The organism is Pseudoalteromonas sp. 2CM32C, assembly GCF_023161925.1.
Lineage (GTDB): Bacteria > Pseudomonadota > Gammaproteobacteria > Enterobacterales > Alteromonadaceae > Pseudoalteromonas > Pseudoalteromonas marina.
In genome coordinates this window covers 57,672-115,342 of the sequence record NZ_JALNTI010000004.1, presented here as the reverse complement: position 1 = coordinate 115,342, position 57,671 = coordinate 57,672, and the positions used below count along the sequence as shown (strand labels likewise).

At 39.5% G+C, this 57,671-nt stretch carries 45 protein-coding genes (1 of these 45 only partly in view); 22 read left to right on the top strand and 23 right to left on the bottom strand.

Going from position 1 to position 57,671, the window contains the following annotated elements:
• A protein-coding gene (gene dcd / locus MTF67_RS09820; RefSeq protein ID WP_006792188.1) for a dCTP deaminase crosses the window boundary here: on the top strand, positions 1 to 184 show its end. It extends 404 nt beyond the left edge of the window; only the last 184 of its 588 coding nucleotides appear in the window; its start codon lies off the left edge, out of view; the stop codon is at positions 182 to 184.
• Here the strand turns inward: dcd and MTF67_RS09815 are convergent.
• Positions 181 to 972: a CLCA_X family protein gene (locus MTF67_RS09815; RefSeq protein ID WP_248519413.1), complete on the bottom strand. Its 792-nt coding sequence runs from the start codon at positions 970 to 972 to the stop codon at positions 181 to 183. The two genes, dcd and MTF67_RS09815, sit on opposite strands and share 4 nt — an antisense overlap.
• Before the next feature lie 20 nt (positions 973 to 992).
• Positions 993 to 1,586: a tRNA-uridine aminocarboxypropyltransferase gene (locus MTF67_RS09810; protein ID WP_039036853.1), complete on the bottom strand. Its 594-nt coding sequence runs from the start codon at positions 1,584 to 1,586 to the stop codon at positions 993 to 995.
• Between the two features lie 135 nt (positions 1,587 to 1,721).
• On the opposite strand from MTF67_RS09810, the gene MTF67_RS09805 reads away from it, so the two are divergent.
• Together MTF67_RS09805 and MTF67_RS09800 are read left to right on the top strand one after the other, a co-directional pair.
• Complete coding sequence (locus MTF67_RS09805) at positions 1,722 to 2,066, top strand: Hpt domain-containing protein (RefSeq protein ID WP_248519412.1); 345 nt, start codon at positions 1,722 to 1,724, stop codon at positions 2,064 to 2,066.
• Between the two features lie 163 nt (positions 2,067 to 2,229).
• Positions 2,230 to 3,447 (top strand): pyridoxal phosphate-dependent aminotransferase, encoded by a 1,218-nt coding sequence (locus MTF67_RS09800; protein WP_010557496.1) that lies wholly within the window; start codon positions 2,230 to 2,232, stop codon positions 3,445 to 3,447.
• A gap of 54 nt (positions 3,448 to 3,501) precedes the next feature.
• Here MTF67_RS09800 and MTF67_RS09795 read toward each other — a convergent pair whose 3' ends face one another.
• Genes MTF67_RS09795 through MTF67_RS09780 form a run of 4 tightly spaced genes read right to left on the bottom strand, consistent with a single transcriptional unit; the run spans position 3,502 to position 6,411 of the window.
• On the bottom strand, positions 3,502 to 3,969 hold the full coding sequence (locus MTF67_RS09795) for a glycine zipper 2TM domain-containing protein (RefSeq protein ID WP_006792183.1): 468 nt from the start codon (positions 3,967 to 3,969) through the stop codon (positions 3,502 to 3,504).
• A gap of 17 nt (positions 3,970 to 3,986) precedes the next feature.
• A complete protein-coding gene (lpoB, locus tag MTF67_RS09790; RefSeq protein WP_008131492.1) occupies positions 3,987 to 4,601 on the bottom strand; it encodes a penicillin-binding protein activator LpoB in 615 nt (204 codons plus the stop codon).
• A gap of 11 nt (positions 4,602 to 4,612) precedes the next feature.
• Positions 4,613 to 5,038 carry a YcfL family protein gene (locus MTF67_RS09785; protein ID WP_010557494.1) on the bottom strand — a complete coding sequence of 142 codons (426 nt, stop codon included), beginning with the start codon at positions 5,036 to 5,038 and terminating at the stop codon, positions 4,613 to 4,615.
• Between the two features lie 8 nt (positions 5,039 to 5,046).
• Positions 5,047 to 6,411 carry an adenine DNA methylase gene (locus MTF67_RS09780; RefSeq protein ID WP_248519411.1) on the bottom strand — a complete coding sequence of 455 codons (1,365 nt, stop codon included), beginning with the start codon at positions 6,409 to 6,411 and terminating at the stop codon, positions 5,047 to 5,049.
• 307 nt (positions 6,412 to 6,718) lie between these two features.
• Here MTF67_RS09780 and MTF67_RS09775 point away from each other — a divergent pair, with 307 nt between their 5' ends.
• Positions 6,719 to 7,588, top strand: coding sequence for a DMT family transporter (locus MTF67_RS09775; protein WP_248519410.1), 870 nt, complete (start codon positions 6,719 to 6,721; stop codon positions 7,586 to 7,588).
• An 8-nt stretch (positions 7,589 to 7,596) separates the two neighbouring features.
• Here the strand turns inward: MTF67_RS09775 and MTF67_RS09770 are convergent, their stop codons facing one another.
• From MTF67_RS09770 to MTF67_RS09740, 7 genes are all read right to left on the bottom strand, one after another.
• Complete coding sequence (locus MTF67_RS09770; protein ID WP_248519409.1) at positions 7,597 to 8,283, bottom strand: M15 family metallopeptidase; 687 nt, start codon at positions 8,281 to 8,283, stop codon at positions 7,597 to 7,599.
• Positions 8,283 to 9,413: a succinyl-diaminopimelate desuccinylase gene (gene dapE, locus MTF67_RS09765; protein WP_033025722.1), complete on the bottom strand. Its 1,131-nt coding sequence runs from the start codon at positions 9,411 to 9,413 to the stop codon at positions 8,283 to 8,285. The genes MTF67_RS09770 and dapE overlap by 1 nt, the downstream gene beginning before the upstream one ends.
• The gene (locus MTF67_RS09760; protein WP_058428993.1) at positions 9,410 to 9,754 is read right to left on the bottom strand and encodes an ArsC family reductase; all 345 of its coding nucleotides are present in this window, start codon (positions 9,752 to 9,754) and stop codon (positions 9,410 to 9,412) included. The genes dapE and MTF67_RS09760 overlap by 4 nt, the downstream gene beginning before the upstream one ends.
• A 3-nt stretch (positions 9,755 to 9,757) precedes the next feature.
• Positions 9,758 to 10,255: a PTS glucose transporter subunit IIA gene (locus MTF67_RS09755; RefSeq protein WP_248519408.1), complete on the bottom strand. Its 498-nt coding sequence runs from the start codon at positions 10,253 to 10,255 to the stop codon at positions 9,758 to 9,760.
• A gap of 3 nt (positions 10,256 to 10,258) precedes the next feature.
• Positions 10,259 to 10,645, bottom strand: a complete 387-nt coding sequence (locus tag MTF67_RS09750; protein ID WP_248519407.1) for an ACT domain-containing protein — start codon at positions 10,643 to 10,645, stop codon at positions 10,259 to 10,261.
• A gap of 221 nt (positions 10,646 to 10,866) precedes the next feature.
• Positions 10,867 to 13,020, bottom strand: a complete 2,154-nt coding sequence (gene pta / locus MTF67_RS09745) for a phosphate acetyltransferase (RefSeq protein ID WP_006792172.1) — start codon at positions 13,018 to 13,020, stop codon at positions 10,867 to 10,869.
• Between the two features lies 1 nt (position 13,021).
• Positions 13,022 to 14,236 (bottom strand): acetate kinase, encoded by a 1,215-nt coding sequence (locus MTF67_RS09740; protein ID WP_248519406.1) that lies wholly within the window; start codon positions 14,234 to 14,236, stop codon positions 13,022 to 13,024.
• 282 nt (positions 14,237 to 14,518) lie between these two features.
• Here MTF67_RS09740 and yfbV point away from each other — a divergent pair, with 282 nt between their 5' ends.
• Positions 14,519 to 14,965 (top strand): terminus macrodomain insulation protein YfbV, encoded by a 447-nt coding sequence (yfbV, locus tag MTF67_RS09735; protein ID WP_248519524.1) that lies wholly within the window; start codon positions 14,519 to 14,521, stop codon positions 14,963 to 14,965.
• Positions 14,966 to 14,981: 16 nt separating this feature from the next.
• On the opposite strand, the gene rlmA is transcribed toward yfbV, so the two are convergent.
• Genes rlmA through xthA form a run of 3 tightly spaced genes read right to left on the bottom strand, consistent with a single transcriptional unit; the run spans position 14,982 to position 17,235 of the window.
• Positions 14,982 to 15,779 carry a 23S rRNA (guanine(745)-N(1))-methyltransferase gene (gene rlmA, locus MTF67_RS09730; protein ID WP_248519405.1) on the bottom strand — a complete coding sequence of 266 codons (798 nt, stop codon included), beginning with the start codon at positions 15,777 to 15,779 and terminating at the stop codon, positions 14,982 to 14,984.
• The gene (locus MTF67_RS09725; RefSeq protein WP_248519404.1) at positions 15,776 to 16,423 is read right to left on the bottom strand and encodes an energy-coupling factor ABC transporter permease; all 648 of its coding nucleotides are present in this window, start codon (positions 16,421 to 16,423) and stop codon (positions 15,776 to 15,778) included. The genes rlmA and MTF67_RS09725 overlap by 4 nt, the downstream gene beginning before the upstream one ends.
• Positions 16,424 to 16,428: 5 nt before the next feature.
• Positions 16,429 to 17,235 carry an exodeoxyribonuclease III gene (gene xthA, locus MTF67_RS09720; protein WP_039036864.1) on the bottom strand — a complete coding sequence of 269 codons (807 nt, stop codon included), beginning with the start codon at positions 17,233 to 17,235 and terminating at the stop codon, positions 16,429 to 16,431.
• 240 nt (positions 17,236 to 17,475) lie between these two features.
• Here xthA and MTF67_RS09715 point away from each other — a divergent pair, with 240 nt between their 5' ends.
• The 4 genes from MTF67_RS09715 to rluB all read left to right on the top strand — a co-directional run bounded on the left by MTF67_RS09715 (position 17,476) and on the right by rluB (position 20,252).
• The gene (locus tag MTF67_RS09715) at positions 17,476 to 17,907 is read left to right on the top strand and encodes a hypothetical protein (protein ID WP_008131524.1); all 432 of its coding nucleotides are present in this window, start codon (positions 17,476 to 17,478) and stop codon (positions 17,905 to 17,907) included.
• 218 nt (positions 17,908 to 18,125) lie between these two features.
• The gene (locus tag MTF67_RS09710) at positions 18,126 to 18,647 is read left to right on the top strand and encodes a calcium-binding protein (RefSeq protein WP_039036865.1); all 522 of its coding nucleotides are present in this window, start codon (positions 18,126 to 18,128) and stop codon (positions 18,645 to 18,647) included.
• A 148-nt stretch (positions 18,648 to 18,795) separates the two neighbouring features.
• The gene (scpB, locus tag MTF67_RS09705) at positions 18,796 to 19,386 is read left to right on the top strand and encodes an SMC-Scp complex subunit ScpB (protein WP_248519403.1); all 591 of its coding nucleotides are present in this window, start codon (positions 18,796 to 18,798) and stop codon (positions 19,384 to 19,386) included.
• Entirely contained in the window at positions 19,383 to 20,252 is an 870-nt protein-coding gene (gene rluB / locus MTF67_RS09700; RefSeq protein ID WP_248519402.1) for a 23S rRNA pseudouridine(2605) synthase RluB, read from the top strand. The genes scpB and rluB overlap by 4 nt, the downstream gene beginning before the upstream one ends.
• A 72-nt stretch (positions 20,253 to 20,324) precedes the next feature.
• Here rluB and MTF67_RS09695 read toward each other — a convergent pair whose 3' ends face one another.
• On the bottom strand, positions 20,325 to 21,071 hold the full coding sequence (locus MTF67_RS09695) for a YciK family oxidoreductase (RefSeq protein WP_248519401.1): 747 nt from the start codon (positions 21,069 to 21,071) through the stop codon (positions 20,325 to 20,327).
• Between the two features lie 206 nt (positions 21,072 to 21,277).
• Here MTF67_RS09695 and MTF67_RS09690 point away from each other — a divergent pair, with 206 nt between their 5' ends.
• Positions 21,278 to 23,707: a VolA/Pla-1 family phospholipase gene (locus tag MTF67_RS09690; protein WP_248519400.1), complete on the top strand. Its 2,430-nt coding sequence runs from the start codon at positions 21,278 to 21,280 to the stop codon at positions 23,705 to 23,707.
• A 102-nt stretch (positions 23,708 to 23,809) separates the two neighbouring features.
• Complete coding sequence (gene sohB / locus MTF67_RS09685; RefSeq protein ID WP_058428987.1) at positions 23,810 to 24,826, top strand: protease SohB; 1,017 nt, start codon at positions 23,810 to 23,812, stop codon at positions 24,824 to 24,826.
• Positions 24,827 to 24,903: 77 nt separating this feature from the next.
• On the opposite strand, the gene MTF67_RS09680 is transcribed toward sohB, so the two are convergent.
• Entirely contained in the window at positions 24,904 to 26,235 is a 1,332-nt protein-coding gene (locus MTF67_RS09680) for a dicarboxylate/amino acid:cation symporter (protein ID WP_248519399.1), read from the bottom strand.
• A 191-nt stretch (positions 26,236 to 26,426) separates the two neighbouring features.
• On the opposite strand from MTF67_RS09680, the gene MTF67_RS09675 reads away from it, so the two are divergent.
• Positions 26,427 to 29,777 (top strand): invasin domain 3-containing protein, encoded by a 3,351-nt coding sequence (locus MTF67_RS09675; RefSeq protein ID WP_248519398.1) that lies wholly within the window; start codon positions 26,427 to 26,429, stop codon positions 29,775 to 29,777.
• A 244-nt stretch (positions 29,778 to 30,021) separates the two neighbouring features.
• Complete coding sequence (topA, locus tag MTF67_RS09670; protein ID WP_010557475.1) at positions 30,022 to 32,730, top strand: type I DNA topoisomerase; 2,709 nt, start codon at positions 30,022 to 30,024, stop codon at positions 32,728 to 32,730.
• A gap of 171 nt (positions 32,731 to 32,901) precedes the next feature.
• Here topA and MTF67_RS09665 read toward each other — a convergent pair whose 3' ends face one another.
• Positions 32,902 to 33,144, bottom strand: a complete 243-nt coding sequence (locus MTF67_RS09665) for a hypothetical protein (protein WP_006792156.1) — start codon at positions 33,142 to 33,144, stop codon at positions 32,902 to 32,904.
• A 228-nt stretch (positions 33,145 to 33,372) separates the two neighbouring features.
• Between MTF67_RS09665 and MTF67_RS09660 the strand changes: the two genes are divergently transcribed.
• Positions 33,373 to 33,927 carry a TIGR00645 family protein gene (locus MTF67_RS09660; RefSeq protein WP_248519397.1) on the top strand — a complete coding sequence of 185 codons (555 nt, stop codon included), beginning with the start codon at positions 33,373 to 33,375 and terminating at the stop codon, positions 33,925 to 33,927.
• Between the two features lie 68 nt (positions 33,928 to 33,995).
• Here the strand turns inward: MTF67_RS09660 and MTF67_RS09655 are convergent, their stop codons facing one another.
• Complete coding sequence (locus MTF67_RS09655) at positions 33,996 to 35,618, bottom strand: alpha-glucosidase family protein (RefSeq protein WP_248519396.1); 1,623 nt, start codon at positions 35,616 to 35,618, stop codon at positions 33,996 to 33,998.
• Positions 35,619 to 36,278: 660 nt separating this feature from the next.
• Here MTF67_RS09655 and MTF67_RS09650 point away from each other — a divergent pair.
• The 6 genes from MTF67_RS09650 to MTF67_RS09625 all read left to right on the top strand — a co-directional run bounded on the left by MTF67_RS09650 (position 36,279) and on the right by MTF67_RS09625 (position 48,394).
• Positions 36,279 to 39,065 carry a TonB-dependent receptor gene (locus MTF67_RS09650; protein ID WP_006792153.1) on the top strand — a complete coding sequence of 929 codons (2,787 nt, stop codon included), beginning with the start codon at positions 36,279 to 36,281 and terminating at the stop codon, positions 39,063 to 39,065.
• A gap of 115 nt (positions 39,066 to 39,180) precedes the next feature.
• On the top strand, positions 39,181 to 40,674 hold the full coding sequence (locus tag MTF67_RS09645) for a tryptophan halogenase family protein (protein ID WP_248519395.1): 1,494 nt from the start codon (positions 39,181 to 39,183) through the stop codon (positions 40,672 to 40,674).
• On the top strand, positions 40,674 to 42,530 hold the full coding sequence (locus tag MTF67_RS09640; RefSeq protein ID WP_248519394.1) for a glycoside hydrolase family 13 protein: 1,857 nt from the start codon (positions 40,674 to 40,676) through the stop codon (positions 42,528 to 42,530). The genes MTF67_RS09645 and MTF67_RS09640 overlap by 1 nt, the downstream gene beginning before the upstream one ends.
• Positions 42,531 to 42,618: 88 nt before the next feature.
• Positions 42,619 to 44,478, top strand: coding sequence for an alpha-amylase family glycosyl hydrolase (locus MTF67_RS09635; protein WP_248519393.1), 1,860 nt, complete (start codon positions 42,619 to 42,621; stop codon positions 44,476 to 44,478).
• Positions 44,471 to 45,970 (top strand): MFS transporter, encoded by a 1,500-nt coding sequence (locus MTF67_RS09630; RefSeq protein WP_248519392.1) that lies wholly within the window; start codon positions 44,471 to 44,473, stop codon positions 45,968 to 45,970. Before MTF67_RS09635 ends, MTF67_RS09630 begins: the two co-directional genes overlap by 8 nt.
• A gap of 9 nt (positions 45,971 to 45,979) precedes the next feature.
• Positions 45,980 to 48,394: a glycoside hydrolase family 15 protein gene (locus tag MTF67_RS09625; RefSeq protein WP_248519391.1), complete on the top strand. Its 2,415-nt coding sequence runs from the start codon at positions 45,980 to 45,982 to the stop codon at positions 48,392 to 48,394.
• A gap of 287 nt (positions 48,395 to 48,681) precedes the next feature.
• Here MTF67_RS09625 and MTF67_RS09620 read toward each other — a convergent pair whose 3' ends face one another.
• The 3 genes from MTF67_RS09620 to MTF67_RS09610 all read right to left on the bottom strand — a co-directional run bounded on the left by MTF67_RS09620 (position 48,682) and on the right by MTF67_RS09610 (position 55,167).
• On the bottom strand, positions 48,682 to 50,589 hold the full coding sequence (locus MTF67_RS09620; protein WP_039036875.1) for a prolyl oligopeptidase family serine peptidase: 1,908 nt from the start codon (positions 50,587 to 50,589) through the stop codon (positions 48,682 to 48,684).
• A 71-nt stretch (positions 50,590 to 50,660) separates the two neighbouring features.
• On the bottom strand, positions 50,661 to 53,849 hold the full coding sequence (locus tag MTF67_RS09615) for a TonB-dependent receptor (protein ID WP_248519390.1): 3,189 nt from the start codon (positions 53,847 to 53,849) through the stop codon (positions 50,661 to 50,663).
• 301 nt (positions 53,850 to 54,150) lie between these two features.
• Positions 54,151 to 55,167, bottom strand: a complete 1,017-nt coding sequence (locus tag MTF67_RS09610) for a LacI family DNA-binding transcriptional regulator (protein WP_010557464.1) — start codon at positions 55,165 to 55,167, stop codon at positions 54,151 to 54,153.
• Positions 55,168 to 55,457: 290 nt separating this feature from the next.
• Between MTF67_RS09610 and glk the strand changes: the two genes are divergently transcribed.
• Both glk and MTF67_RS09600 read left to right on the top strand, forming a co-directional pair.
• The gene (glk, locus tag MTF67_RS09605; protein WP_248519389.1) at positions 55,458 to 56,450 is read left to right on the top strand and encodes a glucokinase; all 993 of its coding nucleotides are present in this window, start codon (positions 55,458 to 55,460) and stop codon (positions 56,448 to 56,450) included.
• A 32-nt stretch (positions 56,451 to 56,482) separates the two neighbouring features.
• Positions 56,483 to 57,499, top strand: coding sequence for a LacI family DNA-binding transcriptional regulator (locus MTF67_RS09600; protein WP_010557463.1), 1,017 nt, complete (start codon positions 56,483 to 56,485; stop codon positions 57,497 to 57,499).
• Positions 57,500 to 57,671: the final 172 nt, after the last annotated feature.

The following is a 57,671-nucleotide window of genomic DNA, read 5'->3' as shown; positions in this document are numbered from 1 at the left end:
TGTATTAGAGTTTTACAACTCAGGAAAATTACCCTTAGCGCTGCGCCCAATGATGAAAATTGGCGCTATGAGTTTCGAAATGCTTTCAGGGCCTTGTGAAAACCCGTATAACATTCGTAAAGATGCTAAATACAAAGACCAGAGTAGCGCAGTTGCAAGTCGCATAAGTGATGAAAACAGCTAAACCTTATCGGGTAAATTATGAAGCGCATAACCCAATAGTTGAAAATAGTGGTTAAGCGCTTTATTTGCCTTGGTGGTATGTTGTGCTGGTGGGTATATTAAATTACTGGATTGCAAACCGTCCACCAAAAAACTGTTTTTTATATTTGGGTGTACATATATACAGGCTTCAAAACAGCGAGCTGCAATTTCTTCAGGCATACTCATATAATTCATATTATGGGCTTGGTCGTGTTTAATACATGCTTGCACAAATTCATTGGCATTTTCGCCACTTGCATCTAAAAATACTTCTTTAAAAAAGCTGTTCAGTGCGTCATTGAGTGGGTGCATTAAATTTGGTGTATTTGAAAGCCAAAGTTTTGAAGCAAATCCATAGCGTGGTTTTACTTTAAATAAATGTTCACTAATGTGGTGGTCGAATGCATGAAACCACTCATGCGCGAGCGCACCACCGCCCGCATTTTTAGCAAGTGCTAATGTTTGACTGCCTGCATTGTAATGCGCTTGCACACCTTTTTGACCACCGTGCCCAAATGCAAAATTTAACTTTCCGCGCAGGCCAATTGCTTTAGGTGGTAGGTGCAGTATTTGCGCCAGGTCGGCCAGCGCATCGTAAATTAAATTAGCGCTAATATAGCGCTCTTCTTTGGTTACCCATTTACCAACGACCATTGATCTGAACCCAAACGTGGTTCTTATATCGCTAAAATCAACTTGGTCATCAAAGCGATAGTCGGGGCCTTGACGAGTAAATCCTCGTTTTAATCTATTTAGGTAATGTCGCATCTGTTTATCAAAAGCTAAATTTAATTTAAGTAACGTGCTTTTACGTGCTCAGGCATATGTTGGGTTTGTTTATTAATTAATTCTTCTAATAAAGTAAACAAAGGCTCTGGGTTTAAATGTTCTATTAAGCTTAAGCTATGAGCAACGGCTTCAAGTGTAGAGAGGCTATCGGCACGGGGTGCTTTACGAATTGTATAACGATTTTTAGGTGGTTTATTAAAACTCACTGTTCTAAATTGATTGAGTGCAGGGGTGAGTTGTAAAATTTTATAGGCTTTTTTCCATGTGCCATCGATCACAATTAAATGAGTGATGTGTTTATGGTTTGTAGAGTTTGGTTCATCTAGGTAGGTGGCATTTTCGTTTGGGTAAAGCAGTACTGTTGATTCTTTTGGCAAACTATTTAACATACTAAAGTCAGCACTGTTTTCACCTTTGATGATTTCGCAATCAGTTAGACTTAAGTTGAGTAATTTAGCCGTGTTTTTTGCTATTTTTTCTTCGCTGGGGTGTTGTAGAATAATAACTTTAACTTTGTTAGTTATTGTTTCAATAGCGCTGCATACACAGGTATTGAGCGCAAAATTACAATGAGTACAAAGAATGCGTGCCATTTTAAAAACTTTCTCTCTATTATTAACTTGTAAATTATACATTTATGAAAGCAATTAAGTTGGTTTTTTTTCATTTATCAATATACAGTAGTTATATCAAATACAATGAACATGGATAGTTGAAGGAATTAAATAATGACAGACATTACCATAGATACATCAGCGTTAGAGAATATGAAATCCTTATTGGGCGAGCAGTTTGCTGATACGCTTGATTTTTGTTGTGCCGAATTTGAACGTCTGGGCTCTGAAGTTATGGCAACCATTGGTAAAGATAAAGAGGCAGCGATTCGTCATTCTCATAGTTTAAAATCAAATGCCGCGCAGTTTGGTGCGTCTAGTTTAGCTGATGTTTCGCGCACCATAGAGTTAAGCTTAGTTGATGATGACTTAGCTAAAGCGATAGATGCTTCTGCCAACTTAATGCCACAGGTAGAAGGCTCTCAAACAAAATTTAAACAATGGTTAGATGCACAATAGTTAACGTGAATTAATTTCAGTTTTAAGCTGTTAAATTTACTGGTGTTATATATTTACTCGGTTAGTCTAGTAGGCAACCGGGTTTTTATTGTTGAGATAAAATAGACCTTAATTATAAAACTCAAATTACAAAGGTCATCAGGTGCCAGCTAGTAGAGGTAAAATGTCAGATATAAAAAAGAGTCATAAATTAGAAGGCGTATGTTATGACATTCGTGGACCTGTTTTAGCTCAAGCTAAAAAAATGGAAGACGATGGTCAAAAAGTCTTAAAATTAAACATCGGTAATCCAGCTGCATTTGGTTTTGATATGCCTGAAGATATGCATCGCGATATTATCCGTAACCTTTATTCTGCCCAAGGTTATTGTGACTCTAAAGGACTTTACTCAGCCAGAGTAGCTGTTTACCAGCATTATCAACAACGTGGGTTAAACAACTTAGACGTTGATAACATTTATATTGGTAATGGGGTAAGTGAACTAATCCAAATGATCACTCAAGCTTTGCTTAACAACGACGATGAAGTGCTTATCCCCGCGCCAGATTATCCGTTGTGGACTGCGTCAGTTAAGTTAGCGGGCGGTAATCCCGTTCATTATTTATGTGATGAAGAGCAAGATTGGTTTCCTGATATAGATGACATAAAAAGTAAAATCACCTCTAAAACCAAAGCCTTGGTGTTAATTAATCCGAACAACCCTACTGGTGCGGTATATAGTGATGACCTGCTTAAGCAATTAATAGATATTGCGCGAGAGCACAAGTTACTGTTGTTAAGCGACGAAATTTACGAAAAGATTTTATACGATGGAGTTAGCCACACTTCAATTGCTTCATTGTGTGATGATGTGCCAATGATTACTTTTAATGGTTTAGCTAAAACTTACCGTGCTGCTGGGCTAAGAATGGGGTGGATGGTTTTAAGTGGTAAAACATCAGCCATGGACGACTTAAGTAAAGGGTTAGATATACTCTCGTCAATGCGTTTATGCGCTAATGTACCTGCCCAATATGCAATTCAGCAGGCATTAGGTGGTGTGCAATCAATTGATAACTTAATTAATCCGGGCGGGCGATTATACGAACAACGTGATATTGCATGGCGCGGTTTAAACGCGATTGAAGGTATTAGCTGTAAAAAGCCAAAAGGCGCTTTATATGCGTTTGCTAAGGTTGATACTGCACACTTTAATGTAAAAGACGATGAGCAAATGATGTTTGATTTGCTCAAGGCCGAAAAAATATTGTTAGTGCATGGGCGTGCGTTTAATTGGCCAGAGCCTGATCACTTTAGGTTAGTGTTTTTACCTAATAAGGATGACTTAACTGACGCCATGCAAAAAATGCAGCGTTTCTTTAAAGATTATCGCCAGTTATAAAACTTTATAAAAAAACGAGCCTGTTGGCTCGTTTTTGTTTTTAAAGGCGTGTTATTAATATGCTTTATCTACTCTTACGGTGTTATCGCCTAAATAAACTAACCTCACATTATCGCCTTTGTGAAATCGCATACCTTGGTCTAGGTCTTGAACTACCATAAATTGGTCGCCATTTTCTACCTGAATTAGTAATTCAACTAACTGAGTTTGTTTGTAATAGCTACCTTGCTGACTATTGTTAGCAACACTACCACCGATAACTGAGCCTAAAATTGTGGCTATAGCACGACCGCTGCCACCACCAAATTGATTACCAATAACACCACCAACAAGTGCGCCACCAAACGTTTTCCAGCCGTTCTTTTTGTCTTGTATTAGTTCTTGCTCGGTGATGTTTCGTACAGATTTAATGTCACCAAACAACACTTTTTGAACTGCTACGGCTTTATTTCGCTCGTATTTAGCAAAAGTGGGTGCACTTAATGTAAGTAAAGCGCACATAATTACAGCAATTGCTTTCATAACTTACTCCTATCGGCTTACCAGCCAAAGGTTGATTTTTCTTTGGTTTTGCGAATTTCAGTTTCGTCCGCCCATTCAATAAGTCCGCTTTTCATATCCATTAAGCGCATTGTGAATTTATAATATACGTCTGATTTATCTGCATTTGTTTTAACAATGCTTGATAAGTTGCCATACAACATGTATTGCGCACCAATTTGTTGTCCAAATGCAACCGCTGTTGCTGGGTTCACTAATGCATCTTCGTTTTGAAAGGTAAGTTGTTCACGTACAGCTTCTACACGTGTCATGTCTACAAAGCGAAACTTACCGCTGCGTAGCATTTGCGTTGAGATAGAATCAGTGATTGATTCGGTATCAATATGCTCACTGGTTTTGTTTTTAATACGTTCCACAAATACAACAGGACGGTTATTTTGAGTCATGGTTCCCACCACTGGCGAGCTTAGTAGTGAGTCGGTCATTTGACTCGCGACTTTTTGTAAATCGGTAGAACCAAAATTTATATCAGTTGTTTCAACTGCTTGAGCGTCACCATAGCTAACTACGGCTTTGTTAGCACAGCCGCTTAAGATCAATGCACTGAGCCCAACCAATGCGTAAGTGGATGCTGTTTTAAATGTCGTGTTCATAATAGTTTCCTTTAATCTTTAAATTCTTGAGATTCAGTTGATACTTTTCTAACTGCTAGTGAAAATGTAACAGCATCAGAGCTAGGCGCTAAACCTGGTAATTGTGTATTAGCAAAACCAAATAAAGTTAATGGCTGCCACGGTGAATGATTTCCTTTAATCAAAAATCCATCTTTATCAAACCATTTAAATTGATACTGTAAATATTGTGACTTTTTATATTGGCTAGATAGGGTAACCACCACATCCGTTAACTGATTTGTTTGACGCGTTTTAACGTCGGTAATGGCGAGTTTTTCACCTAAATCAGGGTTATCCACTCTAAGTTGATCATTAAAATTACCTTTATTTTGTTCAACCGCTATACCTGATGTAACAGGCTGTGTTGCACAAGCACTTAGCAGTAAAACGGCACACATTGGCACTATGTATTTCATGGTGTCTCCTAGAGTTGAACTACATGGTAGTTAAAATAGTTATTAATAGAGGTTAGGTAAATTAAAGTTAACCCTTGCTTACTAACGGTAAAACTAATAGGCGGTTGATTGCCTATATTTAATATATGTTCACCTGCCGTCAGACTTTGGCGCGCTACAGCAATTTGATTTGGTAATGTAAGCCAGCTTCGGGTGTCGGCTTGCTCTGACGCTAAATTATATATATTGGCTAAAATGTTGCCTACATCTCCTGCGCTGCGCGCAAGCTCAGCGCGAACTTTTTCTTTAGTTATGAGCCGTAATACTTGGCGTGTAATTTTGCCCGGTATTTCTTGTTCAAGAGTTTTAGCGGCTAGGGCTTCTAAATAAACTAATGGCGCTAATGCTACTTTTTGTCCAGCAATACTCACATTTTGTATAGCGCTAATGTAAGCACTGTCTTTATATACGGGCATAGCAAGGCTATAAAAACGAACATCACCTCTACTTGTATCAATCGGTAGTCTTAATTTAAATTCAGTTTGTTTGGGCACGAAACCTTGCTCAAGTAATACGATTACCTCACCATGGTTAGGCTTTAAAGTGCTAAGTTCGCCAAAACGTTGTGTGTATTCGTCAAATTCTTGCTGAAACCCTTGTTTTTTAGCTAGGTGAATTACATCTTGCTGTAAATATTTATTATTTGGTTGAATAGCTAACGCTTTTTTGTAGTCTATGTAGGCGTCGTCAAACTGTTTTGCACTTTGGTAAAGCAAAGCCGATAAGTAAAAAGTGTATGCGTTTTGAAAGCCGTTTTTAACATCTCTTGTCACATTATTCATACTTGGATAATGCTGCTGCGCTTCATTTTTTTCTGAATTTATATCTGCTTCATTCTCGCTAAGCGCATCGGCTTGTACTTTATTAGCTCGGCGAATTTCGACCAGTGCGCCTTCAATATCATTTTTATAAACATAGTTAAGTGCTTTATAACTATGAAGCATGCTCATCTCGTAAGCAGGCGGTACATAGGTAATTGCCGAGTCATTCGTAAATAATGCATTACTTTGTTCAAGCCCGGCACTTAGTTGAATCTTTGCAGCTTGGCGTTTCGTTTGCATTTGAGCATATACGTTTTCGAATTTGCTTTGAGCGTTATCAGCTGAATTAGTAAGGTCGTTGATACGCGCTTGCTCAAGTTGATTAAGCAAGTAACTACTGTGTATAGTGCTATTGTCAGCAATTAACGATTTAGCTTGTTGTGGGTTATTATTTTCAATAGCATTTCGCACTGGCGTCATTTGTGTGGCGTAATCGTTAAATAGGTCGTTAAACCCTATAGAGCTACAACCACTTAAAATAAAACAAACGCTTAAAATTATACTTCTGCGCACACAGCACTCCTTTTAATCTACTTAAGCAGGTTAACACACTCACTTTAAACAAGAGTGTGAAACATTGTAAAAAAACGTAGAGCCATATCATCGTTAAGGTAAATATGCATGTTCTATGTGAATAAGGCGTGAATTTAGTAATGTGTGAAATAGACAGCGAAAAGTTAAGGTCTTATTAAGTTGAAAGTTTTTGCACACTTTGCCTTATGCTGTATAAATAACTTACTTTTATAGCAGTTTAAGTTATTTAACTACTCACCCATAAAAAGATTATTTAATAACCAGATTTAGGTTAAAAAGGATTATTTTGAAAGCAGCTATATATACATTTATTGCTTTAATAGCATTTGCCGCCAATTCTTTATTTTGCCGAATGGCATTAGCTGAGAGGTATATAGATCCCTATAACTTTACCACCATTCGCTTATTAAGCGGTGCTGCATGTTTAGGTATTATCATGAGCGTTTATACTTATAATCTAAAACGTAATGGGTCATTTAATGATGCTATTTTAAGTGATACAGGGAGTTGGCGAAGTAGCATTAGTTTACTTGTTTATGCACTTAGTTTTTCGGTGGCCTACGTTGAGTTAGATACCGGAACAGGCGCTTTGATTTTATTTTCAGCCGTGCAACTTACGATGATTGGTTGGGGTATATATAAGAAAGAACAATTAAGCGCCGTGCAGTGGGCTGCTTTTTTGATTGCTGTTACGGGGTTTGCTTATTTGATGCTGCCCTCAGCTGCGGTGCCCTCGCTAATAGGAGCGGGATTGATGGCCATAAGCGGTGTTGCTTGGGGTATTTACAGTATACGTGGCAAAGTATGTGTATCGCCTTTACGAACGACGGGGTTTAATTTTATTAGAAGTTTAGTAGCGCTCCCCATCTTATTACTTGTTAGTATGAGCTACTTTAACGCACTTACCATACAAGGCATTTTACTCGCATGCGCTTCTGGCGCTTTAGCCTCTGGCATTGGCTATAGTATCTGGTATGTTGCAATGCCATTACTTAAAAGCACGCAAGCTGCGGTTGTGCAATTGTGTGTGCCGGTAGTTGCAGCGTTTGCAGGCGTTATTTTTTTACAAGAACAGTTAACAGTTGAATTTGTTATCGCCAGCTCAGTTATTTTAACAGCGGTACTCATATTTATTTTAAATAAAAAGAAGGAGTAGTTCTTCTTTTACGGTGGACTAACGTTGGTCACAAAGCGCTTATAAAGTGAAGGTAAGTGCGCCAATACGGCACTTTTACCAAGTAGTTCACTGTTTTCTATGCATTTTCGTAAAGCACTTTCAGTTAGTTGAATACTTAGCAATTGTGATTGCTTAATGTGGCTAATATGCCAAAGTTCAGGAGCTACTCCGTTTAAATCTTCGCGATAAGGCCGATAAAAACCAAATTTCTCAAGGTGAATACTGAGCCATTCACTCAATGGTGAGAATGGACCGTTTTTCTCATATTCATGAGGAGATAACTGCAGTTGATAATCGTCACTAACACTGGCTTTGTCGTACACATCCAAATCGGTACCAAAATGGTGCCTACTTGCCCCAGGTAAAGCTGAATAACGCATAATTGCAATACACTTATCAATGTCATTTAAGTTCGTTAAATCAACAACCTTTTGTTGTGAATTATAAACAGGCCTTTGTCCTGAAAATTTGTTATTCCAAATGATCGCCTGACGTTCAAAATCTCTAAAGCTTGATGCAATAGTTAAGTCAAACCCAGCTTGTTTAGCTGCATTTTGTAGCGCTATAAAATCAGTAGTGATAGCGCTATGCAAACGATGGCTTTGTATTTTATTTAAATGTGTATCACTTTGCCCTGTGACACACGCTATCGTGGGTACTTGTAAATCAGTCATTAGGTTAATAATTGCTCAAGTATTTGCTCGTAAATGTCGGTGAGTTTAATTAAGTCATCTGTACTTACGCACTCATCCACTTTGTGAATGGTGGCATTACGAGGCCCAAGCTCAATGACTTTAGCACCGGTTTGAGCTATGAAGCGACCATCAGAGGTTCCCCCCGTGGTTTCTAAATTGGTTGCTAATCCTGTCACAGACTCAATAGCATTAACGGTTGCGTCAACAAGTGGGCCATGTTCTGTAATAAATGGGAGACCATTTACAATCCAGTTTAATTCGTAGTTCAAGTTGTGTTTTTGTAAAATGTCGATTACACGCTGTTGCAATTGTTGATGTGTAACTTCGGTGCTAAATCTAAAATTAAATTGCACATCTAGCTCACCAGGGATCACATTACCTGCACCTGTGCCGCCGTTAATATTTGATATTTGAAAGCTGGTTGCCGGAAAAAAATCATTCCCTTTATCCCACTGGGTTTGGCTAAGCTCTGTTAATGCTTCAGTGGCTAAATGAATAGGGTTTTGAGCCAGGTGAGGGTAGGCAACATGTCCTTGAATACCTTTAACTTTTAAGAATCCGGTAAGCGAGCCGCGTCGGCCATTCTTAACTACATCACCTAAGACATCCCGAGATGAAGGTTCGCCAACCAAACACATATCAATTTTTTCACCGCGAGATTCTAGTGTATCAATAACTCGGGTGGTTCCATTTATAAATGGTCCTTCTTCATCAGAAGTGATCAAAAAGGAAATTGATCCTTTGTGGTTCGGGTATTTAGTTACAAAACGCTCAGTAGCTACAATCATGGCAGCAAGCGAGCCTTTCATATCGGCAGCTCCTCGACCATGCAATAAACCATTTTCTACCAGCCCTGAAAATGGTGGGTGCTGCCAGTTTTTTGCGGGCCCCGTAGGCACTACATCTGTGTGTCCTGCGAAACAAAAATGCGGCGACTGGTCGCCTTTACGCGCCCAAGTATTTAATGTATCAGTAAAAAACAGTGACTCTATGTTAAAGCCGATAGCTTCAAGGCGTTCGTTCATCATTTGTTGACAGCCGGCATCTTCTGGGGTGACAGATTCACGCTGTATCAAGGCTTGTGCAAGTGCAATTACTTCATTCATTATTTAAAAATCTCATCGTATTGCGCGACCTTAAAGCCTAAATAAAAGTCAGTACCGTTAACTAATACTGGTCGCTTTATCATAGCGGGCTGCTGAACTAATAATTGAATAGCATTTTGCTTAGTTAAATTTTGTTTTTGCTCGTCACTTAAAGCTCTGTATGTAGTTCCGCGTTTATTGACTAATTGTTCCCAATCTAATTTATCAGCAAATTCAGCGACCATTTGTTCATTAACACCCTCTTTGCGGTAATCGTGAAAGGTAAATTCAATATTATTATCTGTAAGGTACTTTTTAGCTTTTTTAATTGTGTCGCAGTTACTAATTCCGTAAAGAGTGATCATAAGTTACTTCTTTTTAATAATAGTTAATAAGGTGTCTTCAGCTGCTTTTACATGCAGGTGTGAATAATGAAATGTGCCCAGGTTGTGACCATTAAGTAATATTAAACTTCCTAGCATAGGGGAGTCTAATTCTCTTAGGTCAAAATAAGCAAGTCGTTGGCCTTTAAGAACTTGGCTGCCATTTAACTGTGCTATATGGGTATGCGTAATTGCTGCAGAGGCAGGTAAGGTTAAATTAATGAGTATTTTTAACCCATTTTTAGCCTGCAAAATAAATTCAGTTCCTGCGTTTTTAACCTGCAGTAAAACCCCATCAAAGGGGGCTAAAATTTTATGACTGGTTGCTTGCACCATAACACCGGGGCCAAGCGTGCCAAAACTGAACAAAGGCTCTGGGTGATTATTTAATTCTACTACCTTTCCCGTAAAAGGACTGGTGATATTAATAGCATCACGGGGGATTTTATTTTGTGCAATAAGCTGTATTGGTTGTGCTTTCATAAATTAGTTTGTCACCACATTATAGCCATCTTTTTTTAGTACTGTGATTGCCTGGGCCGCTGTTTGTTTTTTTACAAGTATGTAGTCAGTATCGTAAGTTGAAATAGAAAAAATAGATATTTGTGCTTTTGCTAACACGCCAGAAATATTAGCCATAATTCCTGTTAACGAAAACCCTAAAGGGCCAATAACTTCCAATGCTTGCCAATCAGATTCTGTATCCAGGCTGTGTAATTCAAAACTACTGGGGCATACAATTGATAGTTCGTCATGGGTTTTTGAGATAAAAAACAACGGAAGTTTTAACAAAGCAGCAGGGATATCAGCATCAATATCTAAACTATGTATAGATAAAATAGTGCTGTGTAATTGTAATGTTTGTTTTGACATTAAAAACCTGCGGTACAGCAAAGACGATTTATTAATAGTATAGATTATTAAAGATAAATTAAAGCGGTAACTCACCGTAACTAAGCTGCAAAATATGAGCTATATACTTACCCACAATTTCTGTGGATAACTATGGGGGTTGAGAGGTATAAATAGCCTAACTAACTAATTTATAATTAGAAATTAGCTAGGCTATAAAAAGCACATGTTAATTAAAGTCTTTAATTAAGTGCTTCGACTTGCGCTGCTTGAATAGCGGTAAGTGCAATTGTGTATACAATGTCATCAACTAATGCACCACGGCTTAAATCGTTGACTGGTTTACGCATACCTTGAAGCATTGGACCAATACTGATGAGGTCTGCGCTTCTTTGCACGGCTTTATAGGTTGTATTACCGGTATTTAAATCAGGGAAAATAAACACCGTTGCTTTACCCGCTACGGGGCTATTTGGTGCTTTTTTAAGCGCAACGTTTTCCATAATTGCTGCATCGTACTGAAGGGGACCATCAATAATCAAATCGGGACGTTTTTGTTGAGCTATTTTGGTTGCCTCTCGCACTTTTTCAACGTCGGCTCCTGTACCAGATGTACCTGTACTGTAGCTGATCATGGCAACACGCGGCTCTATACCAAAAGCTGCAGCTGAGTCAGCTGACTGAATCGCAATGTCAGCAAGTTGCTCAGCATTTGGATCTGGGTTAATTGCACAGTCTCCGTAAACGAGTACCTGATCAGGCAGCAACATAAAAAATACCGACGATACAAGCGATGAGCCCGGGGCCGTTTTGATGAGCTGTAATGGCGGTCTAATTGTATTAGCGGTTGTGTTAACTGCTCCTGAAACAAGTCCGTCAACTTTGCCTTGTTCAAGCATCATAGTACCCAGTACTACGTTATCAAGTAATTGTTCTTGCGCTACAACAGCAGTGAGACCTTTGCTTTTTCGGATTTCGACCATAGGCTCGACATAATCATTAATGATGCTGCTTGGTTCTACAATGCTTACATTTTCGTTGAGCTCTATACCTTGTTGCTCAGCAATACGCATTATTTCTTCGCGATCACCTAACAAAATGGTTTTTGCTATACCGCGTTGCCCACAGATAGCAGCCGCTTTAATAGTTCTAGGTTCGTTGCCTTCAGGTAAAACAACCGTTTTGCCTGCTTTACGGGCTTTATCTGTAAGTAAGTATCTGAAAGCAGGTGGCGAGAGTTTACGTGTTTTCCCCACATTTTTTGCCAGTGAGTTCAGCCAATCTGAGTCAATATATTCAGCATTGTGGCTTTTCACTTTTTCTATACGTTGGTCATCATCGCTTGGCACTTCCATATTAAAGTTATGAAGTAACAACGATGTTCGCCATGTATCGGCTTCTGTTGCTAAAATTGGGAGGCCAGTTTGCATTGCTTGTTCGCACAGCGCCATAATACGCTGTTCTGGCATAAAACCACCGGTGAGTAATATTGCCCCAATTTTTGTACCATTCATTGCCGATAAACACGCAGCTACTAAAATATCAGAGCGATCGCCAGGAGTAACTAATAATGCACCAGGTGTAAAGTGGTTTAAAATATTAGACACTGTCCGTGCACAAAATGTGATACGACGCAGGCGTCGATGCAGCATGTCACCTTCGTTAATAATTGTGGCTTTTAAATATGCACTTAGGTCTTTCACACGTGGTGCGACCAAATCAAAATCCCATGGTATTGCACCAAGTAACATAAATGGATTTTTTCTAAAAATTGGCAGTGATGCTAAGCGGTTCAGTTCGTTATCTACTTCATCAGGTTTGTAGGAGTCGACTAAATCGGCGCGTGCTCTGCCTTCTTCATCAAGAGGGGCATTTACTTTATTAAAAATACAGCCTAATACACGCGGGTGGTCAATACCACCGTAATTACCAGCAGCAATTTCAAGACGGTCTTCAAGCTGGGTAATATTATCGTTACCAGGCGTTAATACAAATACAATATCGGCACCGAGTGTTTGCGCTATTTCACGGTTAACGCGCCCTGCATAAGGTTGTTTACGAGTCGGAACCATGCCTTCAATAATGGCTACTTCATCGTCGTTAATTTTACTTTCAAAGCGCTCAACAATTTCTTCTAATAAGTCGTCGCCCTTTGCATCACCAATCATTTGCTCTGCGTAATCCAATGCAAACGGTGTTGGTGGGTCAATAGGGGAGCCTTGCTTTATTATTTGTGTCGATTTTTCAGGACCGGTTTCGCCTGAGCGCGGTTGAGCAATAGGTTTAAAGAAATTAACTTTTACCGCCTTTTGTTCAAGCGCACGCACAAGCCCGACGGAAACAGATGTTAAACCAACTCCCGTAGAAATCGGTATCAACATAATACGGTGTGCCATATTATAGCTCCTTAACAATATTTGCAGAGTCGAGGGCGATAACCCATTCTTCATTCGTTGGCATGACGACAGCTTTGATACGAGATTGCTCAGTGCTAATTACACCTTGTTGACCAAAGCGAGCATCTAGGTTTGCTTGCGCGTCACATTCCATACCTAAAAATCCAAGTTGAGTGATCACTTTTTTACGGATGATATCTGAGTTTTCACCAATACCGCCGGTGAAAATAAGCGCATCAAGACGCTGTAAAGGCACCATGTACGATGCAATTTGCTTAGATAAACGATAGCAAAACATATCGAGTGCTAATGTTGCTTGTTGATTTCCCGCTGTAGCAGCTTCTTCAATGGTACGGCAATCGTTAGAAAGTTCACTAATGCCTAACAAACCACTTTTTTGATTGAGTAAGTCATCTATTTGTTGCGCGCTATAATCAAGTTGTGTCGTTAAAAAGTTAAATAAACCTGGATCAATATCGCCACTGCGAGTACCCATTACTAACCCTTCAAGTGGCGTAAGGCCCATACTTGTATCGACACTCTGACCATTTTTAATCGCACATACAGAACAGCCATTCCCCAAATGAGCACTAATAAAATTACTTTTTTCAATAGGTTGGTTAAGTAGTTTTGCTGTTTGCCCGGCAACATAAAAATGGCTCGTACCATGAAAGCCATAACGTCTAACACCAAACTCGGTATATAAATTGTAAGGTAGCGCATAAAGGTATGCGACCTTATCCATAGTTTGGTGAAAAGCCGTATCGAATACGGCAATTTGAGGTAAGCCTTTAAACGAGTCTTGCGCTGAAGATATACCCAGCAAGTTGGCATGACCATGAAGCGGTGCAAGTGTTGCAGCCTGGGTTATGCTTTCAATAACTTGATCATTAATTAATACTGATTTGGTAAAGTGCTCGCCACCGTGAACAACACGATGACCAACAGCAATTAGCTGTTCATCTAGCTTATGATCTTTTATTAACGTTACTAGCGTATTAATAGCCTCAGCGTGAGCTTGCTCTGGTGCTAAATCAATAAGTGTTTTATCACCTTTGTATTTATACTTTACCGACGGAGTTGCTGCACCTAGTCGCTCTGCTAAGCCCGATATAATTTCATGGCCGGTGTTTGCATCAATAATGGCAAACTTTAAACTTGAGCTACCACAGTTTAATACTAAAACATGTTGTGACTTAGGAGCGGGTGTTGGCATAGATATAATTTCCATAAATAAAGTTTAGTAAGTGAACAATAATTATTTACTGTTACACTCAGGTCTTAATTAAAAGGCTAAAGATATTATAAACAAGGTCGTTAGACCCATGAATAAGTTTTATATTTTAAACTATTTGATGTATTTAGTTTAGTATTTTGCACAATTTAACAGCATAATTAAGCACTTTTACTGATTAAGTGAAACCCGCCGTATTTGTGTTACACTTTGTAAAATACGAGCTAATTTATATATTGAATTTAGTAATTGTGAGGAGTCATGATGCAAAAAAGTGTGATGTCACAAGTTCAAATTGGTAGACAGTACGCAAAACAATGGCCAATGCGAAAAGAGTTAGCTCCATTGTTTAGTGAGTTTAGGGTAATTAGAGCAACAGAACTTGCCATTACTGTTATGCCGATTCTTGCTATGTTGACATTATTTTTTCAACTCAACTACCTTGGCCCTGATTTTTTACCACAAGCGATTGCCAGTGCATTGTTTTTCTTATCTTTACCTCTACAAGGTTTATTGTGGTTGGGTAAACGAGCACAAACCCCATTAGACCCAGCCATGCTAAGTTGGTACAAAGAGCTTCATACAAAAATGGTTGCTAATGGTTATCAAGCTAAGTTAAGTGAAAAAAAGCCCCGGTATTTGGAGCTTGCAATTTTACTTAAAGATATGTTTGAAAAAATGGATAAAGCGTTCACTAAAGAACAGTTTTAATAAACGCTTCTACTAATCACGCTTTTTGAAATTGCGTTATATAAAACGACAAGGTGACATGGTGTTCACCTTTCTCTTCTAGTGTTTCCCAGTGCTCAGGTCTAAATTTCCACGCAAACGGTGTCATCATTATCAGGTTTCTAACATCGTTAATACTCAGTTTTACCTGTTGAGTGATCAAATCTTGGTGAGTTTCTGTAAAACCTTCAGGCACATCTACTTTCGTATGCTCGCTTACTGATTGGTAAATATAAGCTTTTAACTCTTTTAAATGCCATGGCCCTGGGCTGGCCACGACAAGCGTAGCATTAGGTTTAGCGAGTCTATCAAGCTCTTTAGTAAATAAAGGTGCAAATACACTTATAAGAATATCAGCAAACCCTTCTTTAAAAGGGGCTTGACTGATTGAGGCAACGCTAAAACTGCAGTTGGGGTAACGTTTAGCGGCGTATTTTATAGCTGACTTTGAAATATCTACACCATAAACTTGCGCCTGAGTATTATTAGCAATAGCGTGGGTGTAAAACCCTTCACCGCACCCTAAATCAATAATATTATTACCTTTTATAGTGCTTATTATATCGCTCAGTGCTTGTTGTAAGAAAGCATAATAACCCTGCTCTAAAAATGTGCGTCTTGCTTGCACCATTTCAAGCGAGTCACCAGGTTGTTTAGAGTTTTTGTTTTGAACAGGCAGTAAGTTAACGTAGCCTTCTTTGGCAAAATCAAAACTGTGGTTGCTTTCACAGCGCAGTGTATTTTGAGTTTTTGTTAGCGATTTGCTACATAAAGGGCATTGATATTCAAGACTCATGAGTCTAGGTAATCCTTGTCGTAAAAAGTTTTAACCCAGTGGGGACGGTATGTAATTAAAATGGTGATGGCCATTCCGTTCAACATGGCTTCTGGAAACCAAATTATAGCACTTAAATAAACGTAATTGTCGGCAAGTTCTTGCCAATTATACTGACCTAAAGAGAAATAAAAGAGGGCACCTAAAGATATCTTTATGCACGCTATAAACCCAGCTGTTATGAAGGCACAAACAAATATATAAACAAAAAAATGTTTTGGTAAATAGTGATAGCACACAACAAAACTTAAATAACTCAATAATATGGGAATAAAAGCGCCAATAAGTATTTGTACAGGTAAAAGGTTAAAACTAACCTGCCCAAATGAAAACAACAAGGCACTTGCCAGTAGGCTACTCAAAATGGCTAGCCGCCAGCCCAATATTAAGGTGGCTGCAGTAATACCAAGTATGTGCATGTCAAGGCCAGTTAAAATACCGGCTTTAATACGCCACAGTAGTGCAAATACAAGCGCACAGGCTAATACACCTGTTTGCCTAGCAGACGTTTTATAAAGCGATTTATAGGTGTTTTTGTCGAAACTAAAAATCGCAATAGCAAGTACAAGGACCCACATCAGCCCTTGTATTTCAGTGTTTAACATTATAGCTACTTGAACGTTGACCAAATTGGCGCATGATCTGATGGTTTATCAATTGCACGCAGCTCATAGTCAATTCCTGAGTCAATACAACGCTCAGCAAGTGATTGAGTTGCAAGTACAACATCAATTCGCAGACCGCGATTATCTAAAAAGCCTTTAGAGCGGTAATCAAACCATGAGTATTGATCGTTAACATCAGGATAGAGTTCTCTGAAGGTATCTTTAAATCCCCAATCTAAAAGTGTTGATAGCCATTGACGTTCCTCTGGTTGGAAAGAGCACTTACCTGTTTTTAGCCAGCGTTTAGCGTTGACCTCACCAATACCTATGTCTAAATCTGTAGGTGATATATTTATGTCGCCCATAACAACTACATCCTGATCGGGAGTGAGGTTTGTATCTAGATGTGTCATCAAATCTTTATAAAATTGACGTTTATAGGGGAATTTAGTTTCGTGATTGATGTTATCGCCTTGCGGGAAATAACCATTCATAACGGTAATGTCGCGACCGTTATCTTGTTCAATAGTGACACTGATCATGCGCTTTTGCGACTCTTCTGTGTCGGTAGCAAACCCTTTTAAGACCGATTTTGGCTCTTTTTTGCATAACATAGCTACGCCGTAATGTGCTTTTTGACCGTGAAAGTAGACGTGGTACCCCATTTTTTGAACATCGTCTAATGGAAACGCTTCATCATGAACTTTAATCTCTTGCAAGCCAATTACGTCTGGTTGATGTTTATCAATAACAGCTTGTAATTGGTGAAGACGAGCACGCAGACCATTGATATTGAAAGAAATCACTTTCATTCGATTTACCTTTAAATTTGTTCTCATTTTGATAGCAAATTGTATCAGTAATTTAGCTTACATAACATGTCTGAAATGACAAAATAGCTGCGCAAATGTTGATCAAATGGTGGTGAAAGTTTAAACATTGTTAATGTTGTATTAATTTATAAAATAAATAAAAAATTCAATTGATCTGCTTAAAATTGGCTATATAATGCGCGCAAATTCATTGGCAAACTCGTTCACATAGGATCTCTCATGAAAGCACAATTATTTTTAGCGGCAACATTATTAGCATCTTCTTCTGTTTCAGCTCAAAGTAACACTTACTTCAGCCAAGACAGCTCAATTGAGTCTAAGCTGTGTGTATTAAGCGCAAACGAAGGTTTTTCTGCGGCACGTAAATTAGCAGCTAAGCACAATGTATACTTATCACGCTTCTCACAAAGCATCATGTGTAACGGCCAAGATATTCGTGATATTGCAAAGAAAGATTCAACAAACAACATAACTGAAAACAAAGTAGAAGTGTTTGCTAAAGACGCTCAACAAGAAACTCAATTATGTATGACTGCATTAAAGCAAGGTTTAGCGCCAGTACGCCAAAAAATAGGTAACTTAAACTCGCTTAAATGTAACGGTCAGAAAGTTACTGACTTTGTTAAGCGTTATCAAAACGCTGCAATTTAATTAGCAAGACAAAATTAATGAGAGCCCAGCTTTTATAGCTGGGCTTTTTTTTGCAAAATTTACAAGGTTGGTTGAAAAGGTTTCAAGGCTAATGTATTGAAAATAGAGTGAAAAATATACGGGTGCATTATAAAGTGTTGAAATTTATATTTATTTTATTTTGGCACCAGACTTGTATTAGTTGTTGTGACATTTATTAATAACGAAGGACACGTCTTATGAAAAAGTTAACATTAGCAACAACTATTCTAGCAACATTAAGTTTAGCAGCCTGCGCATCTAATCAAGGTCTTGATAAAATAGACAGCGACTTTGCAAGCCTAGACAATGACAGTGATGGTTTTATTTCAAAAGTTGAAGCTGACGACGATAATATTTGGGGTCACTTTTCAAATATCGACACCAATATGGATGAAGAAATTAGTCGTAAAGAATTTAATGCTTACATGCAGTTAAACACTGGCAAGGTTGCAACCGATAGTGATGTAAGTGAATCAGCCTTTAAAGCTGAAATTGCAAAATTTGACAAAATTGAAAGTAGTTTTGCCAGTTTAGATAACGATAGTAATGGTTACATATCAGTTGTTGAAGGCAATGACGACGATATTTCAAATCACTTTGGTTATATGGACAAAAACGAAGATAAGCGAATTAGTAAAAATGAGTTTATGGGCTACATAAATAAATATGGTAAATCTGTAGCTGAAGACGAAGCGTTAGAGTCAATTAAACACAGCTAATTAAAATTCAGAACATAAAAATCAAAGCCAGTTATTTTAACTGGCTTTTTTTATGGCTAATTTTAGATAATTGCCAGATATATTTTCCTAGTTAGTGGTTGTTCTGTCATAATAGATGGCTGTGTATTTTTATTTATTAAGAGTGTATATGGCTGGGCGGCGAATTAGTGATGAGCAGTTGGTTGAAATCATTGAGGCTGCGATTTTTGTTGCAGACAAACCCATAAGTAAACGCCATATTAAAGACACTGTTTTAGTGGATATTGCAATTTCTATGTCACGTATAAACGATGCTGTAGAAACGATACAAACACACTTTCAAACCCGTGGTATTCGCCTTGTTGAAGTTGGTAGTGGTTATCGATTTCAGGCGTGTAGTAGTTTGAGCCCTTGGTTGAGTAACCTATGGCAAGAACGAGCTCCTAAATACTCACGTGCTTTATTGGAAACATTATCACTTATTGCTTATCGTCAACCCATTACGCGTGGTGAAATAGAGCAAGTAAGAGGTGTAACAACGGGTTCGAATATAATTAAAACCTTACTCGAAAGAGAGTGGGTGAAAGTGGTAGGGCACAAAGAAGTACCGGGTAAGCCCGCTTTATACGCCACTACTAAACAATTTTTAGATTATTTTTCATTAACGGGTTTAGAAAACTTACCTGCGTTACCTGCGCAACAAGAAAGTAAAATAAATCAGTTATTAAGTGATCCTTCTGTGAGAGAACCATCCGAATGAATGTACAAGGTGAAAAGTTACAAAAAGTCCTAGCCAGAGCTGGTGTAGGCTCGCGTCGTGAAATGGAAAAATACATTGACGCTAACCGTGTTAGTGTTAATGGCAAAGTAGCTAAACTAGGTGACCGCGTTGAAGAAACCGATTTAATTCGTGTTGACGGTCATACCGTAAAAATTGAAGAAAAAGCTGACAGAATTTGCCGTGTAATTATGTACAACAAACCCGAGGGAGAGTTGAGTACACGTAAAGACCCTGAAGGTCGTCGTACTGTATTTGACAGACTTCCTCGTATTGATGGCGATCGTTGGATAGCTGTAGGCCGACTGGATGTGAATACGTCAGGCTTAATGTTGTTTACCAACGATGGTGAATTAGCCAATCGTTTAATGCACCCAAGTTATGAAGTAGAGCGTGAATATTCTTCGCGTGTGTTTGGTGAAGTAACAAACGAAACACTTAAAAACCTGATGCGTGGTGTTGAGCTTGAAGATGGTCCAGCAAAATTCACAAATATAAAACCGCTAGGTGGTGAAGGGATTAACCGCTGGTTTAATGTGACATTAAACGAAGGGCGCAACCGCGAAGTTCGTCGTTTATGGCAATCTCAAGACGTTGAAGTGTCGCGTCTTATCCGTATTCGTTACGGTAAGCTAGAGCTAGATAAGCGTGTGCCACAAGGTGGTTGGGTTGAATACGACTTAGAAACCGTTAACTACTTGCGTAAAACGGTTAAGTTAGGTCGTGAAACGCAAACTAAACTTTCAGTTATGCCTGAAAAACGCAAAGATAAACGCGCTAAAATTAATCAAATTCGTAAAGCGGTTAAAAAGCACAACCAACGTGTTAAGTCGACTAAGCGTAAGTGATATTTTGACGTTTTGTATAAAAGCCGCATTATTTGCGGCTTTTTTATTGAGGTTAATAAAAGTAAACAGCTGTTACTTTTTTATTTGTGCGTCTAATGACTCGCCATTGACTGCAATTGAATCATCACTCATTAAATATAAATAGGTCGGCATAATATTTTCAGGTGTTGCCAACTTATCTCTATCTTCACCAGGGTATGCCGATGCGCGCATAGATGTGCGTGTAGCACCTGGATTAATACAGTTTACGCGAATGTTGGTTTTACCTACTTCACAAGCCCACGTTTGCATCATACCTTCAACTGCAAACTTAGAGATGGCATAGGGTCCCCAAAACTCACGACCTTTACGACCAACACCAGATGAAGTGAAAATAATAGAAGCATTGTCTGATTTACGCATCACGGGGAATAATGCTTTGGTGATCATTGCTTGAGCTGTCACGTTAACTTTCATGATGTTCTCAAACGTAGATGAACAAAAATGTTCTAGTGGCCCTAGAGAGCCTAATATGCCAGCATTATTTAAAAGTCCGTCTAAACGACCAAACTGATTCTCAATAGTTGCAGCAAGATCACGATAATTTTGTTTTGTTGCGCCTTTTAAATCCATTGGCACAATCGCAGGTTTTGGGTAACCTGCATTCACAATTTCATCGTATACGCATTCAAGTTTATTTGTTGTTTTACCTAATAAAATAACAGTCGCACCATGCTTTGCATAAGTAATGGCTGCTACCCGGCCAATACCATCGCCTGCGCCAGTGATTAAAATAACTTTATCGTTTAATGCATTTTCAGCTGCTTGATAAGTGTGCATAAAAGTACCAATTGATAGATTTTTTCTGATTTTAACATAGCAATTCGACAAGTAATCGAATTTATTGAAAAATTAGGTGGCGAAAAAAGAAACTTTACGTTAAGTTTAACTGGTCTAATGTCTCATTAATAATCTGATTACATTGTTTTAACTTGATACACTGATTAAACACACTATAAAAATAAAATATGTTCGGAGTCACCAATATGAAGAAAATGCTACTTTCACTCTCGGTCACTGCTGCTTTAGCAGGTTGTGGCGGCGGAGAAACGTTAGAAGATGTTAAGAATGAAACCGCTACAGTTGTACCTATGGCCACGGTTAGCTTTGACCCGGCTAACGGTGTAATTTCTGTTCCCAATGATTTATTAATGAGTGGTACCCAAGATGGTACTTTAAATATCCCAGGTGAATTAGATGACGACAATGTATCTATCCCGCGTGCTGCATATGCTGATCCTCAGTTAGCATTAGGCGCACTGGACGGCTGGTCGTCTCAAGTTCCTTATAAAGTTGATTTGACATTTCCACCAAATGTTTCACTTGACGAAGCGTCAGCTGGAACACCTGGTAGCGTAAGAATTTTTGAAGTAATAATGGGCGCAAGTCTGACAGATGCAGAATGTTCTGTTGCTCCAGCTGGTGCAGCTTGTAAGCTTGTTGGCGAATTAACATTCGGTGTTGACTTTGTTACTCAAGCTTCAGGAAATGCCGTCGCTATTATTCCTCTTAAGCCTTTTAAAGCAGGTAGTTCGTACATTAATGTATTAACCACAGGCCTTAAAGATTCTATGGGGCGTTCTATTGCGCCGTCATCTACTTATGGCTTAGTTAAGCAAGAAGCGCCATTAATTACTGACTCTCAACTTGCATTACAAGGTGCTGTTAATAGTTACGAGAACGTAGTTGTGAGCTCTGGTGATATTTCAAAGGAAGATATTATTTTTTCTGGCGCGATGACGATTCAGTCAGCGGGTCCAGTACTTGGCACAATTAAAAACTTATTGGCTGCAAGTTTACAAAACGATGCTTTGCCTACACCAGCATTGCAAGTACCTGAACAACCTATGGTCAATGTGCAACAAGTGTTTGCATCTCAGGGTGTAACAGTATCTGCTGCGTTTTCAGGCGTTCAATACCAAAAAGGTAGCATTATGTTACCTATGTATCTTGGTACGCCAACTGGCACAGATATTAGCGATTTAAACGATACATACTGGCAAGGTATGTGTGATAACGCTGTAGCACTTCAAGGTTACAAAGCGGTTGCAGGTGATGCATTCCCAACTGATCCTATTAGTGAAAATGATGGGTTATGTTCAGCGCTTAGTGGTGGACAGTTACGTGACCTAGGTATCGATAGCACACGTCATTTAACAAAATATAACTCAATCCCTAAAGTACAAAGTATGGCTAACGTACCAGTACAGGTGACAAAACCAATTTTACCAATCATTAACGGTGTACGTGCACAGTTACAGTTGCCAGCAATTGAGATGCCTGAAGGCGGTTGGCCTGTTGTTATGATGCAGCACGGTATTACAACTAATAAAGAGAGTATGCTTGCACTAACGGCTCAACTTTCAATTCAAGGTTTTGCAACGGTTGCAATAGACCACCCTCGTCATGGTGAACGTGGTGTTGATGTAGACGGTGACGGCAACGATGACTTTAATGCAACGACCGGTTCAGTACTTAGCTACATGAATTTAAGCTCTTTATTAGTTGCACGTGATAGCTTACGCCAATCAGCAGCTGATTTATTAGGTTTACGTTTAGGCTTAAACTTTTTACAAGATGCAACTATTAACAGCCAAGATGTAACATACATAGGGCATTCATTGGGCTCTATTGTTGCTCCTGCATTTATTGCACAGGCTAATAATCCATTAGCGCCTACTGTTGACCCATTATTTAATGTAAATACAGTGGCTCTGGCAAGTGGCGGCGGTGGTATAGCTAGCTTCTTATTAGAATCAGCAGCATTTGGTCCGTTTATTCAAGGCTCTGTACTTTCTCAAGCTGGTACGACTGAAGCTGATGAATTTAACGCCTTCTTGCAAGGTGATGCTGTTTCTAACTGTGGTGCTGAGTTGCCAGATATGGAAGCATATTTAACGTGTGGTTATAACGAGTATATTACTTCTATAACAACGGCAGGCGAAACAGCTAAGCTTACTAATATCCAAGGCGTGTTTACGCAGTTTGCGTTTGCTTCTCAAACAGCATTAGACAGTGGCGATCCAACTAATTACGCAGCGGCGGTACAAGCGTTAGGTACACCTGTTTATACGAATGTTGTAGTGGGCGACGGCGGTGAAAACAAGCCAGATCAAGTTATTCCACCAATGGCAGCTAACAATCCTATTTCTGGTACAATTCCACTTGCTAACTTTATGGGATTAGAAACGGTAAGTACAACGCAAGCAATGACAGAAGCACCGGCTAGCTACTTAGTTAAATTTTCTAAGGGTCATCATGGTTCTATTTTAACACCTGCTCAAGATGCTGCTCAGTCTTCTACTGTAGAGGGGAGTGCTGCTACAAATGCTGAAATGCAAATGCAAGTTGCTGTTTATTTAGCAACGCGCGGTCGTATGTTATTAGTAACAAACAGTGATGTTGTTACTGATTAAATATACACTCTAAAATATATCTAGTACAAAGCCACTTTAAAGTGGCTTTTTTTTGCTTAAAAGCATGATAAATTAGCGTAAATTTAAAATCGGAGAAACCAGTTGGAATTTTTATACGAGTACGGTTTGTTTTTCGCCAAAACAGTTACCTTTGTTATTGCGATAGGAGTTATTTTAATGATGCTTGTTGGCGCTGCTGTGAAGCCAAAAGCAAAAAAGGGTGAAATACAAATTGATGATGTGTCGGCTCAGTTGAGTGAGCTTAAAGAGGATTTTTTACTAAATACATTAAGTAAAAAAGAACTTAAAGCGCACGATAAAGAGCGAAAAGCGCTCGACAAAAAGTCAGATAAAGAAGGCTCAAAACCTCGCCTTTATGTTGTTGATTTTATTGGCAGCATGGATGCACATGAAGTTGAAAGTTTAAGAGAAGAAATTACGGCAATTATTTCAATTGCAGACCCTAAAAAAGATAAAGTCCTCATTCGCTTAGAAAGTGGTGGTGGGGTAGTCCATGGCTATGGGCTTGCTGCATCGCAATTGCAACGCATTAAATCGGCAGGTATACCACTGAGTGTGTCAATCGATAAGGTAGCAGCGAGTGGTGGTTACATGATGGCTTGTGTAGCTGATGAAATATTGGCAGCGCCTTTCGCAATAGTTGGCTCAATTGGTGTGATAGCACAAATTCCAAATTTTAATAAAATCTTGAAAAAGAATGATGTTGAGTTTGAACAAATTACCGCAGGAGAATTTAAACGAACCTTGACCTTGTTTGGTGAAAACACAGACAAAGCGCGTGAAAAATTTAGAGATGAAATTGAACAAACTCATGATTTATTTAAAACGTTTGTCAGTTCACAGCGCCCAAGTTTAAATATAGACCAAGTTGCAACGGGTGAACATTGGTTTGCAACGCAAGCAATAGAAAAAGGATTAGTTGACGTAATTAAAACAAGCGACGATGCATTACTTGAACAGCAAAGCGAACGTCAAATATACAAAATAAAATACAAAGTAAAAAAAGGACTAAGCGATAAATTTGCGCTTGGATTAAGTAGTGGCGTTAATAAAATAGGCATAAACTTGCTGTCTAAGTTTAAATCACTAAATCCTTAAGTACGGCATAAAGTGTTACGCATAAAAAACCCTGATAACTATCAGGGTTTTTTTATAGCTTTAAAACTATATGGTCATTAGTCAATTGACTTATGGTAATCCTCTAAATCTTTTGCAGCGTTAGGGTCGTTAAATATAGCTTCATCTAACTCACCTTCGCTTTTAGCAACCGCGCAAGTAACCATACAGTCGCCTGTAACATTTACAGCAGTACGAGTCATATCTAATAGTCTGTCTACACCAATAATTATGGCGATTCCTTCTACCGGTAAACCAACTTGGTTAAGCACCATTGCTAGCATAATTAAACCAACGCCTGGTACACCCGCCGTTCCTACAGACGCAAGCGTAGCTGTTAATATTACCATTAAGTAATCCGATACCGTTAAATCAACTGCAAAAACCTGTGCAATAAATACCGTAGCAACACCTTGCATGATTGCAGTGCCGTCCATGTTAATAGTCGCACCGAGCGGAATAGTAAATGATGCGACAGAATTACTAGCACCTAACTTTTTAGTTGCAGTTTCAAGTGTTATTGGCATGGTTGCACTAGAGCTTGATGTACTAAAGGCAAATAAACACGTGTGTTTCATTTTTGCTAAGAAAGTGGCAGGGTTTAAGCCGGTTAAGAGCTTTAATAATAAGGTGTAGTTTACAAAGGCATGAAACAATAGCGCTAATACAACAACACCAAAGTATTTAGCTAAGCTTACAATCAAATTAAGTTCAATCGTAGTAAATAGTTTGGCCATTAAAAAGAACACACCGTAAGGGGCAATGTTCATTAGTAACGTTACTAACTTTAAGATAACGGTGTTTAAATCTTCAAAAACGGCTGCAACACGTTTACCTGCTGAGCCACTTAAAGCCATAGCAATACCAAATAGTAATGCAAATACAATCACTTGTAACATGTTGCCTTTTGCCATTGCTTCAAACGGGTTGGTTGGAAACATATCAATAATAACACGAGCGAGGGTCGGAGCTTCCTTCGCATCGTAACTTGCTTGAGATGGCAAGCCAATGCCTTCACCTGGGTTAAATAATAAGGCAAGTGTCATAGCCACCGTTATAGCGATTGCAGTTGTAACCAAATACAAGCCAATCGATTTTCCACCTAATCGGCCTAATTTTTTAGGGTCACTTAAGCTGCAGGTACCACATACCAAGGACACAAAAACAAGAGGAACAACGAGCATTTTTAGGCTGGCAATAAAAATTTGCCCACCCACATGAAAAATGCCGTCAACAAAAAAGGCTTTAATTGGCAAAGAGAATAATCCAAGAGGGATTAGATAATCGTCTTGACCAGCTAAGATTGCTTGAAATATAAAACCAACTGTAACACCAAGCACCATACCAATCATGATGCGAGTAGTTAAACTTAACGTACCGATTTTTGACATACACCGAATCTACTTTTTATAAATTTGCCATAGACTACCAGTAAGAAATTATTTACTACAGAAAAAATTAGTATTTACACGAAATATTTTTGTACAAAAAAGTAATAAAAAACTGTGATTTTAGACTAAGTTATAGGTTAATATGAGGTAAACAACATATTGTTAATAATAACAACGCTAGGGAGAGGTTCATGCCTTTAATGCGACTACTCGGCATTTTATTGCTCAGTTTATTACTCACAGCCTGTGGTGGCGGTGGATCAATTGAAAAAAGCGGTACAGTTGGTGACTCTGATACGGACACAGATACAACAACTTACACGTTAACGCTACAAGGGTACTCTCAAGCAGACGCAACTAAATCAAATAGCGTGACGAATACTGCGGCATTAGATTTACGTGCAACCCTAAAAGACAATGATGGCGCTGTTGTTGCTGGTAAACGCATTACCTTTACGTTGGCTGACGATATAGGGGTTTTAAACCCTGATTCAGCCCTGACACAAAACGATGGCATAGCAACAATCGAGTTAAGTGCAGGCTCTGAGGCAGGCGCTGGTGAAGTTACTGCCACCTACAATGGCGATGATGAAACGTATACAGCCACGTTTGCATTTCAATCAACAGGTGGCCAAGGTGACGACACGGGTGTGAGTGGCTCAACAACTTTAGAAGTCCAAATTGTTGACCAAAATGGTGATAAATTTAACAGTGCTAACCCTGTAACTGCGGATAACGTTGGTGTTGTTGTTGCTACACTTAAATCAGATGGTGTTGCTGTTGCGGATAAACTCATTTCTTTTAATACCAATTTTACGGGCGTTATAACGCCAGAGCTTGGCACTGCAATTACTGATGACTCAGGTGAAGCTCGCGTCACATTGGGAAGTGGTGTAGCAACGGGGGCTGGCCAAGTTGTAGCAAGTTACGCTCCAGCAAGTGGTACGAGCGTTAGCAACACAGCTGTCTTTTACTCATCCGGTGATGGTGCAGCGCAAGATGAGGCGCAATTTTCGGTATCTATTAAACTACTAACAGGCTGTAACGCTGATTGGGATGATAACCGCAGTAATGTTAAATTAGACCCTTTATCTGCAGCATCTGGTTGTACTGTGACCAACAGTATTTCATCTTCTGAATTGGGTGAGCTATTTGTAGAAGTCACTAATGAACAAAGTGGCGAAGGCAGTAAAAACGCACTCGTAAATATTGAAACTAATTTAGGTACAATTTTACCTTCATCGGGCACTGCTTTAACTGATAACTTTGGTATTGCATTATTGAAGCTGCAACCGGGCAATACTGGTGGCGCAGGAACCGTTACAGCAACGGCTCTCGATGAAAGTGCATCTTTAAACTTTGCAGTGGGTATTGCAAATTTAACGCTTAGCGTTGATAACGGCTTGAACACCAATGATGACGGTAGTGTAATACCACTTAAAGCAGGTGGTAGTACTGTAATTGAAGTAACGCTTACAGACGAAGATGGTAATTTATACTTAACGGCTACTGACGTTGAATTTAGCTCTACCTGTGCGATTGCTGGTGAGTCAGTCATTGATGACAGCGTAAAATCTTCAAATGGTATTGCAACAGCAACTTACAGAGCAACAGGGTGTAACATTGACGATGATGTAACTATCACTGTTGAAACAGGCGGACAAAACTTTACTGAATCAACGGTTATACCCGTGGAAAGTTCTGCAGTACAGTCTATTCAATTTGTGGATGTAAGCGAAACATTTATTGCGCTTCCACCAGGCGAAGGTGGCCTGCCAACTCAATCAATCGTTACTTTTAAACTTTTAGATGCTGACAATATAGCGTCTTCTCAGCAACGAATTGACTTTAAACTAACCGATTCAGTAGGCGCTGCAAATTTAACGCTTACCAGTGGCAATACAGATAACGAAGGTTTGGTACAAACGACAGTAACGTCAGGTATTGTGCCTGGACCTTTAGTTGTGAAAGCGTGTTATGTGTCTAAAGACGATGTTAAAGCACTTCCAGAGGGTGATGATTTAACGTGTTGGGTTGATGACTTCCAATTGTGCCAAACTGATCCTAGCAATGAGATTTGCCCAGAGGGTACATTAAACCTGATACCACTTTCTGAGCAAATTAGTTCTGTTTCTGCTCAGCTTACACTTGCCTCGGGTGTAACTGATCAAAACAGCTTTGATTTAAGCCCAACAACATTTAACACTAACTCGCTTTACTACAACGGTATCATAACCGATTTAACTGTATTTTTTGGTGACCAGTTTAATAATTACAACGGTGACGGTGTTGAAGCCACAGTGCTTTCAGAAGCCGGTGTGGTTGGCTCTTCAAGCAACGAAGAAACATGTAAAACAACCGATGCAACCTGTGTTGTTACATGGCGCTCTCAAGGTGACCGCCCATTTGAAGATTACAAATGGGGCAACAGAATAGGCGATATCGACGGTAATGCGTCTACAACTGAGGGTATCAATCCTAAAACAGGCGAAATTAACTGTGACCCTTACTTTGGCGCAGCTGCACCGTGTATTAATGGTATTACCCGCGCTAAAAATGACGAAAATGGTGTAGTAATGGGCGGGCGCGTAAGTGTGCTTGCAGTTACTAAAGGTCAAGAGAATTTTGTTGATGAGCAATCAACTGATGATATAAAGCGTACGAATGGTTTATTTGATATTGGCGAGTACTACGCTAGCTACGATTTACCTGAAGCCTTTATTGACCACAACGAAAATAACAGCTTTGATAAAGCGGATTGTAGTGATGCACGCGGCGATGATTACGACCCTGTATCAGATGCGTGTTCAGAGTTAAACTCACGTGGTGGTCATAACGAAACGTGGCGTGACTTAGACAACGACGGTATCTACGATGCCGCTGACGGCCTATACAATGGGTTATTATGTAGCGAAGCTGCAAATGCTGCAGGCGAGTGTTCACGTGAGTTGGTTGAGGTTCGTAAAAACATAGAGCTAGTTATGTCAGGCGATGAACCATACGTACGTTTCTCTGTGGTTAAAACGGATGCATTACCAGCACCATTTGAAGTATTTGTTCCTGCGGATTGTTCAAGTTCAGTATCTGGTAACAGAACTTTTGTAGAGTTAGAAGAGTCCGATGTAACTGAGCGTTGTGATGTTGCTGCAATAGACCTTTCTGTCAACAATGTTGAAATCGCTAACCCAGATTTCGATCCTAATGACCCTGACGAAACAGACCCTGAAACACTTACCGTGGACATTGGTTTAACATCAATGGCTGTTCGTATTCACTACACAGATGAATTTGGTAATCCATTACCTGCAAACACGGTAGTGTCTTTAACAACGAGCAATGGCGATCTGTCAATTATTAGTCACAGTGAAACAATACCTAATACCAACACAGATAAACCGATGTACTCGGATGTATTAATTTCACGAGAGACTGATGGTAACGACCAAACAAGTGGGGTTTTAAGTATTACTTTTGAATTTGAAAACCAACTAGGGGCCAGTAAAACGGTCTCGACAGGCATCACAATTTTCGATGATGTTTAAGTTATCGTAAAAAATGCCAACCTTTAGGTTGGCATTTTTCTTTGTGTTCTATATATTCCACAGCAATTATTCTAAAAACACCAGTTTGTCTAAATTAGCAACAAAAATTGTTCGTTTATTCAGTAAATACTGAAAAGTTTGTATTAAAAGCTTGTAACAACTAGTGTTTGTAGATATACCTATAAATATTCGCACCGCTAATGCGGTAAACACATTTTCAATATTTGGTTAGAAATAGGCAACTATGGGCAAATCGCTAGTAATTGTAGAGTCACCTGCTAAGGCTAAAACAATTAATAAATACTTAGGTAATGACTTTATCGTAAAGTCCAGTATTGGACATGTACGAGACTTACCTACCTCAGGTTCGAGCAAAGCAAAAGTGCCGGCAACTAAAACGCCAGCAGAAGTGCGTAAAATGCCACCGGATGAGAAAGCAGCTTATAAACAGCAACGAGATTACACAAACCTGGTTGCACGTATGGGGATTGATCCTGAAAAAGGCTGGCAGCCTCATTACGAAATCCTACCGGGTAAAGAAAAGGTTGTTCAAGAATTACAAAAGCTGGCCGAAAAAGCAGACCAAATATACCTCGCAACGGATTTGGATAGAGAAGGGGAAGCAATTGCTTGGCACCTTCAAGAAATCATTGGTGGTGAACCAGAAAAATACAAACGCGTTGTTTTTAACGAAATTACTAAAAATGCCATTCAGCAAGCGTTTGAAACACCGGGTGAGCTAAATACTGACATGGTATTTGCTCAGCAAACTCGTCGCTTTTTAGACCGTGTTGTGGGCTTTATGGTATCGCCGCTTCTGTGGGCAAAAGTAGCGCGTGGTTTATCTGCAGGGCGAGTACAGTCAGTTGCAGTACGATTACTCGTAGAGCGTGAGCGTGAAATAAAAGCGTTTATTCCAGAAGAGTTCTGGGATATTCATGCAGATGTTAAAAATAGCGAGTCTGACTTACGTTTAGAAGTCACTAAACAAGCAGACAAGCCATTTAAACCTGTAAATGAAGCACAGATCAAAGAGGCGGTAAAAAGCCTTGAGAGTGCAGAATATAAAGTTGTTAATGTTGAAGAAAAACCGAGTAAAAGTCGCCCAAGTGCACCTTTAATCACATCAACAATGCAGCAAGCTGCCAGTACACGTTTAGGTTATGGTGTTAAAAAGACCATGATGCTAGCGCAGCGATTGTACGAAGGTGGTTATATTACTTATATGCGTACTGATTCAACAAACTTATCGAAAGATGCTGTTGAGATGTGTCGTGAATACGTTACAGAGCAGTTTGGCTCAAAATATCTGCCAAAAGAACCAATTAACTACAGCTCTAAAGGTAATGCACAGGAGGCACACGAAGCGATTCGTCCTTCTAGCGTTACTGTACTGTCTGGACACCTTGAAGGTGTAGATGCCGATGCTAAAAAGCTCTACGAATTAATATGGCGTCAATTTGTAGCGTGCCAAATGGTACCTGCAGAGTACGATTTAACAACCTTAACTGTTGCGGCTAACGATTTTCAGCTTAAGGCAAAAGGGCGTGTGCTTCGTTTTGATGGTTGGACCAAAGTGCAACCAGCTGTTCGTAAGAAGAACGAAGAAGATCAATCACTCCCAGCTGTTGCAGTGGGCGAAACACTCACACTTGTTGAACTTGATCCTAAACAGCACTTCACTAAGCCACCAGCGCGTTTTAGTGAGGCAAGTTTAGTAAAAGAGTTAGAAAAACGAGGAATAGGTCGTCCATCTACTTATGCTTCTATCATTTCTACAATTCAAGACCGTGGCTATGTGCGGGTAGAAAACCGTCGTTTCTTTGCTGAAAAAATGGGTGAAATTGTAACCGATCGTCTGGTTGAAAACTTTACCGATTTAATGAACTTTGATTTCACAGCAAAAATGGAAGGCCGTTTAGATGATATAGCAGAAGGTGAGCGTGTATGGACGCAAGTACTTGATAAGTTTTACGCTGATTTTTCAACACAATTAACCATTGCAAAAGACGAACCAGAACAAGGTGGCATGCGTCTTAATGAAATGGTTGAAACTGATATAGAGTGTCCTACCTGTAGCCGTAAAATGGGTATTCGAACTGCTTCAACCGGGGTGTTTTTAGGGTGTACAGGTTATAACTTACCGCCTAAAGAACGTTGTACTACTACTATGAATTTAGTGTCGGGCGATGAAGCGGTTGCCGCTGATGTTGAAGACGAAGAAACAGAAAAATTAATGCAAATGAAGCGCTGTCCCGTTTGTGAAACAGCGATGGATTCGTATTTAATCGATGAGACTCGCAAGTTACATGTATGTGGTAACAACCCTGCGTGTAAAGGGCATATTGTTGAACAAGGCACGTTTAAGATTAAAGGTTATGACGGTCCAATTATTGAGTGTGATAAATGCGGCTCAGACATGGAACTTAAATCTGGACGTTTTGGTAAGTACTTTGGCTGTAATAACGAAGAGTGTAAAAATACACGTAAGTTACTAAAGAATGGTGAAGCCGCTCCGCCTAAAGAAGATCCAGTTCATATTCCTGAATTAGAATGTGAAAAATCAGAAGCCTATTTTGTATTACGAGATGGTGCTGCAGGTATATTTTTAGCTGCAAATACATTCCCTAAATCGCGTGAAACTCGAGCCCCTAAGGTTGAAGAGTTAAAACGATTTAGAGATCGTATATCCCCTAAATTCTACTATTTAGCGGACGCACCAGGTCAAGACCCAGATGGTAATCTTGCTGTTGTGCGCTACAGTCGTAAAAACAAAGCGCAGTATGTTATGACTGAGATAGACGGCAAAGCAACTGGTTGGACTGCTCATTATGAAGCAGGTAAGTGGGTAGAAGAAGCCAAGAAAAAAGCAGCACCTAAAAAGAAAGCTGCTGCTAAAAAAGCCCCTGCTAAAGCAAAACCTAAAGCAAAAGCAAAAAAAGATGAAAAGTAACTAAAGCGCGTTTTTAACACCTTATAGTTACAAAAAACCGGAATGCACAGCATGTGTCTATTCCGGTTTTTTTATGCTTGGTAATTGTGCTCGCAACGGCTTTTTGGCTGTTCAATTAGCTAAGCATAGCTAGCCTTAAAAGCAGGCTTAAAGCATACCTTTGAGTCAGGGTTAGATTTTTACAGAAGTTACTTTTTGATAGCCTTCTGATTCAAGCTCATCATTTACGCAATTTAAAACATACGCGTAAAGGTCTTCATTCATTACATCGTCGTCTTTGGCCCAGTTAACGCACATCTCAGTGTACTCTTTTACCATTTGTGCTGATGCTACTGGTGTGTCGTCTGCTACTGAGTATGTTGCATATACTGCAAATAGTGACGCTGTAAGTGATGCAAGTAATGCTTTTTTCATTCGTTTATTCCTAAAAAATGGTTTTATAGCGGTGATTGTCGCTATTAAACAAACATGTCCAAGCAGAACGCTTCTGTTGGTATGTTGAATTTAATCGAATTTTAAATAAAAGATAACGAAATATATTTATCGTAAAGATAAGTTTATTTATGAGCCGTTTTTTTATAATTATTTGTATAAGCTTAATTAATACGTTAATGTCGCCTTTTTTAATTCATAGAATAATAAATGACACCTAACACTCCCGTTACACCCAAAAAAAACATTCAATCAACCAATAAAATAGAGCATGCATTGGAGTCGTTTATTTTTAAAGGACGTTGGTTGTTAGCGCCTTTTTTTGTTGGCCTTTTGTTTGCAGTTATTTTGTTATTAATAAAGTTTTTTAAACAGCTTTATTTAATGGGGATCGCTACTTTTACCGCATCAAGCCAAGATTTACTAGTAGGCATATTGACGCTGGTTGATACAGCGTTACTTGCAGGCTTATTGTTGATTATTATATTTAGTGGATACGAAAACTTTGTGTCTAAACTAGGTATAGATAATCATGAAGATAAGCCATCTTGGATGGGTAAAGTGGGGTTTTCAGGGCTGAAAATGAAGCTTATCAGCGCAATCGTTGCAATATCGGCTGTAGAACTATTAAAAGTGTTTATAAATTCAGAGGTGCATTCAAACGACGAGCTACTATGGAAAGTAATAATCCACGTTACTTTTGTGATGTCTGGAGTGTTGTTTGCATTTACCGATTACCTCAATAGTAAAACCCATAACCATTAAGTTTACCTACAAAAAAGCCCATGTTATTAGATGGGCTTTTTTTGTAACTAATTAGCGGTTAGTATCAATTAGCACTTTGCGTAATAGCATGCAAACGGCGCTAATAGTAATTCCTCGTTCGTTACATGGCCTTTATGGTGGCTAAGCTCATTAAACTCTGTTAATACTTCAGTTGGCATCGATAGCGATGCTTCAGAACTACTTAAATTAAAAACACACAACATTTTTTCATTTTCGAATGTTCTGTAAAAAGCAAGTACAGGCTCATGTGTGTTAATAAATTCAATATCGCCTTCAAGTAGCACGGTTTTTGTTTTTCGCCACGCCATAAATTCACGATAAGCATTTAAGATAGAATCATGATCATGTGTTTGCTGTTTTACTGATTGCTGTTTATGCTGCTCGTCTACAGGAAGCCATGGCTTAGTGTCACTAAAGCCCGCATGGTGTAAATCGGCATTATCCCATGGCATCGGCGTTCTACAGCCATCACGGCCTTTAAAGTTTGGCCAAAAGGTTATTCCATACGGGTCTTGCAAATCTTCAAAGGCTACGTTGGCTTCCCCTAGGCCTAATTCTTCACCCTGGTACATACATACGCTACCGCGCAAGGATGCGAGTAGGGCGGTGAGCATTTTACATTGCTGTGAATTAACTTCGCCATTTTGACTCCAACGGCTTGCTACACGTTCAACGTCGTGATTGCTAAACGCCCAACAAGGCCAGCCTTCTGTCATTCCTTTTTCAAGGGTTTGCACGGTTGTTCTTATATACTCACTTGAATAATCGTTAGTCAAAAGCTCAAAGCTATAACCCATATGCAGCTTATCACCGCCTTGTGTGTACTCTGCCATAGTGGCTAAAGAGTCCTCTGACGAAATTTCACCCAGTGATACAGTGCCTGGGTATTTATTAAGTAACGCACGAATATCTTGCATAAACTCAATATTTTCAGGTTGGGTATTATTGTAATAGTGGTATTGAAATGCGTAAGGGTTGTCTTCACTGAAACCACGGCCTTGGCGTTTTTCTTTTGGTTTTGCAGGATTATCACGAAGCTGCGCATCATGATAGCAAAAGTTAATGGCATCGAGTCTAAAACCATCAACGCCTTTTTTAAGCCAAAACTCAACGTTATCTAGCACTGCTTTTCTAACATCTGGGTTATGAAAATTTAAATCGGGTTGTTCAGTTAAAAAGTTATGAAGGTAGTATTGCCCTCTGCGTGGTTCCCATTGCCATGCACCGCCGCCAAAAATTGATAACCAGTTATTTGGTGCAGTGCCGTCTTCTTTAGAGTCAGCCCACACATACCAGTCGGCTTTGTCGTTACTTTGATTTTCACGGCTGTCTAAAAACCATTGATGTTGATCTGACGTGTGGCTTAACACCTGGTCGATAATAATTTTAATATCGCGGTCGTGTGCTTGTCCAATAAGCTCGTCGAAGTCGTTTAAATTGCCAAATAAAGGGTCAATATCACGGTAGTCACTAATATCGTAACCAAAATCTTTCATAGGAGATTTAAAAAATGGCGAAATCCAAATAGCATCAACACCTAAGCTCTTAATATAATCAATACGATTAATTATTCCTCTTAAATCACCAATACCGTCGTTGTTGCTATCTTGAAAGCTACGCGGGTAAACTTGATAAATAACCGCACCTTTATACCACTGCTTTTGGGCCATGCTTTTCTCCGTCATTCCAAACAGTTTTTTAAATTCTTATATGTGATTATGGTAAATCACGTTATTTGCAAAAAGCATACGTGAAGGCCGAGATACTGTAAAAAGACTGCATACGTATGCACAAAAATAAGCATGTTTGAGTGACTTCAAAAAGCGTCTATTTAGTTTTAAGGAAGCGTTGCCATTAAATTGAATCTGTTTACCAATTGCATGTAATTAAAAAGTAACACGGCATAGCACCTCGCAAGTGCATATTTTTGCTGGATTGCACTATAATAGTGATTGCATGAAATGGTCTTACCAATTTCACATTGATATTTATTAGTTAAATTTAGCCAATGGTGTATGGATCTAATTTATTTCTTAATAATTACAAGCTGTTAAAGCAGGTTTAAATCATTAGGCTATTTTGCATAATTGTAATATTCGGATAAAATTTGTTGCACCAATTAATATCATTTAAAACAGTGTGTTACTAAGTTTTGTGTGAAGTTTATGTTAATTTATGTTGGTTTTATAAGGCTTGAATACGTATGCATAAACTTGTTAATAAAATAAACCAAGCGTTAATATCCATCCTGACAACAAAATAAGCTCGCCTCGGTTTACTATCACTAAACAATTGAGCGGGTATCACAATATGGGTAACGGGAAAACATCATGTCTATGTTCAAACCAAGTATATTAACTCTGGCGTTAGCTGCTGCTGGCATCACTAGTTTTGCAGCAACTGCAGCGGAAGAAAAACAATTAAAAAATGATGACGTAGAAGTTATCGAAGTTAAAGGTTTTCGTGGCAGTATTGTAGAATCAATCAACACTAAACGTTTTTCACCAGAAGTCGTTGAGTCTATCTCTGCAGAAGATATCGGTAAGTTACCTGATTCGTCGATTGCTGAGTCTATCGCTCGTTTACCTGGCTTAACAGCACAGCGCCTAGACGGTCGTGCAAGCCGAGTGAGTGTTCGTGGCTTTAGCGAAAACGAAAGTGCCACTACATTTAATGGTCGTGAGCAAGTATCAATTGGTGATAACCGTGGCGTTGAGTTCGACCTTTACCCATCTGAAATAATGAGCGGCGTTACCGTTTATAAAACACCAAGTGCGAGTATCGAAGCTGAAGGCATCGCCGGTGTTATCGACATGCAAACCGTTAAACCTTTAAGTAAAGGTGAACGTGTAATCATGTTTAATGGTCAACTTGAGCAAACTGGTTTTGGTAAGCTTAATCCAGACGGTGATGATCAAGGTTACCGCGGTACGGTCTCATACATTGACCAATTTGCAGATGACACCATTGGTGTTGCGTTTGCTCTAAACACAATGAGTTCACCAAATCAAGAAAAGCGTTGGAACTCATGGGGTTACCCAGAGTTTACTACTGAAGATGGTCAATCATATTCTATTTTAGGTGGTGCTAAACCATACGTACGTTCTTCAACGCTTGAGCGTGATTCAGCAATGCTTGTATTAGAAGCTGCACCGACTGATAAATTAAATATGACGTTTGATGCGCTTTATATCGACTTTTCAGATGAACAAATTTTGCGCGGTATCGAAATTCCATTTGCATGGGGTCAAGGTTCAATTAGCTCAGATTCAACAACAGTTGATGCTGAAACTGGATTTATCACAAGCGCTGTGACAGAAGGTCAGCGTGTTGTTGTTCGTAACGATCATCAAGAACGAAAAGCCGAATTAACGCAGTTTGGTTTTAATGCAAAATACGATATTAACGACAGTTGGAGCACAGAGTTTGATATTAGCCGCTCTGAGGTTGAACGTCAGCTATGGAGCATTGAAAGTTATTCAGGGACAGGTCGAGGTGATGCTAATGGTGTTGCTGACAACATTGGTTATATGCTTGATGGTGGTAATACAGGTGCACAATTTTCTCATGAGCTAGATTACAGTGACTATAACCTAATTCAATTAGGTGGCCCGTTATCGTGGGGTGGAAGTAAAGCCCTTAATGACAAATATGGTTTAACTGACACACCATTTCAAAATACAGCACAAGATGGTTTCATCAATGCGCCAGAAGTGAATGATGAACTAACCACGTTAAAACTTGCTGCAACTAAAATTCTAGACAACGAATACGTTAATGCTGTTAAATTTGGTATGTCTTATCGTGACCGTGAAAAATCAAAGTTATCTGAAGGTTATTTTTTAACACTTAAAGATTTTTCTCTATCTAACCCAGGTATGGTTTCGGTTCCAGAGCAGTACCGTTTAGGTTCAGCTAGCTTAGACTTCATTGGTATGGGCGATATGATTGCCTACGATACTCGTGCCCTAATAAACGATGGTTACTATGATTTACTTCAAGAAAGCCTTACAGACCAAAAACATAAAACACAGTCGTGGACAGTCCAAGAAAAAGTAACTGCCTTCTTTGTTCAAGCTGATATTAACGCAGAAATTGGATCAATTCCGGTAACAGGTAATGTGGGCGTTCGCTATGTTAAAACTGAACAGTCTTCACAGGGTTCAGCTGCTAACACAGTAGACGGTCTCGTAGTTGTTACACCAACAGACGTAAGTCACGACTACAGCCACGTTTTACCAAGCATTAACTTGTCGTTTGCAATCGACGAAGAACAAACGTTACGTTTTGGTGCGGCTAAAACTATTTCACGCGCATTGTTAAACGATATGAATGCGTCAATCAATGCATCTTACGGGCAACAACCAGATGATAATGGCAACTTTTGGAGCATTTCAGGTGGTAACCCTAAACTAGAGCCAAAAGAAGCGACAGGCTTTGATATCAGTTACGAAAATTACTTTAATGCAGAAGGTTACTTCTCTGCAGCGGTTTTCTATAAAGATATCAACCAGTGGATATTTGATGGTACTTACGCAGTCGATATGTCTGGCGTAGCTAATCCTGCAACGGGTGAAATACCAGCAACTTCTTCAGGTACTGGTAATGGTAAAGTAAATGGCGGCGGCGGTGACCTATGGGGTTACGAGCTTTCTCTTGCGCTACCGTTTAACGTATTTCATTCTTCACTTGATGGCTTTGGTTTAATTGCAAGCCATACAGGCATTGAGCAAGACGTTGAAGATCAAAATGGGAATGAATATGAACTTGTTGGCTTATCTGACCAAATAGATAGCTTGACTGTTTACTACGAGCGTAATGGATTCCAAGCGCGTACAAGTATGCGTAAACGTAGTGACTTTAAAGGTAACGTAAATGGATTAGGCCTTGCTGCAACTCAAGTTGACATTAAAGGTGAAACAATTTGGGATGCACAATTGGGTTTTGATTTTGGCGAAGCAGGTGTTGATAGCTTAGATGGCTTAAATGTAACCTTCCAAGTACAAAATATTACTGAAGAACCGTTTACCACTTTAAGTGGCGATAACGCGCTACAAGTACGTGACTACCAAGATTATGGTCGTACGTTCTTATTGGGCTTTAGTTACAAGCTATAATAAACGTTGTGTGTAGGAGCCCTTGTAATTTATTTTACAAGGGCTTTTTTATAGCTACTTTATCTAAATTTTATCAAACTTAACAAAGCTTTGGCTTGTAAAAGTGGGCAATACTATGAAACCAATAAAAAACGTTGTTATTGCGGGCGGTGGGACCGCTGGTTGGATAGCCGCAGCGCTACTTAATAAAGTATTAGGTAAAGTAATTAACATCACCCTTATAGAATCCAGCAGTATTGGTACTATTGGTGTTGGTGAAGCGACCATTCCGCCTATTATTCAGCTCAACAATGCGTTAGGTATTAATGAACAAGACTTTATAAATGCTACTAATGCCTCTATAAAACTTGGCATTGAGTTCGAAAACTGGAAAACAACATCACATAGTTACATGCATGCGTTTGGCTCGTTTGGTAAAGACTTTCCGTTTTGTGACTTTTATAACTTTTGGGTAAAAGGGCAAATTAGTGGTAGTGAGGATTCTTTATGGGATTTTTCACTTAATTACCAAGCAGCTAAAAAGCACAAGTTTGCACCACTAAGCGCTATTCCTAATACACAGCTACCTGGGATAAGTTACGCTTTTCATTTTGATGCCACCTTATATGCTGAGTACCTTAAAAAACTGGCAGTATCACGCGGTGTAAAACACATCGATGCAAAAATAGAGCGTGTTACTCAGTGCCCAAATACAGGCCAAATTAACAGTCTAACGCTTGATAATAATAGCCAAATAGAGGGTGATTTATTTATAGATTGTACGGGGCAACGTGCACTTTTAATTGAGGAAACGCTTAATACAGGGTTTGTTGATTGGTCGCATTATTTACCATGCGATAGGGCTGTTGCAGTGCAATCAACAGGTAGCAACGAATTAAGGCCTTATACGCGTTCTATTGCACATAACGCAGGCTGGCAGTGGCAAATACCGTTGCAAAATAGGACAGGAAACGGGCTTGTTTACTGCAGTCGTTATTTATCTGACGAGGGCGCGATTGCACTTTTACTTAATAACTTACCGGGTGAATCTACAACAGACCCTCGCTTAATAAAATTTAAAACTGGACGACGTTTAAAGCAATGGCATAAAAATGTGGTAGCAGTGGGGCTTTCAAGTGGATTTTTAGAACCGCTTGAGTCTACCAGTATTCATTTAATTCAAAGTGCGGTTATACGTTTAATTAAGTTATTTCCTCATAATGGCATTAGTGATGCGCTTGTTACTGAATTTAATAAGCAAAGTGTTACTGAAATAGAACATATTCGCGACTTCATTATTTTGCATTACAAATTAACCGAACGAGAAGACTCGCCATTTTGGCGCCAATGTAAGCAAATGGATATACCTCAATCGTTAGCTCATAAAATAGATTTATTTAGGCAAACAGGCAAGGTAGTGCGCGAAAACGACGAGCTATTTGCAGAAGTGGCTTGGCAGCAGGTGTGTATTGGACAAGGTCTTATTCCCGAGGATTATAACAACATCGTTGACTCACTCAGTAGTGAACAACTAAACGATTTATTCTCAACACTAAAAACGCTTATTACCTCAACGGTAGATCAATTACCAACTCATAAAGATTTTTTAGCAAAAATTAAAAAGGCCTGATGATGCAACTTTTAAAAAAGCTTTTACTTGTAAGTGCCTGTACTTTACCAACCATTAGCTACGCACTTGACGTTGAGCCAGCTAATTGGTGGGTTGGCATGAACAAAAACACGATTACCATCATGGTTCATGAGCAAAACATTGCAAACGAGCAAATTAAATTAGCTAAATACAACGGCGTTAAGTTAAATAAAGTAACCCGTGCCGATAATCTAAATTATGTATTTTTAAATATTACCATTACCGACGCCGCTAAAGCCGGAACGCTTAAGTTTAATAGCAGCGAAACAAGCAATAACTTTGAGTTCCCACTTCTTGATCGAGATAAAAACAGCGGTCAGCGTAAAGGGTTTACATCAGCTGATACGCTTTATTTAATTAACCCCGATCGCTTTGCTAATGGTGATAAAGAAAACGATACCGTCCCAAGCATGTTAGAAGCAGCAAGCCCGAGTATAAAGGGTGGGCGCCACGGTGGTGATATTCAAGGCGTTATAAACGCGCTTCCCTATTTAAACGACTTAGGCGTAACACAGCTTTGGTTAACGCCTGTGCTTGAAAACAACATGCCTAATTATTCTTATCATGGTTATGCAATTACAGACTTTTATAAGGTTGACCCACGAATGGGCTCAAACCAGTTATACAAAACGTTATCTGTAAAAGCAAAAGAGCAGGGTATAGGCCTTGTAATGGATATGGTTCTTAACCATTTTGGCTCTGAGCATACTTGGGTTAACGATAAGCCAACTAAAGATTGGATTAACTTTAATGGTGAGTTTAATAAAGGCAAGAATGCCACCAGCCATGCGCGCCAAACCATACAAGACCCACACGCCAGTGAATACGACAAGCGCCAGTTTAACGATGGCTGGTTTGTAGAAACCATGCCTGATTTAAATCAGCGCCAACCACTGTTAAGTGAATACTTAATTCAAAATGCGATTTGGTGGATAGAATACGCCGATTTAAGCGGCATACGCGTTGATACCTACTCATATTCAGATAAAGCATTTTTAAGTGATTGGACAAAAGCCATAATGCAAGAGTATCCAGACTTTAATATTGTTGGAGAAGAGTGGACGTCTAACCCTGCTATTGCTTCTTACTGGCAACGTGGCAAGCATAATCAAGATGGGTATACATCAAGCTTACCAAGCGTGATGGACTTTTCGTTGCAAGAGTCTGTAATTCAAGCGCTAAATGAAGATGAAAGCTGGAACACGGGTTGGGTTAAAGTATATGAATCGTTAGCTAATGACTTTTTATACCCTGATACAAATAACATTATGGTGTTTGCCGATAACCACGATATGAGCCGTGTTTACACTGAGCTTGGTCAAGATGTAGCCAAAACAAAAATGGCGATGACCTTGTTTTTAACCACACGTGGCATACCGCAAATGTATTACGGTACGGAAGTACTATTAGATAACACCCCAAGTAAAGACCATGGCGATATTAGAATTGATTTTCCTGGAGGGTTTGATAGGCAAACACGTAACGCCTTTACCAAAGAGGGCTTAACAAAACAGCAAAAAGAGATGCATAACACCATCAGTACGCTGCTTAACTTTAGAAAAAACAGCTCAGCATTAGATAAAGGTAAACTTGTACACTTTACGCCTCATCAAGGGGTTTATAGTTATTCACGTATTAGCGACGAGCAAACTGTGTTGGTATTTATGAATAAAAACACAGAGGCACTACAAAAAAATATTGAGTATATGCAAGAGGTGATGCCTAACCGCACAACAGCATTTAATTTATTTACTCAAAAAACACAAAAGCTTGGCAAAACCATTGATCTACCAGCTATGAGCGCAACTGTATTAATTATCAATAAGCCACAATAGTGACCTGAATACGTATGCAGCAACTGTATGGTTGCTGCAGTAATCTTTAGTATAAAGTTAATAACAATACTGACAAAAAAGACACACAATGAAAAAATCAGTTTATATACCCGCAGTGCTGTGTAGTGCACTTATTGCTACAGGGTGTTCAGAAAATAATAAACCTGAACAACAGCAAACACCTGCACATACGCAAAATGAGCTTACCAAGCCAGTTGTGTATCAAGTTTTTACCCGTTTATTTGGTAATACCGAGACAGCCAATGTGCCATGGGGCACGAAAGAGCAAAACGGTGTAGGTAAATTTGCCGACTTTAACGACGCATCCCTAAAAGGCATTAAAGAGCTAGGTACCACGCACGTTTGGTACACCGGTGTGTTACATCACGCGTTAGTGGGCGATTATACCGACTACGGCATTTCACAAGATGACCCTGATGTGGTAAAAGGTCGCGCAGGCTCACCGTACGCGATTAAAGATTACTACGATGTTAACCCCGATTTAGCTGTTAATGTAACAAACCGCATGGGAGAATTTACCCAGCTTATTGAACGTACACATAGCCATGGCATGAAAGTCATTATTGATATAGTGCCTAACCATGTGGCACGTAATTATGAATCGCTAGGTAAGCCAAAAGGTGTTAAAGACTTTGGTGAGCAAGATGACACCAGTAAAGTGTACGATAAAAATAATAATTTTTACTATGTACCAGGAAAGTCTTTTCAAGTACCTACAGATGTTAATTACCAAGTCCTAGGTGGCAATGCTCATCCACTTGCGGACGGCTTTTTTGATGAAAACCCAGCAAAATGGACCGGGAATGGTGCACGAGCGCCAAAACCTGACATAAACGATTGGTACGAAACCGTAAAAGTGAATTACGGTGTTAAACCAGACGGCAGTTACGACTTTCCAACACTACCAAAAAGCATAGAAACGAAAGATTACCGTGTTCATTATGCGTTTTGGCAGGATAAAGAACTCCCTAATAGCTGGTATAAATTTAGAGATATTGCATTGTTTTGGCTCGACAAAGGGGTTGATGGCTTTAGATATGATATGGCCGAGATGGTACCGGTCGAATTTTGGAGTTTTTTGAATTCATCAATAAAAATGCAAAAGCCAGATGCCTTTTTACTGGCTGAAGTTTACAACCCAAAAATGTATCGCGCCTATATTCACCAAGGGAAAATGGATTTTCTTTACGATAAAGTGGGCTTTTACGATACGTTAAAGGCCATTATGCAAAGCAAGCAGTCAGCAAACACTATTTTTGATGCGCATAAAACTGTTGCAGACATAGAGCAACACATGTTGCACTTTTTAGAAAATCACGACGAGCAACGTATCGCTAGCCCAGACTTTGCAGGAAATGCAGTTTGGGGTAAACCCGCCATGGTGGTTTCTAACTTAATTAGTCGTGCACCAAGCCTAATATACTTTGGCCAAGATGTTGGTGAGGATGGATCTGAAAATGCCGGCTTTGGATCGCCTACTCGCACTAGTATTTTTGATTACATAGGCGTACCCGCTCATCAAGCATGGATGAATAACGGTAAGTTTGATGGCGCAAAACTCACTAACGAACAAGCTGCTTTGCGTGAGTACTATAAAGCAATTATGGCTTTAAATAGCTTACCTGCTGTTGTAGGCGGCGATATGCAAAAGCTTAACCTTACAGGTAGCGATCGTGTTGTTGGGTTTAGCCGAACGCTAGGGCAGCAAACAATTTTGGTACTAAGTAACTTCAGTGAGCAAACACAGAGTATCTCCGTTGATTTATCTCAGGAGCAAGTAACAAAACTGGGAGAAAGCTCACTAATTGTTGATTTACTTGAGCAACACCAAGTGGAACTTAAAACACACTCACAAGGTGCCACATTTAATCTGACACTTGATGCATTTAGCAGCGCAGTATTAACAAATAAGGCTAATAATGAATAATCAAAATAATAATACCGATAAGCCAAATTTAAGTTTTTGGCAAATATGGAACATGTGCTTTGGGTTTTTAGGCATACAGTTTGGTTTTGCTCTGCAAAACGGCAATGTAAGCCGAATATTTCAAACATTAGGCGCACAAGTTGATGATATTCCTATTTTATGGGTTGCAGCGCCGCTTACAGGCCTAATAGTACAACCTATTATTGGTTACTGGAGCGATAAAACGTGGGGGCGCTTTGGCCGTCGTCGTCCGTTTTTCTTTGTGGGCGCTGTGTTAACAACACTTTCGTTGTTTATTATGCCGCACTCGCCAACACTTTGGATTGCTGCGGGGATGTTATGGATCATGGATGCCTCAATCAACGTCACAATGGAACCGTTTAGGGCACTTGTTGGTGATAACTTACCAGAAAAACAACGTGCGACAGGTTACGGTTTACAAAGCTTTTTTATTGGTATTGGTGCGGTGTTAGCCTCGGCGCTACCATGGATGATGACCAACTGGTTTGATGTCAGTAATACTGCAGCGGCTGGGCAAATTCCCGAGTCGGTCAAATATTCATTTTACTGGGGTGGGGTGGTTTTATTAGTTGCTGTTTTATGGACTGTGGCACGCACGAAGGAATATAGCCCAGAACAACTTGCTAAATTTGAACAGCAAACAGCAAAATCTACGACTGCAATTATTGCTGATATTAACTTTAATAAAGGTGCCATTATTTTTGTGGTACTGGGTTTAGCAACCCTTGCATTAGTTATGGGTTTATCGCTTGAAAAAGAATTATACCTACTTGCTGGTGGTTTATTAGCCTTTGGTATTGTGCAGTGGATTGCAGCCGCGCTTAAAAGCGCCAACAAAACACAAGGTGGCTTTTACCAAGTAGTACAAGATGTTTTTACGATGCCAGAGGCCATGAAGCAGCTTGCATGGGTGCAGTTTTTTAGCTGGTTTACTTTATTTGCTATGTGGATTTATACCACTTCCGCGGTAACAAGTTTTCACTATGGCAGTAGCGATGCTACCTCTAAAGCATTTAACGATGGCGCAGACTGGGTGGGTATTTTATTTGCAGCCTACAATGGCTTTGCCGCAATTGCAGCTATGTGTATTCCGTTTTTAGTAAAAAAAATGGGTTTAAAAGGCGCACATTGTTTTAATTTATTGCTAGGCGCATTAGGCCTTGCAAGCTTTATGTTTATACAAGACCCAAAAATGCTAATTATTCCAATGATAGGCGTAGGGTTTGCGTGGGCGTCTATTTTATCGCTGCCTTATGCCATGTTAAGTAACGCCTTACCAAGTAATAAAATGGGCGTTTATATGGGTATTTTTAACTTCTTTATTGTTATACCGCAATTACTCGCCGCTAGCATTTTAGGGCTTATTTTACGCCATGTATTTTCTAACCAGCCTATTTACGCCTTATTAATTGGTGCAGCTTCATTTGTGGTTGCTGCTATAGCCGTAATGCGCGTTAAAAATTCTAATTAAGGACACACAATGAAAAAATATAACCTTATAACCGCTTCACTTTTAGCATTAGGTTTAACGGCTTGTGGCGCACAAAACACAAGCACAACTAATGAAAGTACTTCAGCACAAGTTACATCGGCACCAGGCGCCCCAGGGGTAGAGCCATTTTGGGCGTATGCAGGCAAAACAGGTATCGGCACATCGTTTGAAGAATATAAAAAAGGCCAGTACAGCGATACAGCCGCAACAGGCAATGTGTCTAAAGTATGGTTTTCTATTGCTAAAGGAATGATCACCGAAACCATGTTTGGGCTTATTCACCAAGCGCAAATAAAAGACATGCAATTTATAGTAACAGGTAATGATTTTACCGTTACCGAAGCGGATGACTTAGACGTAAGCATTGATTACTTATACAAAGATGAGCAAGGCAGACCGCTTTCGCTTGCTTATAAGGTAACAAGTACCGATAAGAAAGGCCGCTTTAGCTTAGAAAAGCACATATTTACCGATCCAGATACACAAACATTATTTGTACGAAGTGTGTTTAATACTCAATTAGAGGGTCTAAAAGCCTACGTTAACGTTAACCCGTACATTAACAATAACGGGTTAGGTGACTTTGCTAAAACAACAGAACAAGGACTCGTCGCATGGGAAGGCGATAACTATTTAACATTACAATCAAGTTCACCTTTTAAAGCTAAAACAGTAGGATTTACAGGTGAAAGTGATGGTATTAATGCACTTAAAACAACGCAAGCAATTAATAATCAGTATACAAATACCGGTGAAGTTTCAGGTAATGTAAACATGCTTGCAGAACTCGGTGATATTAGTAGCAACACCACATTTGATTTAGCGTTAAGCTTTGGAAAAACCCAGCAGCAAAGTATTCAGCAAGGCGAACAAAGTTTGGCTAAGGGTTACCAAGCCGTACTCGATCACTACAACGGTAAAGGCGATGCGCTAGGTTGGCAAGATTATCTACAAAGCCTTAAACCACTAAATACAATCACTGAACAAACTGCCGATAACGGCAAGCTTTTATACACCAGTGCTATGGTTTTAAAAGCGCAAGAAGATAAAACACACGCGGGAGCGCTTATTGCGTCACTGTCAAACCCATGGGGCGAAACCGTATCTGCTAAAGAGGGCTCTACCGGTTATAAAGCGGTATGGGTACGCGATTTTTATCAAGTAGCTATGGCTTTTATGGCGCTCGGCGATACCGCTACAGCTAAAACAGCATTCGAATACCTTGAAAAAGTACAAGTTAACAGCAGTACACCGGGTAACAATGGTGATACTGGCTGGTTTTTACAAAAAACACATGTTGATGGTGAACTTGAATGGGTGGGTGTACAGCTTGACCAAACAGCCATGCCTATTATGCTTGCTTGGAAACTTCACCAAGCGGATGTGTTAAGCGATAAAGAGCTAAAAACTTGGTACGGCAAAATGTTAAAACCTGCAGCTGACTTTTTAGTTGATGGAGGCCTTGCTAAAATTTTATGGAACGACACGCAGATCACTCCACCGGCAACACAGCAGGAGCGCTGGGAAGAGCAAGAAGGATATTCTCCTTCTACTACTGCCGCAATTGTTGCAGGCCTAATAACAGCAAGCGACATAGCAACACTTAGCGGTGATGATAAAAACGCTAAGCGTTATTTAGAAACGGCTAAAAAGTATAACAGCGAAATAGAATCGCAAATGTTTACTACAGAGGGTAATTTAAAAGGCGAAAGTACCGATGGTGAATATTTTATTCGCATTGGTCAGGACACTGGCGCCAATTCAAACACTAAAATTAACGCCAATAATGGCCGTGAAGGGTTTAATAAAAAGCAAATTTTAGATGGCGGTTTTTTAGAGCTAGTTCGCTATGGCGTTCGCGGTGCAACCGACGAAAGTATTGTTAAAACACTGCCTGAATACGACGATGAAACGCTTGAAGATAACCTACAGGTAAAATATAGCTTTAGTTTTGAAGACGGTAGCGGCACCTTTGCAGGTTATCGTCGATATGGCAATGATGGCTACGGAGAAGATGAGGTAACAGGCACTAATTACGCAGAAGGTGGCGCAAACACACCAGGCCAGCGTGGTCGTGTATGGCCATTTTTCACCGGTGAACGTGGCCATTACGAAATAGCGGCGGCCAACGCTACCAAAACATTGAATGATGCTAAGCAGGCTGATATTAGAAATAGTTACGTAAAAGGTTTAGAACAATTTGCGAATGAAGGCATGATGCTGCCTGAGCAAGTATGGGATGGTGTAGGTGTCAACAAAGCGGGGTATGAACTAGGCGAAGGTACTAATTCAGCAACCCCATTAGCATGGACACATGCTGAGTACGTTAAGCTTGTGCGCTCACTAAGTGATAAACAAGTATGGGATCATTACCCAGTTGTTGAAGAATCGCTAAAGAAATAATACATCATACCAATTCGCATAATTAAGTGATTTATTTGAGGGCTAGAAAAATGCGTTGATAGCTTGGCTAAAAAATTAGCTACTTAGCTGTTCTAAATGACACATTTTTAACGCCGTTAGCGACAAGTTTAGCCCCAAAAAATGATTAAGTATTATTGAGGAACGGTATAAAATACTGTAGTTGGAAAAAGGGCTTCTAAATAAATTTAGAAGCCCTTTTTCCATATCCTCACTTAATACACAAAAAGTGCTCTTCAAATAAAATGAATGCCACTTTTTTATTTATATTATTTGAGACCACATTTATTATCAAACCATGATAACAACTCTGTATAAAACTCTTTTTTATGATCGTAGAAAAGCGTATCGGAAAAGTGATCGGCATCTTCTAGCTCAACATATTTAAAGTCTTTTTTATACTTCTCAAGCTCTGATACGAAGTCTCTACTGTGTTTTACTGGAACACGACTGTCTATATCACCATGTATAACCAATATAGGAACATTTACCTTTTCTACTTGTTCTACAGGGGATACACCTGAAATAGTAGGGCGTTGTAAAATACTTAAAAAGCGATTTTCGTTAAGGGTTGCATTTATACGACTTAAATCACTTACCCCAGCACCGGCAACAACACATTTGTATATGTTGTTTTCACGCATAGATGCAGCAAATGCAGCGTAACCACCATAGCTCCAGCCAAATAAAGCAAGTTTATCTTTTGTCGCTAAGCCTTTTTTGATCAAGTACTGCGCAGCATCGTCTAAATCATCTTGTTTTTTCAAGCCCCAGTTATTATCACCAGCCATCCAATGCTCTAAACCATAACCAGTAGAGCCACGATAGTTTGGTTGAATAACTACATACCCATGATAAGCAAGTAGCTGTGCCCAATCATCAAACACAATGGAATCTCGCACCCAAGGGCCACCATGAGGAAGCACTACCGCAGGGTAAGGGCCTTTAGTAGCCGGGATGGTTACATATGCTTTTATTTTACGACCATCTCTAGCTTTATAAGAGATATACTTAACGGTTCCTAGCTTACTCTTATCAATAAACGGGAGTCGATCACCAATTTTAGTTAGTTTTTGCTTATTAGTAACAATGTAATAGCTGCCAGGATTGTCGTCAGCAGATACTCTAACCACTAATACGTTATCGTTTTCAGAGCTACTAACAATTTGTACAAATTTACCCTTAAATAGGGAGGAAACAGATTCGTTAAGTGCTTGAAGGTTAGGATCTGTGAAATAAAACTTAGGTTGCTTGGTTGTATAGCGAAAGCCTTGTAAAGTGCCGTCGGTATCAAGTACGACACCATCGGTATCTACAGATTTAAGACCAAATTGTCGGTCAGTGTACTGACCTGTTTTAATATTGTATATATAAATACCAGTCGTATTTTCACCCAAGTTAGCGTTTACATAAACTTCGTTAGGGTTACCTTTCGCAAATCCTAATATCTCAAAGCTTTCACGCTTTTTAGGACTAACTTGCTTAATTACTTTCCAGTCATCACTGCCTTTATCGCGTGCGTAATAATCAATTGCGTTATCAGATTTATTCCAACCTTGGGCTATTCTTATTTCACCATCGTAATCAGATAAAAACGAGCCTGATACTTTTTCATTACCACGCATTACAGTAACACTTCGTCCAGTATTAATATTAAATCGGACTACATCTGGAATGTAGTTATTATTAATATCAACTTCTACGAGTACTTCATCTTTTTTGTCTGGAAGTATATTGATTATATTAAATTGAACATTTCGCTTTTTCTTAAACGGTAATAACCAGTCACCTTTACCATCTGCATCTGTTATTGCAAATTTGTTTACCCAGTATTTGCGACTACCATCTTCAAGTATTTGCCTAAACATAACGCCAATTTTTTCATCGTTTAACCATACGATGGAAGATATCAACATCTTATCAGCACCTAATCTTACAGGTTCTGCTTCTAGATTATTAGGATCTCGTATCTCAATAATATAATCACCATCTTTGGTAGTCGCTCTTAAAATAGCAAGCTTATTACCATCTGGTGATGCTACAACGCTCCGAATAGCAGCCGACATTGAGAAAGCATCGATACTGCTCACTTGCGTCGTATCTTCAGTTTCGCTATTGGCGAAAGAAGATAGGCTTAGTAAGCTCAATCCTACTAACATTCTTTTTTTTAGTTTCATTTTTATTCCTTCAAAAAAAATGGCCTAAAATTTTAGGCCATTTGTATTGAAATTTACTTAGCCATTCTAAATTAGAATGATGCTGTAAAGCTGATGTAAGGGCTTCGACCAGAGGTATCGTAACCAACACCCAGTGGGATGTTAGTATTTGAGAAAGACCCACTCGGATCTACTTTTGGTGGCGCTTCATTAAATACGTTACGGACACCTAAGTTAACCTTGTATGCATCGTTAGACCATGTAAGACCAACGTTGTGCACAAAGTAGTCATCAGTGAAACCAACAGGGCGACACTTAAGTGCTTCACCATTAGCGTCAGTTAAACCACGACATCCTGCAGTACCTTCTTCAAACTCACCTAAATCATCTTCATCTTCACGACCTTTACCGATGAAACGAGTTTCCCAGTTAAATCTGAAATCAGAGTATTTCAGTTGTAAGCGAGCTGTACCACGCCATTCTGGTGAATCTGGTTCACCCATATTATCGTCAATTGTACCAAGCACATCGTATACTTGTTCAGTCATACGTGTTGCTTGAAGGTCTAGAGTAATACCTAAATTTTGCTCGGCTATAACAGTATCAGTTTCGAAATAAACGTTGTAGTCAAAACCTTTAGATGAGATTAAGCCAATATTGATAAAGCTAGCATCAACCAAGCTAATTTGACCATTAGCATTACGGTTTATTCTGTCACAGAATGCTTCATTACCGTCTGCAGAGTAACATTGTGCAATGCTGTATCCTGCACTTGGCTCTGCAATACTGTTGGTAACCTCAATATCAAAGCGCGTCAATGATAGAGTTAAATCAAACGCTTCACTGAATGGTTGTTCAAAGATAAAGCCGTATGTTTTTGCTACAGAGGTTTCAGGTTGAAGCTCTGTAGTACCACCAGTTTCTATTTCAGCACTATATCCTGCAGTGTAAACCGTTGTTCCGTCTTGACCTAAGCCAAGTGAAGTAGGATCAACCCCAGATGCTTGACAAGCGTTCAATACCGCAGCATCACGAGTTTCTTCAGCTGCATTATATGTCGCTGCAGCGCCTGGATTTAATGGATCAATATCACGTGCATCTTCAGGTACAACACATGGATCTGCAACTGTATTAAAACCAGAGGTACCATTTAAGAAACGTTCACGTAAATTTGGTGCTCTGTATGAAGTACCTTTCGTAGCACGAAGTGTGAACCAATCTACAGGTCGATAAATGGTTTTGATACTGTACGTAGATTCAGCATCGTAAAAAGACTCTTCAGAAACACGACCAGAGGCCGTAAACGTTAATTCTTCTGCACCTTTAAGACCTTTAAGTAAAGGGAATTCAACTTCAGTAAATACCTCTTTTAGATTTCGTGCACCATCTGCTCCTTGGTCAGAGAAGTAACCCCAAAGCAAGCCTTGAGCTGCTGCAGCATTCGGGTTTGATTCAATTTCGTCACGTCGATATTCAACACCAACAATACCAGCTACAGTTTCATCGTTCCATGGTAATGCAAAGAAATCACCGCCCATGAACGCATTGAATACGAATTGGTTTACCTTAGTCTCTATATCACGGTCAATGAACAAGTACGCCGCTTCTTCAGGTGAAAGCGTTCCGCCACCTTCTTGATATATACTATCAGCAAATAAATTTACAGGAACACAGCCATCAGAACCTGTACCACAAGTAACAGTGCCGTCATCATTGAGTACAGATGTTTCTAGAGAGTAAAGTAATCGTTCTTCATCAATACCCACACGGTGATCATCACCTTTAGATGCGCTGTAAGATACGGATGCATCATAGTACCAGTTGTTTAAACCGACATTCTCAAACATCCCTAAGTTACCCGTTACACCTGAGACTAAGCGATATTGAGAAACTTCAACATCAGTACGGTCACGATCTCCACGAATATTTATAATAGGGCGAACTGTTTCAGGGCCTCCAGGACCTACACCTAAAACGCCAAAACAATCAATGCCATTTGTTCCACAAGGGTTGTATGGGTTTGTTTCTGGTACATACTCAAAAATTTGTGCGCCTGGGCTAAAAATTGGTGATTTACGACTTGCGTATAAACCTTCGTAATAAAATGTAGTATCGTTATCATCTTGAAAGTTATATTCACCGTTTAGCATTAACGAGATGCGTTCATTTTTACTTCTGTAATCACCGCTTTTGTAATAATCAGATTGTTGGAATGCATATAGTGGGTTTTGGAAGTCAACATCACGGAAACCATCACCATCACCATCAACAAATACACCATCATTAATGCCATCGCCATCAAAATCACCCGCTACCCAAGATGGAAAAAATCCTTCAAGGCTTGCAGGAACAGTTGATTCACTAAAATTAGGTATCCCTGTATTCGTAAAATTAGGTGTGTAGTAAACACTTCCAAAAAACGAAGGAACACTAATGCGATTCGTTAAAGGAAATATGTCACAAGAGTCTTCACCACTTGCAACTGGACCATAGCCACTATTGCGCGTAACAATGCTTCCATCTTCTGCTTCCCAAATACGCTCTTCACAGCCTTTAACAAAAGGGTTACCAGATAGAGATTGAGATTTTTGCTCAGAGTACTCAACACCGACTGTTATAAAACCATTGTCCATGGTTTTACCCCACATACCAGATAGTACAGTTTCTTCTCCGCCTTCACCTTTAGGCTGACGGTACGATGCGTCGAAAATGAATCCTTCAACATCTTTTTTCAATATTACGTTAGCTACACCGGCTACCGCATCAGAACCATAAACAGTTGATGCACCGTCAAACAAGTTTTCAACTCGTTCAACCATAACACCTGGTATTAAGTTAAGATCTGGAGAAGTTGGTGCACCACCAACGCCAGCAGGAGCCATTCTTCGGCCATTAATTAGTACAAGAGTACGCTCTGCACCTAAACCACGAAACCCGATTGTTGCAGCGCCCGGACCGTTATCTAATACAAAACCACCAAATGTATTATCTATTTGTGTACCTGCAGCTTGGCTTGTGGATTGCAGCATAGAGCCTGCGTCAAACAACCCCATTTCGCGTGATAAATCGCCATTGATAATTTGAATTGGGGACGCATTAGAAAATTCTGCTTTTCGTATACGAGAGCCGGTAACAACAATTCTCTCAGGACCTTCTTCTTCTAATTCTACGTCTACGTCTGCGTTTAACTCTTCCTGCGCCAATACATTGGGGGCAAGTGCTACAGAGCCTAACAATAAAGAGTACCTTACTGCATTTGATAGAGCTTTGGTTTTGAACATATTAAAATCCCTGTGATATTTTTTTTATAATGTTTAACAACTTATATATAAAAAGATAGATAAGTCACAATAAATTTACATCATGATGCGTGTTAAGTAAATCGGTCCAATTCAAAAAACATTGCATTTCAACAGGTATAATGATTAAGAATGATAATTGGTGCACGTGAAAGTGCTGGGGTAAATGTAAGATATTGTTTTTGATAGTTAAATTATTATGTTGATTTGGCTTGAAATTTGTAAACAAATGTAAACCAGGGAGGTGTTACATTTGTTTAAATTTCATGACTTTTCTTAATATTTAACTCGATCCGCGAGCAATTAGCACAGGGGGTAAAAGGGTGCTTTGCACATCTTCTTCTCTGATTAGTTTGAGTAAATTTTCAACGAGCATTTGCCCTGCAAGAGTTGTATTCTGCTCTATGGTTGTCAGTGGTGGGTTTACAAAACTGGCTATAGCTATGTTATCAAACCCGACTACAGCGACATCTTTAGGGACATTAATGTTTGCTTCTTTGAGTGCTCTGATAGCACCAATTGCAATTAAGTCGCTTGCTGCAAACAACGCATTAAATTTAATATTATTGGCAATGAGCGAGCGAGTTGCATGATAGCCAGATTCTTCCGTTGAAATAGCGTTAGCCATTTTACGTTCATTTATTGCGATATTGTTAGCTTCTAGCTCGTCCTTAAAACCCTGAAAGCGCGCAAAAAATTCCGGACTGTGGTCAGAAGCATCGCCAATAAATGCACAATCTTGTCTGTTGTGAGCTATAAAATGAGCCGCAGCTTGTTTACCACCACCGTAATTGTCACAGCACACGGTTAAATCAGGTCTGTTATCTACCGTTGCCCCCCAACATACAAATTTAGTGTTTTGCTCAAGCAGTGTTTTAAATTTGGGCTGAAAATCAATGTAATCGCCATAACCAAGCAAAATAATGCCATCGGCTCTGTGACTATCTTCGTAATCGGCTTGCCAATCTGCACTGGCTGATTGAAACGATACTAATAAATCGTAGCCTTCTTTTGCACACGCGCGTGTAATACTGCCGAGCATAGATAAAAAGAACGGGTTAATTTGTGATTCGTCTGAGGTAGGGTCTTCAAATAATAAAAGTGCGAGTGTGCTGCTTTGTTGCGTGCGCAAGTTGCTTGCGTTTTTGTCGACCTTGTAATTAAGTTTTTTTGCAATGTCATGAACACGTTTACGTGTTTCTTCGTTAACAAGCGGGCTATTTCGTAAAGCGCGAGATACAGTTGATTGAGATACCCCTGCATAGTGGGCAATATCAAATGATGTAGCTTTACCTTTCATTATCACAACTTAGTTAAGTAATACACAATAGTGCCATTTTCGTTTATTAATTAAATATTTCAAGCTTTTTGTGTTTAATGTAAATTATTTATTGATTTGACTGTGACACCGGTGTCATAATATTTGTGTTTTATCATTTTGTTGTCAAAACGAATTGGCTGTTTGTAATTGCTACAGGCAGCATTTTTTCTCTGATAGCCGCTTTAGGGTGATAGCCTAAAGCAATTACACCAATGGTTTACTATTGTAGAACAAAAAGCACTGATTGCTTAAACAAAAGAGATAACACCATGAGCCTAAACTCTTCTACCCAATTTGATCCTATTTTAGTTGCCGATGTTGGTGGCACTAATGCTCGTTTTGCTTTAATTACATCGTTTGATGATACAACAAATCAATTTGCAATTGAGCATAATAATACGTTTCCTAGTGCTAATTTTGGCTCACTTGAAAAAGCACTCGAGCATTACTTATCAACCGTACCACATATTGTACCAAAACGCGCATGTTTGGCAGTTGCTGGCCCTATAAAAGCAGGGCAAGTACATTTAACAAATTTAGGATGGCACTTTAGTGTTAACGATTTTAAGACTCATTTTGAGTTAAAAGAGCTTGATGTTATTAATGATTTTGCTGCTTTTGCTTACGCTGCACCTTACTTAAGCCCATCTCAAAATGTTGTTATAAAAGCAGGTCAAGCTGATGACAATGCAAATATTGGTGTAATGGGGCCCGGAACTGGCTTTGGTGCGGCTTGTTTAGTCAGAACATCTCACTCTACTTCTGTTTTAAGTTCGGAAGGTGGGCACATATCGCTTGCTGCGGTAACAGAGCTTGATGCCTTGTTAATTCAAGAACTAAAAAAAGAGCATCAACACGTGTCTGTCGAAACCGTTTTTTCAGGCCCTGGTATTACCCATCTATATAAAGCAATGGCTGCAGTTAAAGGGCAATCGCCTAAAAATCTTGATGCTGCACAAATTAGCAGCTTAGCAAATAGTGGCGAATGTGATGTGTGCGATGCAACCCTGAATCAATTTTGTGATTGGATTGGCAGCGTAGCAGGCGATTTATCACTAGCTTATGGCGCATTGGGTGGCCTATTTATAGGTGGTGGAATATTACCGCGTATGCAAGCTCGATTACTTGAAAGCCGTTTTGTTGAACGCTTTTCGCAAAAAGGGATTATGTCGCAATACACAGGGCAAATACCTGTTACATTAGTGACACAAGACAACATACCATTAATTGGCGCAGCGGCGTGTTTGCACAACGCCAATTAGTTTTTTGTTGATTGCATGTGGAAAATAGAGTGATGAAGAAAGTAACAATCAACAGCGTAGCAAGTCATGCTGGCGTATCTAAAAAGACAGTATCGCGGGTTCTAAATAACGAGCCCAACGTGAGTGCAGCCACTCGCGAAAAAGTACTCGCTGTGTTTAAAGAGTTGGATTACACGCCAAACCCTATAGCGCGTGGGTTAGCACAAAATCGAAGTTTTATTATTGGTTGTTTGTACGACAACCCAAGTAAAAGCTACATAACCCGTGTTCAAACAGGGGCTCTAGCCGCTTGCCAAGAAAACAATTACAACTTGCTAATTCACCCATGTGAATGCAGAGGTGAGGCTTTAATTAGCAACGTTGAGCAGTTACTTCAAACATCCCGTTTAGATGGTATTGTACTTACGCCACCTTTTGGTGATTTTCCTGAGCTGGTTGAGTTTTTAACAGCTAAAAAAATCCCGTTTGCGAGAGTAGCGTCCGCAATTTTACAAGATGAGTCTATTTCTGTTCGTAGTAACGATGAGCAGGGCGCATTTGAAATTACAGAACATTTAATCAGCCTTGGTCACAAGTCAATTGCATTTATTAAAGGTCACCCCGATCACAGTGCAACACAGCAGCGCTTTAAAGGCTACAGGCGTGCATTAGCCGATCATAATATTGAGTTTGACGAGCGATTAGTTGAAGAGGGTAACTTTAGTTACCACTCGGGTGTAGACAGCGCCCGCAGTATTTTAGACTTGTCGCCACGGCCTACGGCTGTATTTGCATCGAACGATTACATGGCAGCTGCAGTACTTAAACTTGCAACACAAAGGCAATTGCGTGTACCTGACGACATATCTATAGCTGGTTTTGATAATGCACCTATTGCACGCCACATATGGCCAGGGTTAACAACCATAGCCCAACCAGTAGAAGAGATGACAAAGCTTGCCGTTACTCAATTAATTAATCACATTACAGAGCCTCAAGAACAGCCTTTTCAAATTACGCTTGAATCGCGTTTAATAACGCGTGAATCAACAGCTCGCGTAAACCAATAAAATACTTTTTCACAGTAGCCTGAATAAGAGTGACGCTTATTCAGGCTTTTTTTTGCCCGTAGCTTGATAAAAGTCTGTATGTACACAAGAATTTAAGTGTTCATTAATTGGTCATGATAAAAAGTTAAATTAATTTTAGCGGTCAGGGTTGACACCGGTGTCATAGCTATGA

Bases quoted from the DNA above. Each gene is read 5' to 3' on its own strand.
- MTF67_RS09625 (WP_248519391.1), top strand. From the start codon at position 45,980: ATGAAAAAATATAACCTTATAACCGCTTCACTTTTAGCATTAGGTTTA.
- lpoB (WP_008131492.1), bottom strand. From the start codon at position 4,601: ATGAACACGACATTTAAAACAGCATCCACTTACGCATTGGTTGGGCTC.
- MTF67_RS09635 (WP_248519393.1), top strand. From the start codon at position 42,619: ATGAAAAAATCAGTTTATATACCCGCAGTGCTGTGTAGTGCACTTATT.
- MTF67_RS09610 (WP_010557464.1), bottom strand. From the start codon at position 55,167: ATGAAAGGTAAAGCTACATCATTTGATATTGCCCACTATGCAGGGGTA.
- MTF67_RS09800 (WP_010557496.1), top strand. From the start codon at position 2,230: ATGTCAGATATAAAAAAGAGTCATAAATTAGAAGGCGTATGTTATGAC.
- MTF67_RS09815 (WP_248519413.1), bottom strand. From the start codon at position 972: ATGCGACATTACCTAAATAGATTAAAACGAGGATTTACTCGTCAAGGC.
- MTF67_RS09785 (WP_010557494.1), bottom strand. From the start codon at position 5,038: ATGAAATACATAGTGCCAATGTGTGCCGTTTTACTGCTAAGTGCTTGT.
- MTF67_RS09660 (WP_248519397.1), top strand. From the start codon at position 33,373: ATGACACCTAACACTCCCGTTACACCCAAAAAAAACATTCAATCAACC.
- MTF67_RS09600 (WP_010557463.1), top strand. From the start codon at position 56,483: ATGAAGAAAGTAACAATCAACAGCGTAGCAAGTCATGCTGGCGTATCT.
- MTF67_RS09750 (WP_248519407.1), bottom strand. From the start codon at position 10,645: ATGTCAAAACAAACATTACAATTACACAGCACTATTTTATCTATACAT.
- MTF67_RS09630 (WP_248519392.1), top strand. From the start codon at position 44,471: ATGAATAATCAAAATAATAATACCGATAAGCCAAATTTAAGTTTTTGG.
- MTF67_RS09715 (WP_008131524.1), top strand. From the start codon at position 17,476: ATGAAAGCACAATTATTTTTAGCGGCAACATTATTAGCATCTTCTTCT.
- MTF67_RS09725 (WP_248519404.1), bottom strand. From the start codon at position 16,423: ATGTTAAACACTGAAATACAAGGGCTGATGTGGGTCCTTGTACTTGCT.
- MTF67_RS09640 (WP_248519394.1), top strand. From the start codon at position 40,674: ATGATGCAACTTTTAAAAAAGCTTTTACTTGTAAGTGCCTGTACTTTA.
- MTF67_RS09620 (WP_039036875.1), bottom strand. From the start codon at position 50,589: ATGAAACTAAAAAAAAGAATGTTAGTAGGATTGAGCTTACTAAGCCTA.
- MTF67_RS09810 (WP_039036853.1), bottom strand. From the start codon at position 1,586: ATGGCACGCATTCTTTGTACTCATTGTAATTTTGCGCTCAATACCTGT.
- yfbV (WP_248519524.1), top strand. From the start codon at position 14,519: ATGCAAAAAAGTGTGATGTCACAAGTTCAAATTGGTAGACAGTACGCA.
- MTF67_RS09710 (WP_039036865.1), top strand. From the start codon at position 18,126: ATGAAAAAGTTAACATTAGCAACAACTATTCTAGCAACATTAAGTTTA.
- MTF67_RS09755 (WP_248519408.1), bottom strand. From the start codon at position 10,255: ATGAAAGCACAACCAATACAGCTTATTGCACAAAATAAAATCCCCCGT.
- MTF67_RS09645 (WP_248519395.1), top strand. From the start codon at position 39,181: ATGAAACCAATAAAAAACGTTGTTATTGCGGGCGGTGGGACCGCTGGT.
- MTF67_RS09680 (WP_248519399.1), bottom strand. From the start codon at position 26,235: ATGTCAAAAATCGGTACGTTAAGTTTAACTACTCGCATCATGATTGGT.
- MTF67_RS09690 (WP_248519400.1), top strand. From the start codon at position 21,278: ATGAAGAAAATGCTACTTTCACTCTCGGTCACTGCTGCTTTAGCAGGT.
- MTF67_RS09770 (WP_248519409.1), bottom strand. From the start codon at position 8,283: ATGACTGATTTACAAGTACCCACGATAGCGTGTGTCACAGGGCAAAGT.
- glk (WP_248519389.1), top strand. From the start codon at position 55,458: ATGAGCCTAAACTCTTCTACCCAATTTGATCCTATTTTAGTTGCCGAT.
- pta (WP_006792172.1), bottom strand. From the start codon at position 13,020: ATGGCACACCGTATTATGTTGATACCGATTTCTACGGGAGTTGGTTTA.
- MTF67_RS09805 (WP_248519412.1), top strand. From the start codon at position 1,722: ATGACAGACATTACCATAGATACATCAGCGTTAGAGAATATGAAATCC.
- MTF67_RS09760 (WP_058428993.1), bottom strand. From the start codon at position 9,754: ATGATCACTCTTTACGGAATTAGTAACTGCGACACAATTAAAAAAGCT.
- rluB (WP_248519402.1), top strand. From the start codon at position 19,383: ATGAATGTACAAGGTGAAAAGTTACAAAAAGTCCTAGCCAGAGCTGGT.
- topA (WP_010557475.1), top strand. From the start codon at position 30,022: ATGGGCAAATCGCTAGTAATTGTAGAGTCACCTGCTAAGGCTAAAACA.
- rlmA (WP_248519405.1), bottom strand. From the start codon at position 15,779: ATGAGTCTTGAATATCAATGCCCTTTATGTAGCAAATCGCTAACAAAA.
- scpB (WP_248519403.1), top strand. From the start codon at position 18,796: ATGGCTGGGCGGCGAATTAGTGATGAGCAGTTGGTTGAAATCATTGAG.
- MTF67_RS09650 (WP_006792153.1), top strand. From the start codon at position 36,279: ATGTCTATGTTCAAACCAAGTATATTAACTCTGGCGTTAGCTGCTGCT.
- MTF67_RS09655 (WP_248519396.1), bottom strand. From the start codon at position 35,618: ATGGCCCAAAAGCAGTGGTATAAAGGTGCGGTTATTTATCAAGTTTAC.
- MTF67_RS09675 (WP_248519398.1), top strand. From the start codon at position 26,427: ATGCCTTTAATGCGACTACTCGGCATTTTATTGCTCAGTTTATTACTC.
- MTF67_RS09795 (WP_006792183.1), bottom strand. From the start codon at position 3,969: ATGAAAGCAATTGCTGTAATTATGTGCGCTTTACTTACATTAAGTGCA.
- MTF67_RS09740 (WP_248519406.1), bottom strand. From the start codon at position 14,236: ATGCCAACACCCGCTCCTAAGTCACAACATGTTTTAGTATTAAACTGT.
- MTF67_RS09695 (WP_248519401.1), bottom strand. From the start codon at position 21,071: ATGCACACTTATCAAGCAGCTGAAAATGCATTAAACGATAAAGTTATT.
- MTF67_RS09665 (WP_006792156.1), bottom strand. From the start codon at position 33,144: ATGAAAAAAGCATTACTTGCATCACTTACAGCGTCACTATTTGCAGTA.
- xthA (WP_039036864.1), bottom strand. From the start codon at position 17,235: ATGAAAGTGATTTCTTTCAATATCAATGGTCTGCGTGCTCGTCTTCAC.
- MTF67_RS09615 (WP_248519390.1), bottom strand. From the start codon at position 53,849: ATGTTCAAAACCAAAGCTCTATCAAATGCAGTAAGGTACTCTTTATTG.